51 protein-coding genes, 3 tRNA genes and 1 pseudogene are annotated in these 55893 nt (G+C 49.7%); 26 read left to right on the top strand and 29 right to left on the bottom strand.

Annotation, left to right across the window (positions count from 1 at the left end; genetic code table 11):
• Positions 1–221 precede the first annotated feature (221 nt).
• From R2I50_RS03375 to R2I50_RS03385, 3 genes and pseudogenes are all read right to left on the bottom strand, one after another.
• A complete protein-coding gene (locus R2I50_RS03375; protein ID WP_316607701.1) occupies positions 222–806 on the bottom strand; it encodes a zeta toxin family protein in 585 nt (194 codons plus the stop codon).
• Positions 807–819: 13 nt separating this feature from the next.
• Complete coding sequence (locus R2I50_RS03380) at positions 820–1110, bottom strand: type II toxin-antitoxin system RelB/DinJ family antitoxin (protein ID WP_316607702.1); 291 nt, start codon at positions 1108–1110, stop codon at positions 820–822.
• 147 nt (positions 1111–1257) lie between these two features.
• Positions 1258–1689 (bottom strand): annotated as a pseudogene (locus R2I50_RS03385) (recombinase family protein); the annotation flags it as partial.
• Between the two features lie 182 nt (positions 1690–1871).
• Here R2I50_RS03385 and R2I50_RS03390 point away from each other — a divergent pair.
• Both R2I50_RS03390 and R2I50_RS03395 read left to right on the top strand, forming a co-directional pair.
• Complete coding sequence (locus tag R2I50_RS03390; protein WP_316607703.1) at positions 1872–2363, top strand: hypothetical protein; 492 nt, start codon at positions 1872–1874, stop codon at positions 2361–2363.
• 36 nt (positions 2364–2399) lie between these two features.
• Positions 2400–3656: a hypothetical protein gene (locus R2I50_RS03395; RefSeq protein ID WP_316607704.1), complete on the top strand. Its 1257-nt coding sequence runs from the start codon at positions 2400–2402 to the stop codon at positions 3654–3656.
• A gap of 219 nt (positions 3657–3875) precedes the next feature.
• On the opposite strand, the gene R2I50_RS03400 is transcribed toward R2I50_RS03395, so the two are convergent.
• From R2I50_RS03400 to R2I50_RS03425, 6 genes are all read right to left on the bottom strand, one after another.
• A complete protein-coding gene (locus tag R2I50_RS03400; protein ID WP_316607705.1) occupies positions 3876–4982 on the bottom strand; it encodes a hypothetical protein in 1107 nt (368 codons plus the stop codon).
• Positions 4983–5193: 211 nt separating this feature from the next.
• Positions 5194–5862 (bottom strand): hypothetical protein, encoded by a 669-nt coding sequence (locus R2I50_RS03405; RefSeq protein ID WP_316607706.1) that lies wholly within the window; start codon positions 5860–5862, stop codon positions 5194–5196.
• A gap of 308 nt (positions 5863–6170) precedes the next feature.
• A tRNA-Leu gene (locus R2I50_RS03410) sits at positions 6171–6257 on the bottom strand.
• 77 nt (positions 6258–6334) lie between these two features.
• A tRNA-Glu gene (locus R2I50_RS03415) sits at positions 6335–6409 on the bottom strand.
• 3 nt (positions 6410–6412) lie between these two features.
• Positions 6413–6489: transfer RNA gene (locus R2I50_RS03420), tRNA-Met, on the bottom strand.
• Positions 6490–6594: 105 nt separating this feature from the next.
• Positions 6595–7293 carry a DUF6198 family protein gene (locus R2I50_RS03425; RefSeq protein WP_316607707.1) on the bottom strand — a complete coding sequence of 233 codons (699 nt, stop codon included), beginning with the start codon at positions 7291–7293 and terminating at the stop codon, positions 6595–6597.
• 161 nt (positions 7294–7454) lie between these two features.
• Between R2I50_RS03425 and R2I50_RS03430 the strand changes: the two genes are divergently transcribed.
• Positions 7455–8162: a CpsB/CapC family capsule biosynthesis tyrosine phosphatase gene (locus tag R2I50_RS03430; RefSeq protein WP_316607708.1), complete on the top strand. Its 708-nt coding sequence runs from the start codon at positions 7455–7457 to the stop codon at positions 8160–8162.
• A gap of 222 nt (positions 8163–8384) precedes the next feature.
• Here R2I50_RS03430 and serS read toward each other — a convergent pair whose 3' ends face one another.
• The 12 genes from serS to rpmH all read right to left on the bottom strand — a co-directional run bounded on the left by serS (position 8385) and on the right by rpmH (position 20024).
• Positions 8385–9671 (bottom strand): serine--tRNA ligase, encoded by a 1287-nt coding sequence (serS, locus tag R2I50_RS03435; RefSeq protein WP_316607709.1) that lies wholly within the window; start codon positions 9669–9671, stop codon positions 8385–8387.
• A 35-nt stretch (positions 9672–9706) separates the two neighbouring features.
• On the bottom strand, positions 9707–10609 hold the full coding sequence (locus R2I50_RS03440) for a ParB/RepB/Spo0J family partition protein (protein ID WP_316607710.1): 903 nt from the start codon (positions 10607–10609) through the stop codon (positions 9707–9709).
• Positions 10602–11375 (bottom strand): AAA family ATPase, encoded by a 774-nt coding sequence (locus R2I50_RS03445; RefSeq protein ID WP_316607711.1) that lies wholly within the window; start codon positions 11373–11375, stop codon positions 10602–10604. Before R2I50_RS03445 ends, R2I50_RS03440 begins: the two co-directional genes overlap by 8 nt.
• 331 nt (positions 11376–11706) lie before the next feature.
• Positions 11707–12528 (bottom strand): ParB/RepB/Spo0J family partition protein, encoded by an 822-nt coding sequence (locus R2I50_RS03450; RefSeq protein WP_316607712.1) that lies wholly within the window; start codon positions 12526–12528, stop codon positions 11707–11709.
• 359 nt (positions 12529–12887) lie between these two features.
• Positions 12888–13601 (bottom strand): 16S rRNA (guanine(527)-N(7))-methyltransferase RsmG, encoded by a 714-nt coding sequence (gene rsmG, locus R2I50_RS03455; protein WP_316607713.1) that lies wholly within the window; start codon positions 13599–13601, stop codon positions 12888–12890.
• Complete coding sequence (gene mnmG / locus R2I50_RS03460) at positions 13594–15480, bottom strand: tRNA uridine-5-carboxymethylaminomethyl(34) synthesis enzyme MnmG (protein ID WP_316607714.1); 1887 nt, start codon at positions 15478–15480, stop codon at positions 13594–13596. Before mnmG ends, rsmG begins: the two co-directional genes overlap by 8 nt.
• A gap of 78 nt (positions 15481–15558) precedes the next feature.
• Entirely contained in the window at positions 15559–16953 is a 1395-nt protein-coding gene (mnmE, locus tag R2I50_RS03465; protein WP_316607715.1) for a tRNA uridine-5-carboxymethylaminomethyl(34) synthesis GTPase MnmE, read from the bottom strand.
• 294 nt (positions 16954–17247) lie between these two features.
• Positions 17248–18135 (bottom strand): RNA-binding cell elongation regulator Jag/EloR, encoded by an 888-nt coding sequence (gene jag / locus R2I50_RS03470; RefSeq protein WP_316607716.1) that lies wholly within the window; start codon positions 18133–18135, stop codon positions 17248–17250.
• 23 nt (positions 18136–18158) lie between these two features.
• A complete protein-coding gene (locus R2I50_RS03475) occupies positions 18159–19142 on the bottom strand; it encodes a YidC/Oxa1 family membrane protein insertase (protein ID WP_316607717.1) in 984 nt (327 codons plus the stop codon).
• A 52-nt stretch (positions 19143–19194) separates the two neighbouring features.
• Complete coding sequence (gene yidD / locus R2I50_RS03480) at positions 19195–19422, bottom strand: membrane protein insertion efficiency factor YidD (RefSeq protein WP_316607718.1); 228 nt, start codon at positions 19420–19422, stop codon at positions 19195–19197.
• Positions 19419–19754, bottom strand: a complete 336-nt coding sequence (gene rnpA, locus R2I50_RS03485; RefSeq protein ID WP_316607719.1) for a ribonuclease P protein component — start codon at positions 19752–19754, stop codon at positions 19419–19421. The genes yidD and rnpA overlap by 4 nt, the downstream gene beginning before the upstream one ends.
• A gap of 135 nt (positions 19755–19889) precedes the next feature.
• Positions 19890–20024 carry a 50S ribosomal protein L34 gene (rpmH, locus tag R2I50_RS03490; RefSeq protein ID WP_316607720.1) on the bottom strand — a complete coding sequence of 45 codons (135 nt, stop codon included), beginning with the start codon at positions 20022–20024 and terminating at the stop codon, positions 19890–19892.
• 345 nt (positions 20025–20369) lie between these two features.
• Between rpmH and dnaA the strand changes: the two genes are divergently transcribed.
• From dnaA to R2I50_RS03580, 18 genes are all read left to right on the top strand, one after another.
• Positions 20370–21698 carry a chromosomal replication initiator protein DnaA gene (dnaA, locus tag R2I50_RS03495; protein WP_316607721.1) on the top strand — a complete coding sequence of 443 codons (1329 nt, stop codon included), beginning with the start codon at positions 20370–20372 and terminating at the stop codon, positions 21696–21698.
• A 260-nt stretch (positions 21699–21958) separates the two neighbouring features.
• The gene (gene dnaN, locus R2I50_RS03500; protein ID WP_316607722.1) at positions 21959–23056 is read left to right on the top strand and encodes a DNA polymerase III subunit beta; all 1098 of its coding nucleotides are present in this window, start codon (positions 21959–21961) and stop codon (positions 23054–23056) included.
• A gap of 11 nt (positions 23057–23067) precedes the next feature.
• The gene (locus tag R2I50_RS03505; protein WP_316607745.1) at positions 23068–23280 is read left to right on the top strand and encodes an RNA-binding S4 domain-containing protein; all 213 of its coding nucleotides are present in this window, start codon (positions 23068–23070) and stop codon (positions 23278–23280) included.
• Between the two features lie 21 nt (positions 23281–23301).
• A complete protein-coding gene (gene recF, locus R2I50_RS03510; RefSeq protein WP_316607723.1) occupies positions 23302–24405 on the top strand; it encodes a DNA replication/repair protein RecF in 1104 nt (367 codons plus the stop codon).
• A gap of 54 nt (positions 24406–24459) precedes the next feature.
• Complete coding sequence (remB, locus tag R2I50_RS03515) at positions 24460–24711, top strand: extracellular matrix regulator RemB (protein ID WP_316607724.1); 252 nt, start codon at positions 24460–24462, stop codon at positions 24709–24711.
• A 95-nt stretch (positions 24712–24806) separates the two neighbouring features.
• Complete coding sequence (locus R2I50_RS03520) at positions 24807–25436, top strand: hypothetical protein (RefSeq protein ID WP_316607725.1); 630 nt, start codon at positions 24807–24809, stop codon at positions 25434–25436.
• 1 nt (position 25437) lies between these two features.
• The gene (locus R2I50_RS03525; protein WP_316607726.1) at positions 25438–25758 is read left to right on the top strand and encodes a hypothetical protein; all 321 of its coding nucleotides are present in this window, start codon (positions 25438–25440) and stop codon (positions 25756–25758) included.
• Between the two features lie 169 nt (positions 25759–25927).
• A complete protein-coding gene (gyrB, locus tag R2I50_RS03530; RefSeq protein WP_316607746.1) occupies positions 25928–27862 on the top strand; it encodes a DNA topoisomerase (ATP-hydrolyzing) subunit B in 1935 nt (644 codons plus the stop codon).
• A gap of 159 nt (positions 27863–28021) precedes the next feature.
• Positions 28022–30553, top strand: coding sequence for a DNA gyrase subunit A (gene gyrA / locus R2I50_RS03535; protein WP_399552825.1), 2532 nt, complete (start codon positions 28022–28024; stop codon positions 30551–30553).
• Between the two features lie 184 nt (positions 30554–30737).
• Positions 30738–31466 (top strand): cell division protein ZapA, encoded by a 729-nt coding sequence (zapA, locus tag R2I50_RS03540; protein ID WP_316607727.1) that lies wholly within the window; start codon positions 30738–30740, stop codon positions 31464–31466.
• The gene (locus R2I50_RS03545; RefSeq protein ID WP_316607728.1) at positions 31456–33528 is read left to right on the top strand and encodes a U32 family peptidase; all 2073 of its coding nucleotides are present in this window, start codon (positions 31456–31458) and stop codon (positions 33526–33528) included. Before zapA ends, R2I50_RS03545 begins: the two co-directional genes overlap by 11 nt.
• Before the next feature lie 125 nt (positions 33529–33653).
• On the top strand, positions 33654–34097 hold the full coding sequence (dut, locus tag R2I50_RS03550) for a dUTP diphosphatase (protein WP_201427718.1): 444 nt from the start codon (positions 33654–33656) through the stop codon (positions 34095–34097).
• 114 nt (positions 34098–34211) lie between these two features.
• Positions 34212–35213 (top strand): rod shape-determining protein, encoded by a 1002-nt coding sequence (locus R2I50_RS03555; protein ID WP_201427717.1) that lies wholly within the window; start codon positions 34212–34214, stop codon positions 35211–35213.
• A 96-nt stretch (positions 35214–35309) separates the two neighbouring features.
• Positions 35310–36149, top strand: a complete 840-nt coding sequence (gene mreC / locus R2I50_RS03560; protein WP_316607729.1) for a rod shape-determining protein MreC — start codon at positions 35310–35312, stop codon at positions 36147–36149.
• A gap of 90 nt (positions 36150–36239) precedes the next feature.
• On the top strand, positions 36240–36755 hold the full coding sequence (gene mreD, locus R2I50_RS03565) for a rod shape-determining protein MreD (protein WP_316607730.1): 516 nt from the start codon (positions 36240–36242) through the stop codon (positions 36753–36755).
• 36 nt (positions 36756–36791) lie between these two features.
• The gene (locus R2I50_RS03570; RefSeq protein WP_316607731.1) at positions 36792–38960 is read left to right on the top strand and encodes a penicillin-binding transpeptidase domain-containing protein; all 2169 of its coding nucleotides are present in this window, start codon (positions 36792–36794) and stop codon (positions 38958–38960) included.
• 172 nt (positions 38961–39132) lie between these two features.
• The gene (locus R2I50_RS03575) at positions 39133–39876 is read left to right on the top strand and encodes an AAA family ATPase (protein ID WP_316607732.1); all 744 of its coding nucleotides are present in this window, start codon (positions 39133–39135) and stop codon (positions 39874–39876) included.
• Between the two features lie 57 nt (positions 39877–39933).
• Entirely contained in the window at positions 39934–40329 is a 396-nt protein-coding gene (locus R2I50_RS03580) for a methylglyoxal synthase (RefSeq protein WP_201427712.1), read from the top strand.
• Positions 40330–40414: 85 nt separating this feature from the next.
• Here the strand turns inward: R2I50_RS03580 and R2I50_RS03585 are convergent, their stop codons facing one another.
• The 3 genes from R2I50_RS03585 to R2I50_RS03595 all read right to left on the bottom strand — a co-directional run bounded on the left by R2I50_RS03585 (position 40415) and on the right by R2I50_RS03595 (position 43531).
• On the bottom strand, positions 40415–41929 hold the full coding sequence (locus tag R2I50_RS03585; RefSeq protein ID WP_316607733.1) for a HAMP domain-containing sensor histidine kinase: 1515 nt from the start codon (positions 41927–41929) through the stop codon (positions 40415–40417).
• On the bottom strand, positions 41919–42593 hold the full coding sequence (locus R2I50_RS03590; RefSeq protein ID WP_201427710.1) for a response regulator transcription factor: 675 nt from the start codon (positions 42591–42593) through the stop codon (positions 41919–41921). The genes R2I50_RS03585 and R2I50_RS03590 overlap by 11 nt, the downstream gene beginning before the upstream one ends.
• Positions 42594–42811: 218 nt before the next feature.
• Positions 42812–43531, bottom strand: a complete 720-nt coding sequence (locus tag R2I50_RS03595) for a hypothetical protein (RefSeq protein ID WP_316607735.1) — start codon at positions 43529–43531, stop codon at positions 42812–42814.
• 154 nt (positions 43532–43685) lie between these two features.
• Here R2I50_RS03595 and R2I50_RS03600 point away from each other — a divergent pair, with 154 nt between their 5' ends.
• Positions 43686–44360, top strand: coding sequence for a CpXC domain-containing protein (locus R2I50_RS03600; RefSeq protein WP_201427708.1), 675 nt, complete (start codon positions 43686–43688; stop codon positions 44358–44360).
• Positions 44361–44461: 101 nt separating this feature from the next.
• Here R2I50_RS03600 and R2I50_RS03605 read toward each other — a convergent pair whose 3' ends face one another.
• The 4 genes from R2I50_RS03605 to R2I50_RS03620 are packed head-to-tail and all read right to left on the bottom strand — an operon-like array spanning position 44462 to position 49270.
• Entirely contained in the window at positions 44462–46111 is a 1650-nt protein-coding gene (locus tag R2I50_RS03605; protein ID WP_316607736.1) for a DUF4340 domain-containing protein, read from the bottom strand.
• The gene (locus tag R2I50_RS03610) at positions 46111–47631 is read right to left on the bottom strand and encodes a Gldg family protein (RefSeq protein WP_316607737.1); all 1521 of its coding nucleotides are present in this window, start codon (positions 47629–47631) and stop codon (positions 46111–46113) included. The genes R2I50_RS03605 and R2I50_RS03610 overlap by 1 nt, the downstream gene beginning before the upstream one ends.
• Positions 47632–47642: 11 nt before the next feature.
• Positions 47643–48347, bottom strand: a complete 705-nt coding sequence (locus tag R2I50_RS03615) for an ABC transporter permease (protein WP_316607738.1) — start codon at positions 48345–48347, stop codon at positions 47643–47645.
• On the bottom strand, positions 48347–49270 hold the full coding sequence (locus R2I50_RS03620) for an ATP-binding cassette domain-containing protein (RefSeq protein WP_201427704.1): 924 nt from the start codon (positions 49268–49270) through the stop codon (positions 48347–48349). The genes R2I50_RS03615 and R2I50_RS03620 overlap by 1 nt, the downstream gene beginning before the upstream one ends.
• Before the next feature lie 457 nt (positions 49271–49727).
• On the opposite strand from R2I50_RS03620, the gene rimM reads away from it, so the two are divergent.
• The 4 genes from rimM (at position 49728) to ribF (ending at position 52607) form a co-directional block, all read left to right on the top strand.
• Positions 49728–50240, top strand: coding sequence for a ribosome maturation factor RimM (gene rimM / locus R2I50_RS03625; RefSeq protein ID WP_316607740.1), 513 nt, complete (start codon positions 49728–49730; stop codon positions 50238–50240).
• Entirely contained in the window at positions 50230–50982 is a 753-nt protein-coding gene (gene trmD, locus R2I50_RS03630; protein WP_316607741.1) for a tRNA (guanosine(37)-N1)-methyltransferase TrmD, read from the top strand. Before rimM ends, trmD begins: the two co-directional genes overlap by 11 nt.
• 235 nt (positions 50983–51217) lie before the next feature.
• On the top strand, positions 51218–51481 hold the full coding sequence (locus tag R2I50_RS03635; RefSeq protein WP_316607742.1) for an HPr family phosphocarrier protein: 264 nt from the start codon (positions 51218–51220) through the stop codon (positions 51479–51481).
• Between the two features lie 220 nt (positions 51482–51701).
• Positions 51702–52607, top strand: a complete 906-nt coding sequence (ribF, locus tag R2I50_RS03640) for a riboflavin biosynthesis protein RibF (protein ID WP_316607743.1) — start codon at positions 51702–51704, stop codon at positions 52605–52607.
• A 58-nt stretch (positions 52608–52665) separates the two neighbouring features.
• Here the strand turns inward: ribF and R2I50_RS03645 are convergent, their stop codons facing one another.
• Positions 52666–55659, bottom strand: a complete 2994-nt coding sequence (locus tag R2I50_RS03645) for a YfhO family protein (RefSeq protein WP_316607744.1) — start codon at positions 55657–55659, stop codon at positions 52666–52668.
• Between the last annotated feature and the right edge of the window lie 234 nt (positions 55660–55893).

The raw sequence follows: 55893 nt of genomic DNA on the forward strand, positions 1-55893 counted from the left end.
CCTTGATATCTATCTCGCCTTCGAGGAATTCTTCTCGCAGGAAAAGACAGCGTCCGAACGCTCAGAGTCCGTAGGCCTTACCGACAAAGAACGGATCGAAAACCACGGTTTTGATGTGAAAACCTCCTTCCGAGGAAAACCCGAGCGCAAGTGATAATTACATCAGTAACCATATAACAAGAAAACGACGCAAGGGTATAACCACCTTTGCGTCGCTTGTTTCAATGAATATAATCGTCAGGATAGGTACCGTTAAATAAGCTTTTCAGCATGTTTGTATTCCAAATATCGTTCGGAAAAATCTTTAAGTCTTTATCTTCTTTTCTGAATAACAAACCGGATCTTACGTCAGCCTTATCAGGAGAGTTATCGAATAGAAGGAATTCATCGCACAAGGATATCAATACAGGGATAAGTCTTAACGCTCGCATATATCGCTCCCGTATCTTATCAACCGGAACAGGATGCCCGCCGCCTTCAAACCGAGCCTTGACCCGCGCTATGTTGATATCCGGGTGCGACGTGAGAATGTAGATGCAAGATACATAATAGCCTTCTTGTTTCGCTTTAGCTATCAGTTTGAGGTTTCGGTCAGTCGACATGACGGTTTCGAAAGTGAAATCTTGTTTCTTGCTCAAAAAATACTCTCTGATTTGTTCCGCCTTCAGAGCAGCCTCCATGTCGGTGCAATCCAGCGCTTTTTTGATTTCATCGGCGTTGACGTATTCACCGACTACGCCGAATTTGGAGGTAACGGTGCTTTTTCCGGAGCCGTTGGGACCGGCGAATATCACGAGCCTTGGCATAGTCAGTCACCTCTTACTCCGTGTGCTTTAGATTTCCGCTTTCATCTAAATAAGCAGAGGGCGGTAAGGTCGCGACTGCAGATGAATTCTTGATTGCTTCGGAGAACAACTCATCCATATCAGCCCCTGAAAACAAAGCCTGCTTTTTTGTCGGGGCAGTAACGTCAAAGGGGAACCCTTTCTCTGCAACAAAACGATTTAAGAAAATACTGATCGCGCTGCTTAATGAGATACCGATCGCGCTTGCGATCGCTTCTGCCTGAGCCTTTGAATCATCATTGTATCTGACTGTAATGGTTGCCATAAGAGTAACTCCTTTCAGAATGTGTTTGATGATATTATATGTTATTATCACAAAAAAGTCAACAAATGTAATACAAATATATTAACTTGTATTACAAATGAGAAGAAGTGATGGTTGGTATTTCCTCTATTGAACACGGATTACGGATTACAGATTCAGCTCGGCTGCCAATTCCTTTTTATACTTGTAATATGTGTTTCGGCTCAGTCCGGTGAGCTTCATCACTTCTCCGTCAGTCAACATCCCTCTGAAATCTCGGCTGTGCTTCTCGATCAGCGCCTTTGCGGGCGCTTTCTTTTTTATGTGAAGGGTGGCGCCGCTCTTTTGTCCGATCTGTTTTCCGTTTCTCCTTGCGGTTTCAATGCCTTCCGAGGTTCGCTTGTGGAGATCATCCACTTCCTTCTGAGATTGCTCGAATGCAGGACGGATCTGTTTGGTCGCCGGCTTTTTCAGATAGCTGTTGATGCCCATCAGGATATCGTCGACGTCGTCGCCTGTCATCGAAATCGTATTTGACAATGCGCTCTTGTATGTATCGGTATCAATGTGATGTTCTTTCAGAAATACCAGATTGATCCCTTATATGGTACATTAGCCTATGAAGGGATTGCCGACAACACCGGAACGATCACGAAATCCATTGACCGCATTAATCGTTTGCAGTATAATAATACGTATGACAGTACAGATAGGTTAATGAATTTTATGATTGGACTTATATTAGAAAGGGATATTATTACTAAGGAGATGATTATGCGGGTATGATGAAAAGATTATTATTCTCAATCGTGTTGATAGGCACAATAGTCTGCTTAAGTACAAGCTGTAATAATCAAAAACATATAACTAATTTTGATAAGGTGGAGTCTTTTAAAAAGGATAATGAATGTAGTATTCAAATTATTTGTGATTATTTATTGAAATCCGAATATGATTCAGTATATATAAATGATGCTAATGGACAAATGTATGCGGGATTTGAATATATCGAAATAGAAGACCCAACTGTGAATGATTGCATAAAATCATTATGGAAAGAGAAATGTAAAAATATAAGTCTGATCACAGAGAATAATGCAATTACTTTTCGATTAGGTCAAACGCTAATTGAAGGAATAGAATATGGTTTGGCCTATCCGATAAATGATACTTCTGAAATAAGAGTTCAGTTTCAAACAGAATTAATTCCACTATATAATAGCGAGTATTACTATTATGTTTCGGATTATAATGAATGGAGGATATCTAATTAAACCTGAGATTCACAGACAACGAAGCGCAGTAAATATTTGGATTTAAACTATCCTGTTACACTATTTCTTTCAAGTTGTGCTGCGATTGATCTATCTACTAGAAAAACCGGTGATACAAGTGATTATCGGGATAACAAATTAATTCAGTTTATTATAAATAAAGCCTCGGAATTATTTTGGGGGGTATTATTGGTAAATTTAGGAAAGGATGTGTATGTATTGAAGAGATTAATAATTATCATTAGTTCTGTTGCTCTATTCTTAATTATCTTTTTATGTATTTTATTTGATCCAATGAGATTATTCTTAATGCCAAACAATGAAGAAATTACACTGTTAAGCGCACAAGGAGGGCAAGCAGTAGCGGCTGTATCCGAAATCGGCAATGTTTATATAAAAGGAAGTCTCTCTCAAAGAATTAACTATGGTACAGATCTTGTTCGACAGTTATATAATCTTATTTCTGATTCGTTTGTAAGAATCTACGATAAAAATGATGCCGTTTCAGTTAATCTTTCTAATACCGGAGGCTGTATTGTCACAGAGCAATCTGATGTATATGTGTTTGTTAACGATTCTGTAAAAAACAAGACCCCGACTTATTTGTGTTCCGGTTATATAAAAGCATATCTTGCCGGTGATGACGTTTATTTGCTTCGCTCAGACGGTACATTTGGAGCCGTTAATTTAGAGAACCCCACAGAAATCACTGTGCTCGGTAGGGATGTAGTTGATTTTGATATTGAATATTCGGATTCTGAATCTTTTCCTTATGGAATATGTTTTGCATTAACTAAGGACCATCGTTTATTTGTCATGAAAATAGGAGAAACTCTCGACAGCACCGGAAATTACATTGATGATGTTGTCGAGTTTGATGTTGTTTCTTTTGTTGCACAATGGTGTATGGATGATCATGCAAAGAAGCATGTTGTAATTAGCCTATTAAACAGCAAAGGACAAGCTTTTTGGTATGATGGAGATTTAGATGAAAATTATTCAAAAATTGCAGATATGAAGAATTATGTTTTAGCAGGTAGCAATGTTTCGTGCTTAGTTTCTTATCCGGTTGGCGTTGCAATGTTAAACAACACAGGACAAGTATCTCTATATGGTAATGATTTCGGAAATGAAGATTATATGTCAGGAGATATTCTTTTTGATGATGTTAAAGGATTATTTTCAAGCGGTAGAAATTTGATGATGTTATATCAAAACGGCGAAATTGATTATTTTGGTTTTGATGTCGGTAAAGGATCTACTCGATATATCAAACAACCTTATTGGCACTAATTTTTACGAGATTTATATAAAAAACTTGGTTCACTTGCGTACCTCCCGGAGATATTTTTACAGTTACATTATAACATACTCCTCACGCGATTTCAACACATTAAAGCGCTAAAATCTGAATTGTTGCTATCTTTCTTCAATAGTAACAGCCGCCTGCAAAAGCAAGCGGCTGATCATTTTTATACAATTATGTATTAGACTCTTTGTTATCTCGACGGTCTATCTTTCTCTGATTGGTCCTACATAAACAATTGTATCCTTTGTGATCTCTTTTAATCGTTCTAAATCTCGATACTGGCAGAAAATGTAGTAGCTCTTTTCGTTCCTGTTTGCATTAATGACAAACAGTCTGAGTGTGACCACGTCAATATTCCCCGGACAGATCCACACCGGATTATCTCGATAGAATCCCGTACCGATCAGCAAACGGTAATTACCTTCATCATCCCTGTCTGTGGTTTCTATTTGATTCTGTTCGATCAGTCTCTGCATTAATTCACTATGATCGGCATACAGATCTTCAAATCTACTATGAAAGTTATCTCCGCTATCGAAAACATAAAACTTTTTATAGTTTGCGGTATTGACGCCTTTTTTCTCATCGTTTCCGGTATTGGCGATGATCTGCTTTGTGATATTGATTACCGATCTTTCATCGTTACAGATCAGTATAGCTTCGCTTACTGGAATTGAAAAAAATTGTTGCAAAAAGAAGGGAAGTAACCTCTCTTGTTTAGAAAAGGTTTTCATATTATGATTCGCCCGATAGACAGGAATGATCCTTCCCTTACCCGCAAAAAAGCCCAATACTCTTGAGCCCTTAAATGCGGTCGATCTGATACCCAGCATGCGCTTATACTCCAACGCGGAATAAAAGTATACTTTGTTGCGGTCGAACGCTTCAGAAATATCGGGCTTATTATACGATTCATAGGGGATGTCCATGCGATCAAAGAGAGCGTAAAGATAAGCGAATTGCCTTTTCCTGCTCCTGTGCTTGATATCGTACTGGCGGCTGTCATCCTCGATACAATCACTGTATTTTAAATACTCAAGATAATATGAGGTAATCCTCTTTCCTGAATTTGTCAGGGTATATCCGATAGCGCCGTCTCTGCTGATTCGTTTGATCCATCCCCTCTGTTTCAGGATCGAGATCGCCTTTCTGAAGTTAGCGCTTGACATATTCATATGTTGGTATAGATCGCTTGGTATTTCTTTGGCAAAAAACAGAATATTGAGAATACGATCATATCTGGACTTATATTTATTCTGACTAAGGTCAATGTTAAATTGGGATTGGCTATTCTTAGTATTGTTTTTCATCGTTTCTTCTCTTCCTTTAGCGTTTTGCTTGCTACACGACTTTCGGTACTTTATATTCCTTTACTATAAAAGTTGGAGCGATGAATTCGGTTTTTCTACCGCTGAACCCGCATAAACAGCGGATTATGCTATGAATTACCCCTGTCACGTACGTAAACACGTTTTTTTCCTGTTTGTGACAGGGGTAATTCCGTTTTTTGTGACATATTTTTTACATGTCTTTGATCATTTTCATCACTTCAATATCATGTTCACTGTCTACGAGATAGATTTCCGTACGATATTCTTCTTTGCTATCAACCCTCTTAAAGTAATATATATTGTTACATGAAGCGGGCGAATCATCATCGAGGAAAAACTGAATCATGCCGTTTTGTATCATGGACGCCTCTTTATTGTCGTTGTCAACCATCATGCGGGGATTGCCGCCATAGGTAAGTATTATCATCGTTGCGCATTTAAATGGTTGAACCCTGTGCTCACGGCAGTATCTTTTAACCGCTTCCTTAATAGATACAGTCAACGCGTTATTGAACTCAGCATGCTGGCGCCGTATATTAGGAAGAAGCACAGGAAACGAGATCTTATATACAGGAAAATCAAAAATCTCAAGCCTTTCTACCGAGACATCCAGCATTTCACATTCGCCGTTGTAAACCTTGTTGGAATCAAAGTGTCTCGGAAAAAAAGAACAAAGTGAAAGTAAAATCTGTCTATATGCTAAAAACAAGTCGGAGCTGATACGCGCTCCCCTTTTTCCATCAAGCGCAAGACTTTCAAAATCATATTCTTTATTATGCTTTTTCAGTAACTGAGTTTCTTTGGTAAGCTTCTCAGATGCTTTCTCTATTCTCTCTATATAGTAATTAATTGTATCCATAATAAATCCTCCATAATATAAATAATCGGAAACGATATCAGCATTTTTAGGTTCAAATGTTGATTTTTTTAAAATTGACAGTACTTTATCTTTTGCAATGCCCTATTTGTCCAGGCAGCAAGCGAAAATTGACAGTAAAGTTGACAGTAATTGACAGCAAAATTGACAGCAATTCAACTTACTTTAACTTAATTCAACTTTACTCAACTTGTTTTTTGAATCTCTCATAAACCCACTGTTTAAGCCATTTTAGGGCATTTTAAGAAAATTTGGCAAAACAAAAGAGACAGTTCGAAAACTGTCTCTAATGGTGCCGGTGACCGGACTTGAACCGGTACGGATGTTACTCCGAGGGATTTTAAGTCCCTTGTGTCTGCCTATTCCACCACACCGGCAGACCGTGCCGACGCTGCGTTTCACTTCGCACCATCAGCAAATGGTAAAAGAAAGCCCCTGTCAAGCGACAGGGGTTTGGTGACCCGGACGAGAATCGAACTCGTGTTACCGCCGTGAAAGGGCGGTGTCTTAACCGCTTGACCACCGGGCCGTTTGGTAGCGGAAATAGGACTTGAACCTACGACACTTCGGGTATGAACCGAATGCTCTAGCCAGCTGAGCTATTCCGCCACATATTCTTCAATCAGGCTCCGGTAAACCTGACTTAAAGCAAAATTTATTATATTATAAAAGAATTAATTTGTCAATACTTTTTCGTATTTATCTGCGATTATTTTACTTATCAAAGAAGCGCCTCAGCCTTAAGCCATCCTTAAATTCAAAGAGCCTGTCCTCAGTCCTGCACAGCCACCCGATGATGACGCCGTTGATCAGCGCACAGATAACCGTACCCCAGCCTGTACCGATCAGCTTGCCCCATCCAAAAAACACGAACGACAGTATTACACCCACCAGACAGCTGATAATATCGTAAGTCCACTTCACCTTACCGGTCGGCTTCTTCAGCTTCTTTGATAATTCCGAAACAAACAGCTCATATGCTTCGGGCGGGATATAAGTATGGAACACCATCGACACACCGAGCGTACAAAACATCTCTCCTATTAAGAAAAATACAATACGCAGCACGATTTGATCATCCGCGACCGCAGGCATAAGCCACATGATCAGGTCGAGAATATAACCGTAAACCACCGCCGTTATAAACGAGAACAAGTAAGATACCCGAAACTTGCGCATAATAATCATCAGCGCGATCACCAGCACCAGCTGCAGGCTGTACTCAGCCACACCGAAACTGAACCATCCCATCCCGGGAAGCTGTGAGATATAGCGGTGCAGCACATACGCGGGAGAGACCACCATGCTCAAGCCGAAATCAGCGCGCTCCATAAAGGTCACGCCGAACGCCAGCGAGATGATCCCCACCACATAGGCGATCTCCGTAAAAAATACCGGTTTTTTCTTTTCCATATTATCCTCCGATGAAAGGTACATAAAAAAGCCCCCTGTGTTTGATACAGAAACACAGAAAGCTTAAGGTTATATTATCATAATCGATCGCAAAAATCAAGTTGATTCTTCTCCCCTCTTCTGCTATAATACCATCAGAAGAAAACGGAAGGAGGATCATCATGCTCGATATCCACAGCCACTTTCTGCCGAAAATGGACGACGGCAGCAAATCGACCGAGATGTCGATGGAGATGTTGCGTGAATCCCGCAGACAGGGCGTCACGACGATGGTGTCGACCTCGCATTTCTACGGTGACAGCGAGCCTCCCGAGCGTTTTCTCATGCGTCGTCAGCACGCTTATGAAAAGCTCCTCCCTCTGCTCTCCGATTCCGAGCCCGAGATTCTCTTAGGCGCCGAGGTGTTTTATTATCCCGGTATCTCACACAGCGACAGCGTTCCACAGCTTTCGATACAAGGCACCGATCTGATCTTGATCGAAATGCCTTTTATCCCGTGGTCGGACAGGATATTTGATGAGCTGATCTCCATGCAGTATAACACCGGTCTGCAAATCGTGCTCGCGCATGTGGAACGTTACCAGTCAATACAGAAGAAAGCTGTTTTTGAAAGTCTGTTTGACCAACCGTTTTACTTTCAGTGTAACGCATCTGTTTTCTCTTCTTTTCGTTCAAGACATCTCGCGATGCGCATGATCAAGAACGGTCAACTCCATTTTCTCGGCACCGATTGCCATAACACCGATAAACGATCGCCGGATATGAAGAACGCAAAAGCGATCGTTGAAAAAAAGCTCTCCCCTGCCGCATGGAAGAAGCTTACCCGTGAATTTGAAGAACGCTTTGATCGTCATCGTATTTCATACTAATCCTTGATAAAAAGATTTAATCAGATATTAGTGATATATTTCGGATAGCGCGACGGGAGACGCAGACAGGCTGGCGCCTGTCAAGGAGACGAAATATAGCGCAATAGATGATAAAGGTTTTTATTAAGGATTAGTATAATTACCAAGATAAGCAGCCCGCTGTACCGAGATACAGCGGGCTTTTCCGTGGAAATAATAATCTTTTGTGTGAAAGCGAACTTTTTACTTTGCCTCGATCTTCTCGATACCGCCCATGTAGGGTCTGAGCGCCTCGGGGATGTTTACGCTTCCGTCGGCGTTGAGGTTGTTCTCGAGGAAAGCGATCAGCATACGAGGCGGCGCGACGCAGGTGTTGTTCAGGGTATGAGCGAAATACTTCTTGCCGTCCTTGCCGTTGACGCGGATCTTCAGACGGCGCGCCTGAGCGTCGCTGAGGTTCGAGCAGGACCCGACCTCGAAGTACTTCTTCTGTCTGGGGCTCCACGCCTCGACGTCGATGCTCTTGACCTTCAGATCGGCGAGGTCGCCGGAGCAGCACTCAAGGGTACGCACCGGGATGTCGAGGGTACGGAAGAACTCGACGGTATTCTGCCAGAGCTTGTCGAACCACATCTTGCTGTCCTCGGGCTTACAGACGACGATCATCTCCTGCTTCTCGAACTGATGGATACGGTAGACGCCGCGCTCCTCGATACCGTGGGCGCCCTTCTCCTTACGGAAGCAGGGGCTGTAGGAGGTCAGGGTGTAAGGCAGATCCTCCTCCTGCAGAATGGTGTCGATAAACTTACCGATCATGCTGTGCTCGGAGGTACCGATCAGGAACAGGTCCTCGCCCTCGATCTTGTACATCATCGCGTCCATCTCAGCGAAGGACATAACGCCGGAAACGACGTTTGAACGAATCATATAAGGCGGGATACAGTAGGTAAAGCCCTTGTTGATCATGAAATCGCGGGCATAAGAGATGACCGCAGAGTGCAGGCGGGCAATATCGCCCATGAGGTAATAGAAGCCGTTGCCGGCGACCTTACGCGCCGCGTCAAGGTCGATACCATTGAGCTTTTCCATGATCTCGGTATGATAAGGAACCTCAAAATCCGGAACGACCGGCTCGCCGAAGCGCTCGATCTCAACATTTTCGGAATCATCCTTACCGATCGGTACGCTCGGATCGATGATGTTCGGGATCACCATCATGATTTCGGTGACCTTGGCGTTCAGCTCGTTTTCCTGCTGCTCGAGCTCCTCGAGTCTGGCGCCCTCGGCTGCGAGCTGTGCCTTGAGCTGTTCTGCCTTTTCCTTTTCGCCGCGCTTGTAGCAGCCGCCGATCTCCTTACTGATCTTATTGCGGTTCGCGCGCAGCGCGTCAGCCTCGCCCTTAGCGGCTCTCGCCTGCTTATCAAGCTCGATGACCTCGTCTACCATCGGCAGCTTTTTATCCTGAAACTTGTTCTTGATATTCTGCTTGACGATCTCAGGGTTTTCTCTTAAAAATTTAATATCGATCATGGTTCTTCATCCTTCCAATATAATACAATTATTTATTATGACTCGTTGATATCGTCAAAAAACGTGGTGTCATTCCACAGCTTTTCGATTTTGTTTGCCAGTAAAAACAACTCGGCGGGGGTATTGAAATCCACACTCAACGTGCCGCCGATATCGTCCTTTCTCAGGCTGACCTTGACCTTGGTACCCATGGTCTCGCTCAGTGCCAGCTCCACTTCGGTGAATGTGGGGGGTTTTGAGGGTGAAGATGCGTTCTTCTTCGCCTTCTTCGGCTTACCGAGCTTCCTGGTCAGGTTTTCGGTCTCTCGCACGGATAAACCTTCCTTGACGACCTTCTGCGCAGTCTCTGTCGCGAGCGTTTCATCCTCAATCGAAAGGATCGCGCGGGCGTGACCGGCGCTCAGACTGCCGTTTTCAAGCATCGGCTTAACGTCCTCCGGCAGACTCAGCAGGCGCAGGGTATTCGCTACGGCGGGACGGGATTTACCGACCGTTCGGGCGACCTCCTCCTGTGAAAAGTCATATTCATCCATCAGCGTTTTGTAGCCCTTCGCCTCTTCAAGAGGACTCAGATCGCGACGCTGAAGATTTTCGATCAGCGCGATCTGCATTGTCTCGCTGTCGGACAGCTCGCGCACGATCGCGGGAATCTCAGAGAGTCCCGCCAGACGTGACGCGCGATATCTGCGTTCGCCGGCAACGATCTGATAACCGCCGTATATCTGCGGTCGAACTAAGATCGGCTGGAGTACGCCGTGCTCGCGGATGCTTTCGGCAAGCTCATTCAGCGCCTCTTCATCGAAGCTGCGGCGCGGCTGGCTGCGGTTCGGCTCGATTTGGGAGATTTTGAGAGTTTGTATTTCGTTGTTATCCTCGGTATCGTTCTCGCTGAATATCGCCGAGAGTCCCTTACCGAGGCCGCCTATCTTCTTAGCCATATTTTTTCTCCTTACGGATGATTTCCTGCGCAAGATTTAAATAAGCCTCCGAGCCCTTACAGTGCCTGTCATAATACATGATCGGTTTACCGAAGGACGGCGCTTCACTCAGTCTGACGCCGCGCGGGATCACGGTGCCGAACACCTTCTTCGGGAAGAACTGTTTGACTTCTCCTACGACCTGCTGAGTCAGGTTGAGTCTGCCGTCGTACATGGTTAGCAATACGCCCTCGATCTCGATATGCTCGTTCAGCTTACGCTTGACGTAGCGCACGGAGTTCATCAGCTGTGACAGACCCTCCAGCGCGTAATACTCACACTGGATCGGTACCAATACGCTGTCGCAGGCGGTCAGCGCGTTAGTCGTGATGATACCGAGCGACGGCGGACAGTCGATGATAATGTAGTCATAATTCTGCTTGATCGGCAAAAGCGCTTTCTTCAATCTTTGCAGACGATCCGAAGCCTCCATAATCTCAAACTCAGCGGCGGCAAGATCGATACCTGCGGGCATTAAGTCCAGATTATCGTACTTTGTATGTAAGATAACTTCATCTGCCTTCGCTTCATTAAGCAGAATCTCATAGGTACTCTTCTCGATGGTGCGCTTGTCAAAGCCCACGCCGCTCGTCGCATTACCCTGAGGGTCAATATCGACCAGCAAAGATCGCTTGCCGTAGGTACCCAGCGCTGCGGCTATATTGACAGCTGAGGTGGTCTTTCCCACACCGCCCTTCTGGTTCGCGACAGCAATAATCTTAGCCATAGCTTCACCTTCCTTTACTACAGTCGAATTTACTGCTTTTGTTTTTTCATACGCGTATTATTGTACCACAAATCAGACGGTAATAAAAGCCCTTTCGTAAATTTTTTGTCATTTCATGTTTCACGTGAAACATTTTCTACGGTCGTTGCTCTGTTAATGATTTATACAGAACGCCGACAGCCGCATGCGTAAAACGCACACGGCTGTCGACAAGGGGTTCAGATAAGGAAATGGGTATGAGTGGATAGGTGTGAACCTATCGGGAAAGAAATATATCAAGCTATGTAAGCTTTGATACCATAATGAATAACGGTCAGTCAAAAATGCTTTACTACGAAGCGTTCTTGCTTGCTGACTTCGGGATCTTCACGGTGTATTCGATATAATCGTCGGTCTCGCTGCGGTGAGAGATCGCGTTGATCCCCGAGAGACGCATCGTATCGACCGCTTTGTTGATCGTATTGACGAAGATGCGTACATCCTTGATTGCGATCTTACGCTCCTGCTTCGGGATGGGAGCCGCCTCCGGCTTCTTCATCAGTGCTTCGGTCACGAGCAGTTCCGTCTGACCGACGCTCATATGGTCGCTGATCACGCGGCTGAGTACCTCTCGGCGCAGACTCTCATCTTCGATTCGAAGCATTGCTCTTGCGTGTCGTTCCGAAAGATGCGCGGATAAAATCCACTCCTGTTCTTCAAAGCCGAGTCGCAGCAATCGCAGTTTATTTGCGACGGTGCTTTGTCTTTTTCCGAGCTTTACTGCCGCCTGCTCCTGGGTCAATCCGTACTTACGAATCAACCGGGCAATACCTCTTGCTTCTTCAAACATATTGAGATCGGTTCTCTGGAGATTTTCTATCAGCGCCAGTAACGCGGAATCCTTATCGCCGCATTTATGTACGACGCAGGGGACCTTGCTGAGTCCCGCCATGATCGCGGCTCTCAGCCGCCTTTCTCCCGCAATCAATTCGAACTCTGTTGAATTGATACGGCGCACAACCAAAGGCTGTAATATTCCGTTTTCGACAATCGAGCGTGAAAGGCTCCTGAGCTCTTCTTCGTCAAAATTTCGCCGGGGTTGGGTTCTGTTCGGTCGAATCTGGATGGTAGAGATGTTTAACACTTTGTTTTCTCTGCCAAGCAAACTGTTCACAACCCTCACCTCCGTCAAGCCGAGCAGACCATAAATCGGATTCTTTACGATATTATTATCAATAGAAAGGTTTATATTGATAATAATACTATTTACGTTCTGCCTTACGGCTTGTCCTGACAGGTATTATCATAGCAGATCGGGCGGGGATTATTTGTCGGTTTATGAGCGATTATTATAGAAAGTTTTGCCGTAATAATATGAAAAAACACGGCTCATGTCGAACCTCGCCTTCTTATACTAATCCTTAATAAAAACCTTTATCATCTATTGCGCTATATTCCGTATAGCTTTGTTGGGCTCCTTGACAGGCGCCAGCCTGTCTGCGTCTCATTAAATCTTTTTATCAAGGATTAGTATTACAATGGTTTATTCTTGATCTGCTTACTTTTTCTCGGATACTGTGAAGGGGTTTCTGTGATCTTTTTTATCTCAATAATACTACGTTCACCGGCATCGCCTAATACAAAGTCATGCTTTTGTAAAAGCTCTCCGCCAAGGGTAGTGATCGCGTTTTGAGCCGCCTGTAATTCTTCCTCGGATCCCTTGCCCTTCATTGCAATGAATCTTCCTCCGACCTTCACATACGGCATATCGTATTCACAGAGCGTATTCAATGAAGCGACAGCACGGGAAACAGCGATATCGAAGCGATCGCGCAGCTCAGTACGCGAACCGTCCTCAGCGCGGCTGTGGATGAGCTCAACATCATCAAGACCAAGCGCATCACATACGGCTTCCAAGAAAATCAAACGCTTATTCAGGCTGTCTAATAAAGTAAGCCGTATATCGGGGCGCGCGATCTTCAGCACCATACCGGGAAACCCTGCGCCCGTACCGACGTCGATGACCGAAGCGCCGTTCTCAATATCACAGTACCGAAAAAGCATCAAGCTGTCCGCAAAATGCTTGAGCGCGACGTCATGCGGCTCGGTCAGCGCGGTCAAATTCATCTTTTCATTCCATTCGATCAACTGATCGTGATAAACGCATAGACGGTCAACAGCAGTATTATCTAAAGTAATACTAAACTGTGATAATGTATCGATCAAGATAGTTATGAAATCATTCATTCGTTCTCCCCCTTTGCTTCATCAGATAAATCATCAATACATTGATATCGGCGGGAGATACGCCGCTGATACGGCTCGCCTGACCGATATTCAACGGCTTGATCGCGTTGAGCTTCTCCTGCGCTTCCAGTCGCAGACCCGTAACTGCATGATAATCAATATCATCGGGGAGTAATTTTGTTTCCAACTTACGCATATTTTCTACTGCGGCAAGCTGTTTTTTAATATAACCGTCGTATTTCACCGCGATCTCGACCTGTTCGAAGATCACAAAGGGCAGCTCGGGTCGATTTCTGTCGATAGGAGTCAAAACCTCATAATTCAGCTCGGGACGTTTTAACAGGTCGATCAAACGGATGCCGGTCGTGACATCCGATGTTTCACGTGAAACAAGTATATTGCTGAGTTCATCCGACGGCGCGATCACGGTCATTTTCACGCGCTTTAATTCCTCTTTGATCAATTCCTGTTTATGTAAAAAGCGCTGATACCGTTCCTCACCGATCAAGCCGAGCCGGTAGCCGATGGGAGTCAAGCGTTCGTCGGCATTATCCTGTCGCAGTATCAACCGGTATTCGCTTCGCGAGGTCATCATGCGATAAGGCTCATTCGCGCCTTTCGTAACCAGATCGTCAATCAGCGTACCGATATAGGAGGACGCACGGTCCAGCACCAGCGGCTCTTTCCCCTGCACCATTAACGCGGCGTTGATACCCGCGATCAATCCCTGTGCCGCCGCTTCTTCATATCCGGAGGAGCCGTTGAACTGTCCCGCCCCGTATAATCCGGGAAATTTCTTAAATTCAAGCGTAGCGAGCATATCGGTCGGGTCGATACAATCATACTCGATCGCATAGGCAGGTCTCATGATCAAAGCATGCTCCAAGCCCTTTATCGTATGATAAAAGTCGAGCTGAACCTCCTCGGGGAGAGAGGATGACATACCCTGCAGATACATTTCCTCGGTATCTTCTCCGCAGGGTTCGATGAACAGCTGATGCCGCGACTTGTCCGCAAAGCGGACGATCTTATCCTCCAGACTCGGACAGTAACGCGGTCCGACTCCCTCGATCTTTCCGCCGTAAAGCGGACTGCGGTGGATATTATCAAGGATGATCTTTTTTGTATTCTCATTCGTCCAGCTGACATGACAGACGACCTTGTTCTCAAGCGGAGATAAGGTATCATAAGAGAACGGTACGGTCGGTTCGTCGCCCTCCTGTACCTCAAGCTCCGTAAAATCAATGGAAGAACGTTTCACGCGGGCGGGCGTGCCCGTCTTGAAGCGGCGGGTCTTGACGCCGAGCTTTCTCAGGCTTTCACCCAGAAACGCGGCGGGAAAGATGCCGTCGGGTCCGCTCTCGTAGCTTACCTCGCCGACATAGATACGACCGCCGAGGTAAGTACCCGTTGCGATGATGACCGCTTTCGCACGGAACACACCCAACATGCGGGTGGTGAGCAGCCATGTCCCGTCCTTATCCTGTTCGAAATCGGTGATCTCCGCCTGGCGTAGGTCAAGATAATTCTGCAATTCCAGTGTGTGCTTCATGAGAGAAGAATACTTTCTGCGGTCGATCTGGGCGCGGAGAGAATGGACAGCGGGACCTTTACCGCGATTGAGCATACGGCTCTGGAGGGTACAGGCGTCCGCCGCCTTACCCATCTCGCCGCCCAGCGCGTCGATCTCCCGCACCAAATGACCTTTTGCCGTGCCACCGATAGAAGGGTTGCACGGACAGTTGCCGACCGCGTCCATATTGATCGTAAAGACAGCGGTATGACAGCCGAGCCGCGCAGAGGCAAGTGCCGCCTCGATACCCGCGTGACCGGCGCCGATCACCGCCACATCATATTCACCTGCAAAGTATGTAGACATAATATCACCAATAATAGTATTATAATGTAAGCGGACGTCAATAAGCCGTCCCTTACAATTTTTGTTTCACGTGAAACATTATTTACCGACACAGAAGTTGTGGAACACCCTGTCGACGACTTCGTCAGTCACGTTCTCACCTGTAAGCTCCGCGAGATATCTTATTGCTTCCTCAATCAGTACGGTAACAGCGTCAAGGGTCTCTCCTAAATTCAGAGCCTTAATTGCTTCGTCGACAACCGCTTTCGTTTTTTCTATCAGATTTCGCTGGCGCTCATTGTAGCTTATCACATCGCTCGCATAGCTGAAATCATTCCCGATAAAGTACCTGCCTAAAAGATATTCTATTCTGTCTTTGATCATATTACTTTCATTTTTCAGCGAGGTATATACAGTCGCTATGATATTTTTATCGGGATATTTCTTTTTCAGTTCATCGCAATTATTATTCGCTATACAAATATCTGATTTATTATTGATAAAAAAGATAGGAACATCAGAAGGTATCATCTCATAGATGCGCTCGTCATCCGTCCGGGAAGGTACGGACAAATCCGCAATAAAAATGACAAACTGAGCTGTTTGAAGCTTCTTTTGAGCACGTTCTACGCCGATTTTTTCAACCAAATCATCCGTATCATGTATTCCCGCGGTGTCTATCAGATTCAGTCTGAAATCTCCGAGCTGTATCTGTTCCTCTACCGTATCGCGCGTTGTTCCGGAAACTTCGGTGACGATACTCCTGTCATAACCCGATAAAATATTCATCAAGGTACTTTTCCCGACATTCGGCCGACCGACTATCACGGTATTTATTCCGTTGTAAAACAGCTTTCCCGCATCATATTTTTTAAGGAGCATACTCAGATGATAAGATGCGTTGATTAAGGAGTTTTTTAAATGTTTAGGCTCAATATCGGGAATATCCTCCTCAGGATAATCCGCCCACGCATTAAGGTGAGCCGCTAAATTCAAGAGTCCGGTCTTTATCTCGTTGACCTGTTTTGAAATGTATCCTTCCTTTACAGCAAGCGCTGCCTGAGCCTCGCCGCTGGACTTAGCGGAGATCAGATTCATGACAGATTCAGCTTCGATGAGATCCATTTTTCCGTTGAGAAAAGCTCTCTTAGTGAATTCTCCGGGCTCTGCGGAAACCGCGCCGGAATTAAGAACCGCTCTTAAAATATCGCGGGTAACAGCGATTCCTCCGTGACAGGAAAGCTCAACTACATCCTCGCCGGTATAACTTCTCGGCGCTCTGAAAACAGTTGCGATACACTCGTCGATCTCTTTATTTTGAAACAATACTTTTCCGAGAGCGCAGGTATATCCGTTCATCTCGCTGAGCTTCTTACCGGAAAGTGAGACAAACACCTTTTGAGCTATATCTATTGATTCGGGACCTGAGATGCGAATAACCGATATACCGGCTTCGGTAAGTCCGGTGGAGATTGCGGCTATAGTGGATTTCATTTTTCCTCCTATTGTTTCACGTGAAACATTTTATCATAATAAGAGAGCAAGAAAATGCGCTTTGCACATTTTGCGCAGCCATCTCCCGTTGAAGCACAAAACACTTTAACATTTATTGTGTAATATTCCACTAATAAATTTGTTAATGCTTTTAATTGAACAAACCGGGAGGGTATATCATTTTTTATAGGAAACGAGGAGTTTTCTATAAGGAAAAAACGGGCGGAAATCCGCCCGTTCGTTGTAATAGGTTGAGATTGCCGCGGGCGCAGCCCTCGCAATGACGATTATAATTTATTTATCGATTCTGCCGTACAAACCAACGCCTGCACCCTCATTAAGAGGCTTACGGTCGGGGTTGGGAGCGGATTGCTTCGGCTTACCGCCTCGACGATTATAGCCGCGTCTGCCGCCTCTGCCGCCGCGATTATCACTTCTCTTACCGTCGGGACCGATAACGACATGACGATTCATGTTCTCACCCTCGCTCCAGGAGGTAGCGCCGTTGATTTTCTGAACAGCCGTATGGATGATGCGGCGCTCATAGGGATTCATCGGCTCGAGAGAGCTCTTTCTGCCGGTTTTAGCCGCCTTGATCGCCAGTCTGCGACCGAGTGACTCGAGGGTCTTCTCGCGCTTTTCGCGATAATCGCCGGTATTGATAACGACTCTTCTGTAGGCATTGTCGATGCGGTTAGCCGCCAGACAAGCCAGATACTGCAGGGCGTCAAGCGTTTCGCCGCGTCTGCCTATGATGAAACCGACGTCCTCACCTTCAATATCAATGGTGATAACATTATCCTTTTCGGTAGTGGACACGGTGATGTTATTGAGTTCCATGCAGCTGATAATACTTTTGATATACTTCTCGGCTGCCTGAGCAGCGACGGCAATATTCTCGTCCTTTTTCTCAGAGGGAGCTTCCGCCTTTTGAGCTGCCTGAGGCTTATTCTCAACGACAGCGGTTTTTGCTTCAACAGGAGTCTCAACGACATCCTCTACTTCGTAAAAGACCCTGACCTTTGCCGGACGACCGCCGAACAGACCGAGAACCTTTTTCGCTTGCATTTCAATTATTTCAAACTCAACGCCGTCATCAAGAGAATCAACGCCGAGTTCACGGCAGGCGACGTCCTTCGCTTCTTCAACGGTCGCGCCGATACCGATTGCTTCTTTAATCATAATTACACCTTCTGTAAATGAGCTTATTTGCTCTTCTTTTTCGTATTCATTTCGGTAGAAGTTTTTGATGAGGAAACCGGTTGATAGATATACGGTACCTTTGCTTCCTTCAACTCCATCAGCGCGATATGCTGCGCTTCGGACTGTGCGTTCAACTGCGGCGCAGAGAAGAATTTGTTGATCAATAACGTCTGGATAAAGCCGAAGATGGTGGACCATACCCAATAAAAGCCGACCGCGCCCGGTACGATATAAGAGATGTACACGGTGATCAGCGGGAGGAGGTACATCATGTACTTCATGCAGCCAGTCTGTTGCTGCTGCATCATGTTGCCCTGGATCCTCATGGTGATGATCTGTGAACCTAAAGAAGTCACAAGACAGAGGATCGGAATAAGGATGATCAGAGAAGTAAAGCCCTTTTGCTGAGGGATAGATAGCAGATCAAGTCCCAAGAAATTGAAACCGCCGGCGAGATTGTGGATACTCGTGACCTCTGCCTTGGGTAAACCGCTCTGGATCAGCATATCTACATTACCGGGATGGGTAAAGAGCTTCAGAACATTCATTTCGGAATAAATATTGTTCTGAGTCATATAGACGCCGGGAATCATGTTGATCTGATTGATTGCGTCGGCAGAGAGATGCAGAACGTTACTCAGCGGACGAACGACCGCGTAGTAAATGCCCAGCATGATGAACATCGGAAACAGCGAGGTACCGCAGCCCGACAGGGGAGAAACTCCCTCTCTCTCATAAAGCTTCTGAATCTCTTCATTCTGCTTTGCTTTATTATTCGCGTATTTTTCTCTGATTTCTCGTTGCTTTGCCTGTAAAGAGGCGTTCGCCGCCATACTCTTCTGCTGCTTTACGGATGACGGGAACAGGATTGCCCTGAATATCAGGGTAAAGATAATGATGGCGACACCGAAATTCTGGATGACCCAAAAGATCGCCCACAGGATGTAGCCGAAGATGCTACCGATAAAGTTAAAAACAACAAACATAAGTTAAAGCCTTTCGATTAGCTTTGCATAAGCCTTTTACGATAATGGATAATTATAGCTTATGTCTTTTTTCGGGGACGGGATCATACCCGCCCTTAGACCACGGATTACACCGAAGAATCCTCCACGCTCCCATAAATGTGCCTTTGAACGCTCCGAAGCGCTCAATAGCCTCATAGGTATATTGGGAACAGGTAGGATAATATTTACACTTAGGCGTTGTGTGAGGTGAGATGGCAGTCTGATAAAATCGAATGAGTTTTAAAAAAATCTTCTTCATGACTTAATTATCCCGAGCTGTAAGAGGTGCTCGCGCATAGCGCGCTCTACGTCGTAGCTTTTTACATAAGCGGTACGGGTACGCGCCACGAAGATCAAATCATAAGACGCGGACTGATCCGCTCCTACATGATAGAAAGCCGCTCTGATTAATCGGCGGCTGCGGTTGCGGTTGACTGCCTTACCGACCTTTTTGGAGGTGGTTATTCCTATTCTAAGGTTATTATTTTTTGTTTTGATCGCATAGGTAACGAGTGAGGGGGATACAAACGATTTACCGCGACGGTAAATACGCTGAAAATCCCTGTTACTGGTAATCGTAGTAATCTTCATCTAACCACCGGAATGATAGTAATCGGACTGCATAGACGGATGAAAAACCATCCTTTTGAGCCGAAAACAGGAAAAATAAAAAGTTCCTGTAAATGAAAAGAAAGACCACTGCCGACAGTGGCCTTATCGTTCATCTTAGTATGACAGCTGCTTTCTGCCCTTCGCTCTTCTTCTGGCGAGAACCTTACGGCCGTTCTTGGTAGACATTCTTTTTCTGAAGCCGTGCTCCTTCTTGCGGTGAATCTTCTTAGGCTGATATGTTCTGAGCATGAATAATCCTCCTTTCGGGTACATAACCTTACAAGTTAGCATTATAGCTTAGTTTTTCCTTTTAGTCAATATAATTTTTTCATTCTTTTTAACCTTTTTTTAAGAAAAATTGATTTTATTTTTTCTTACCACTATATATAGTAGTCCCGATTCTATCTGACACAATTCAAAAAATACCGTTTGTAATACTGCACATTTATAATGGTATATAATACTTATATATATGGAAGTTTTTTCAACAACTCTGTTGCTTTTATGTTGATAATTTGATATAATAATATGCGATTATGGAATAGTATCGTCTGTTCCTTTTTGAATGTATGAAAGCATAACAGAGGGGATAATATGGAAAACTTTAAAGAGGGCTGGGATATCATCTGCGACTATCTCCGCCAGGAAAAGAAAATTGTCGAAGTAGCGTATAAAACATGGATATCGAGGATCGAGCCGGTCGGTATCGACTTTGAAAAGGGCGTCATCACCCTGATGGTGCCGAACGAGTTTCACCGTCAAACGTTGATCCGCGGTTATCTGCCTAAATTTGAAGAAGCATACGAAGCGGTTCTGGGAACGAGCTTTGAGACAATCTTTCTCATTCCGGAAGAAAATGAAAAACAAAAGGAAAAATTATTAGGGGATGAAACCTCCGCTGACGCGGGATATGAATTTACCTTTGATACCTTTATCATAGGATCCTCAAATAAATTTGCGCATGCCGCTTCGATGGCTGTCGCTCAGAATCCCGCCTCCGCCTACAATCCGTTATTTTTGTACGGTAATTCCGGATTGGGCAAGACCCATCTGCTGTACGCGATCGGTAACGAGATCCGCAAGACGCATCCCGACTACAAGGTTATTTATATCAAGGGCGAAGATTTTGCAAACGAGATCATTCAGTCCATTATGAATAAAACGACCGCCCAGTTCAGACAGAAATATCGTCAGACGGATGTACTGCTGGTTGACGACGTCCAGTTCATCGGCGGTAAGGAAAGTACGCAGGAAGAGTTCTTCCATACTTTTGACGCGCTGTATGACGCTAAAAAGCAAATCGTGCTGACTTCCGACCGACCTCCGAAGGAGATCAAGGTGCTGACGGACAGGCTCAGAGGTCGTTTTGAGATGGGATTGCTGGCTGATATCCAGGCTCCGGATTTTGAGACCCGCATGGCGATCATCAAACGTAAAGCGGAGATCATCGGACTCGAGCTGAACGACGATTTGTGTGAATATATTGCCAACAAGCTAAAAACCAATATCAGACAGCTGGAAGGCGTCGTTAAAAAACTGATGGCGCGCTATAATCTGACTAAAGAAAAACCGACGCTGTCAATCGTAAATGAATCAATCTCCGATATTCTCAACGACGACGTACCGCCGGAGCTTACGGTAGAGAAAATTGTCGACGAGGTCAGCCGTACCTTCGGCGTGGACAGCGACGACCTAAGATCACAAAAATCCCGCCGTGCAAATATCAATAAGCCGCGACAAATCGCGATCTACATCGTGCGTGAACTAACGACCCTCTCGATGGAGAACATCGGTAAGGAATTCGGCAACCGTCATTACTCGACCATCGTTTACACCGTCCAGCAGGTGGAGAAGGATATCAAAAACGATCCGTCCCTGCGTGAAACGGTCGAAGATATCATTAAAAATATCAGGGAAAGATAAGAAAACTTTTTCCTTGTTTTCCATGAATATTAACATGGATTGTTTCCACATTTTTTACGGACAATTGACGGATAAATGATGACAGGTTCTTTTTCCTTAATGTTTCTCGAGAAGTATGGAAAAGAAATGCAGTTGATAAGCGGTGGTACGGGGTTTTCCTCATTTTAACAGCTCCTACTATTACTACTATTTTATATAATAATCATATCATTACATATCATGTTCGGCGACAAACGAACGCTGAACAGAAAGAGGTACCTATGAAATTCAAATGTATGAGAACCGATCTCTCCTCTGCAGTATCAAACGTCAGCCGCGCCGTATCGGCGAAGGCGACCATTCCTGCGCTGGAGGGTGTGCTGATCAAGGCATACGGCGACAGTCTGGAAATATCCGGCTATGATCTGGAGATCGGTATCGTCACCACGATGGAGGCGAGCATTGCGGAGGAGGGTGAGATCGTCGTATCCGCCCGCCTGTTCAATGATATCATCCGTAAGCTGCCTGAAGAGATCGTTGATATCGAAACAGACGACAGGATGATCACCTATATCCATTCCGGCGCCGCGGATTATCAGATCGTCGGTATCAATTCGACCGAGTATCCCGAGCTGCCGAACGTTGAAGAGATCAGCGCGCTGACGATCAATGCCGAAATCATCAAGAATATGATTCGCCAGACGGTTTTCGCAACCTCCGATAATATGGCGAAGCCGATCTATACCGGTTCTTTGTTTGAAATAAAGGGAGGTATATTCCGTATCGTGGCGGTCGACGGCTTTCGTATGGCGATCCGTCAGGAAAATGTAGACAGCGAAATCGAAGCAAAGTTCGTTGTGCCAGGTAAGACACAGAATGAGATATTAAAGCTGATAACCGATCCGAAGAAGGACGTCGATATCATCGTCGGTCAGCGTCATATCATTTTTAAGGTAGAAAATTACAGTATCGTTTCCCGCTTGTTGGAGGGAAACTTCCTTGATTATAAAATGCCTGCTTCGGCTTCGACCGAGTTCGTTATCAATACCCGCATTCTCGCTTCTTCGGTAGACCGTATGGCGCTGCTTACCAGCGAGAAGATCCAGTCGCCGGTACGCTGCTCGATCTCCGCGGATGAGATCAAGCTCTCTTGCTCAACCGCGGTCGGCAGAGCGAATGATATGATCCCCGCCTCCGTAATCGGCAACGATGTGGAGATCGGCTTCAATAACCGTTATCTGCTTGACGCGCTGAAGAATGCCGAGACCGATGAGGTCAAGATTCTGCTCAACGGCGGCTTGCAGCCGATGATCATCAAGCCCGTCAATGGTGACAGCTTTACATTCTTGGTAGTTCCGATGCGTTTAGCGGCTGAGTAAATATATTTATGATGGAAAAAATAGTAATTAACGAAGAATATATCCGCTTGGATAATCTGATGAAATTTGCCGGTATGTGCGATACCGGCGGCCGCGCAAAATATCTGATACAGAACGGCGAGGTCAAGCTCAACGGTGAAGTATGCACCATGAGAGGTAAGAAGCTGCGCAATAAAGATATCGTAGAATATAACGGTAAAAAGGTAGAAATCATTGCGGATTAATAATTCGGGATTGAGGTTCAATTGAAGGTACGGGAGCTGAGCTTTGAAAATTATCGCAATTTAATAAACGGCACGATCAGCCCCTGTGAAAAGGTCAACGTTATCTACGGTGAGAATGCCAACGGAAAGACAAATCTGCTGGAGGCGATATGGCTGTTTTGCGGCGGCCATTCCTTCCGCGGCTCCAAGGAAGGCGATATGATCCGCTTTGATCAGAGCTTCTTTAAGCTGAATATGCAGTTTTATTCCGGAGAGAGAGAGCAGGACGCGCAGATCGCATTTGATAAAAAGCGCAAGATGATAAAGATCAACGGCGTCGATAAGTCTTCATCTTCCTATCTGACCGAAGTATTCTCGGCGGTGGTATTTTCTCCCGAGCACTTGAATCTGATTAAGAGAGGGCCTAATGTTCGCCGAAAATTTCTTGACGCGGCGATCTGTCAGCATCGTGTAAGGTATGCCTCGATGCTTGCAAAGTATCAGCAGATCATCAATCAGCGTAACGCGCTGTTGAAGGACAGTTACCGTCACCCTGAGCTGAGGGATACGCTGTCGATCTGGGATGATTCGCTGATCGTGGTCGGTTCGCAGATACTCAGGGAAAGACTCGATTATCTGAAAAAAATGAAAAATCCCGCTCAAATCTATCATAAGGGAATATCCTCTGAAAAAGAGGAGTTGGAGATAGATTATATCTCTTCCGCTAAAACGGAGGAGGATGACAGTATCGATCTTATTAGGGAAAAGCTGAAAAAGGAGCTGATTGCGTCCCGTCAGGAGGATTTTAGGACGGGCAACACTTCCGTAGGTCCGCATCGCGACGATCTGGATATCAAGATCAACGGGATATCGGCGAGACGGTTCGGCTCTCAGGGACAGCAGCGATCGGCGATCCTGTCGTTAAAGCTCAGTGAAGCGGAGCTGCTGTATCAGAAAAACGGCGAACGCCCCGTGATCCTACTCGACGACGTACTTTCGGAGCTTGATAATAAACGTCAGGATTTTCTATTGAATAAGGTAGAGGAATATCAGGTTTTTGTTACCTGCTGTGAGGAGAGTAACAAGGAACAGCTGAGAAACGGCAAGATTTTTTATGTAAATAACGGAGAGATAAATACGGCTTGATCGATTGTGACCGGATCGCTCCTATTGATGATCAAGATATAAGGATGTTATAGAATGAAATATCTTCATCTTGGTAAAGATACATCTATAGAAATACAAAATATCGTCGGAATATTCGACCTCGACACCAGCACGGTGAGTAAACATACCAGAGAATTTTTGAGTATATGTGAAAAAGAAAACAGAATCGTCAATGTCAGCTACGAGCTGCCGAAGTCGTATATTCTGTATGATTTCAGCGGCGAATATTCTATCTATCTTTCACCGCTCAATACAGCCACGCTGATAAAGAGAATGTCGGAATAATTAAATCATTTTAAATGTGATCGGAAATACTCTATTAAAAAAATGGCTTTACAATAACTTTTGATTATCGTTAGGTAAAGGAAAGAAGGAATATTATGATTAATTGCAGATGTCCCTATTGCGGCAAGGAAATATCTTACGCAAAAGCGATGACCGTTCGCCGTCAGGGTGAGTATTACTGTAACAAGTGTAAGAAGGAAAGCAACGTACTTATCAAAAAGACGATTTGGATCCTGTTTATTGCGATGTTGGTTCTTGCACTGATCATCATGGGCTTTTATCTGTTGTTGACAAACCGTGAGAATCCTATCTTTATTATACTGGTATTCATTCCGTTCCTGATTTTTTATCTGTTCTCACCGATATTCGTAAGGCTGAGACCAAAAAAGAAGTTTCAGGATTCGCTGTATGATACCGAGATGGTCAATACGCCGATGGCAGATCCCGATCCGACGATGGCTTCTTCCGCTAAGGTAGCGCCCGCGTTCGTGGACGATATCGTGCTCGGAGATGAGGATTATAAACCGGCGATCAATTCGGATATTTTCAACGCGATCAAGGAAGAGAGAAAGATCGTCGAGGACACGGACGGAGGGACAAAGCCCTTTGATCGTAATGAGATCAGCTCCGACAGTAATATCGACAGTACCCGTACGGTAGAGAATTTGAAGAGCTTTTCCGACGGTACTTACGATACTGACTACGACGTAAAGAGATTTAAATAAGATGTTCAGACTACCGATCTGCCCGCACTGCGGGACTGTGTATCATTATAAAGAGGTCAGGAACGCCGTAAAGAAAAAGGAAAATACCTGCTATCACTGTGGAGAAAAGTTTAGAGCAAGGTTATTTCCGGGTATTCTGATCGCGGCTGTGATTCCGATCACACTCAGTATCCTGCTGAATCTCGTGATGCTGAACCGGATGCAGGAGATGCAGCTGCTGCCGCTCTTTGCGGTCACGCTGGCTTTTCTCCTGATTATCTATCTGATCATACCGTTTTTCGTCAGCTTTAAGAAAAACGAAAAAAATGATAATAAAAAATGATGTTGATATTACTGCGTCGTTGCACTCCCCGCAATGACAATTACTATATGGAGGAATTGTTTTGGAGAATAAGAACGAAGAAATCAAAACAGTCGAAGAAGTTGTAGACGAGCTTATGGAGCGTGCCGAAGCACCCATCGATATCGTCGACGTTGTGGATGAAGAAAAAATGACGAAGGTCGAGGGCGAATACGGCGCCGATGAGATCCAGGTTTTGGAGGGTCTCGAGGCGGTTCGTAAACGTCCCGGTATGTACATAGGCTCCACCGGCGAGCGCGGCTTGCATCATCTGGTGTATGAGATCGTCGATAACTCGATCGACGAGGCGCTGGCGGGTTACTGTGATAAGATCGATGTTTCTATCCTGCCCGGTAATATCATTCGCGTCAAGGACGACGGCAGAGGTATTCCGGTAGGTATCAACTCCAAGATGGGGCTGCCCGCGGTGACAGTGGTCTTTACCGTTCTGCATGCCGGCGGTAAGTTCGGCGGCGGCGGATATAAGGTATCCGGCGGTCTGCACGGCGTAGGCGCTTCCGTCGTCAACGCCTTGTCCGAATGGCTCGAGGTGCGCGTCTGCGACGGCAAGGACGTGTATTTTCAGCGTTATGAGCGCGGCAAGATCATGAATGATCTTGAGGTGATCGGTCAGTCCGAGAAGCGCGGTACCGAGGTACGCTTCAAGGCGGATCCCGAAATTTTCAAGGATACCGACGTTTATGATTACGATACGCTTGCGCGCAGACTGCGCGAGCAGGCATTTCTGAACGCGGGCGTCAATATCGAATTAAAGGATGAGCGCGATCCCGAGCATATTAAGGACAAGATCTTTTATTATCAGGGCGGTATCCGCGAGTTCGTCAATTATATCCATAAAAAGAAGGGTTATACCCCGATCCATGACGAGGTCATCTATCTGCGCACGGCAAATCTGGAAAATACCTGCGAGGTAGAGATCGCCATGCAGTATAACGACAGCTATAATTCCGATATCCGGTCCTTTGCCAACAATATCCATACCACCGACGGCGGCACGCACGAAGAGGGCTTCCGCAGGGCGATCCCCCGCGTGATGAACAACTACGCGGCGAAGTTCAACAAGATCAAGGAAAAGGACAAGGATATCAAGCTTGAATTTGAGGATTATAAAGAGGGTCTGACCGCGATCATCTCAGTCAAGATCACCGAGGCGCAGTTCGAGGGTCAGACAAAGGCGAAGCTGGGTAATACCATTGTGCGTTCGATGGTCAGCAAGCTGATCACCGATAAGCTCAGTGAGTTTTTGGAGGAGAATCCCGCTTCCGCCTCCGCTATTCTCGATAAAGCGCTCGCGTCCGCAAAGGCGCGTGAGGCAGCGCGAAAGGCGAGAGAGAGCGTTCGCCGCAAGACGGGTCTGGAGAGTGCTTCTCTGCCCGGTAAGCTCGCCGACTGTCAGAGCAAGGATCGCAGCGAGACTGAGATCTACATCGTAGAGGGTGACTCCGCGGGCGGTTCCGCCAAGCAGGGACGCGACAGAAAGTTCCAGGCGATCCTGCCGCTGTGGGGTAAGATGCTCAACGTTGAGAAGGCAAGACTCGACAAGGTTTACGGTAACGATAAGCTGACGCCGGTCATCACCGCTTTGGGCGCGGGTATCGGCGACGAATTTGATACAGAGAAGCTTCGTTACGATAAAATCATCATCATGGCGGATGCCGACGTCGACGGCTCCCATATCCGTACGCTGCTGCTGACATTCTTCTTCCGTTATATGCGTCCGCTGATCGAGGAGGGGCATGTCTATATCGCTCAGCCGCCGCTGTATCGTATCAGCAAGGGCAAGGATAATCATCGCTACGCTTATACCGATCAGGAACGTGACGAGATTCTCGCTTCGATCGAGGGTAAAACCACGATCCAGCGCTATAAGGGTCTTGGTGAGATGGATCCCGAGCAGCTGTGGGAAACCACGATGAATCCCGAGACCCGCACCATGCTCCGCGTCGAGCTGAACGACGCACAGGAGGCGGACGAGACCTTCTCAATCCTCATGGGCGATCAGGTCGAGCCGAGAAGAGAGTTCATCGAGACAAACGCAAAGTATGTACAGAATCTGGATATCTGATGAATAATAAGAAATTCGGTTGAGAATGCCGCGGGCTGACGCGCGTGTCGAGCCCTCGCAATGACATTATTAGTGATGAGGTGAAACCCTTTGGATAACGAGAATAAGAACATGAATGTTGATAATAATGAGGATTTTGAAGCGGAATACGAAGAGATGATGGAGCATACCCAGTTCAGCTCCGGCAAGATCATCAACGTCGATATCAACCGCGAGATGCGCAAGTCGTTCCTTGATTACTCGATGAGCGTTATCGTTGCGCGTGCGCTGCCCGACGTTCGCGACGGCTTGAAGCCCGTTCATCGCCGCATCCTCTATAATATGTATGAAAACGGTATCACCGCATCCAAGCCGCACCGTAAGTGCGCTTACACCGTCGGTGAAGTGCTCGGTAAATATCATCCCCACGGCGACGCCTCGGTCTATGACGCGATGGTTCGACTGGCACAGGATTTCTCGATGCGCTACATGCTGGTTGACGGTCACGGCAACTTCGGTTCGATCGACGGTGACCCGCCTGCTGCTTATCGTTACACCGAGAGCCGCATGAGTAAGATTTCCGCGGAAATGCTGGCTGATATCGATAAGGATACCGTTGATTTCATGCCGACCTTCGACGATGTGCTCGAGGAGCCGACGGTTCTGCCGTCCCGCTTCCCGAACCTGCTGGTCAACGGCTCCAACGGTATTGCTGTCGGTATGGCGACCAATATCCCGCCGCATAACCTCGGTGAGACCATCGACGCGATGTGCCTCTTGATCGATAATCCCGACGCGGAAGTAGCCGATCTGATGGAGTGCATGCCCGGTCCGGATTTTCCGACCGGCGGTATGATCATGGGTCGCTCCGGCATCCGTGCCGCTTACGCGACCGGCAGAGGTAAGATCGTCGTTCGTGCCAAGACCGAGATCGTCGAGGCAAAGAACGGACGTTTCAAAATTATTGTCACGGAAATCCCTTACGGCGTAAATAAAGCGCGCCTGATCGAAAATATAGCGAACCTCGTCAAGGACAAGCGACTCGAGGGTATCTCAAATATCGAGGATCACTCCGACCGTAACGGTATGCATATCGAGATCGATATCAAGCGAGAGGCTTCTCCGCAGGTCGTGCTGAATCACCTGTTCATGATGACCCAGATGCAGACCACCTTCGGCGCGATCATGCTGAGTATCGTCAACGGCGAGCCGCGCGTACTGACCCTTAAGGAAATGCTGCAGTGCTATATCGAGCACCAGGAGAATGTTATCGAGCGCCGCACCATCTTCGACCTGCGCAAGGCGAAGGAGCGCATGCACATCTTAGAGGGCTTGAAGATCGCGATCGACTTCATCGACGAGGTCATTGCCATCATCCGTAAGAGTAAGGATCAGGCGGCGGCAAAGACTGCGCTGTGCGAGCGCTTCGGACTCGACGACGTGCAGGCTCAGGCAATTGTTTCCATGCGTCTCGGTCAGCTGACTAACATGGAGCAGGCGAAGATTGAGGATGAGATCAAAGGTCTCGCCGCGAAGATCATCGAATATAATGAGATCATTGAAAATGAAAGCAAGCGTCTCGAGATCGTCAAGAATGAGGCGATCGAGATCCGTAATAAATATGCCGACCCCAGAAGAACCGAGATCTGCGCCGTTACCGGCGAGGTGGATATCGAGGATCTGATCCCGCAGGAGGACTGCGTCGTTACGATGACCAAGTTCGGTTACATCAAGCGACTGCCTCACGATACCTACAAGACCCAGAAGCGCGGCGGCAGAGGCGTAGCCGGCATGACCCGCCGTGACGAGGACGTCGCGACGGAGATGTTCCTGTCGAACTCGCACGATTATAACCTGTTCTTCACCAATCTCGGCAGGGTATTCCGCATCAAGTGCTATGAGATCCCCGAGTCGACCCGTCAGAGCAAGGGCGTACATATCGCAAATATTCTGCAGCTCAACGCCGACAAGGATGAGAAGGTCACCTCGATGATCCGCATCCCCGAATTTGACGAGGACAAGTACCTGATCATGGTCACCCGCAAGGGTATCATCAAGCGAATTGCGCTCAATGCCTATAATACCGCGCGTAAGGGCGGCCTGATCGCGCTCGATCTGAACGAGGGCGACGAGCTGGCTTGGGTTCGTATGACAAACGGCAACGATGAAGTGATCATCGCGACTAAGAAGGGCATGGCGATCCGCTTCCGTGAAACCGACGTCCGTCCGATGGGCAGACTCGCCCGCGGCGTCAAGGCGATGAAGCTCAAGGAAGGCGACAGCATTGTAGGCATGAGCATCATCGAGCCCGATAAGCTGATCCTGACCGTATCCGAGACCGGCTACGGACGACTCAGCTCTCCCGACGATTACCGCTTACAAAGCAGAGGCGGTAAGGGTCTGACCAACTACCATGTCGCAAAGTACGGCGATGTGGCGGCGCTGACCGTCGTACCGCTGGATGACGACGTCATCCTGATCTCCGAGAACGGCGTCATCATCCGTATCCTTGCGTCTACCATCCGCGTATGCTCCCGTCCCGCAAAGGGCGTTACCGTTATGAAGATCAAGGGCGACAACAAGGTCGTATCCGTCTCCGGCGCGCCGCATGACGAGGATGAAGCGCAGAGCGCGGAGGATGACGGTAATGCCGAGAATCCCGAGGATATGATCGTCGACGAGGCAGAAGAAACGGAAGTCGGGGAAGAATAAACAGCAGTCTTTTGTAGGGGCTGGATTTATAAAACAGTCATTGCGAGGGGCGCAATGCTAATGTTGAGATTGCCACGTCGGAACGATGTTTCTCCTCGCAATGATAACCTGAAATGTGCCCCGCGGCAATCTCAACCGATGGATCGAATAGATTCGACTCCTACAAGAGGTAGAGGAAAACGATATGGAAAATAATAAAATTCGGGTGAGCGTGTTTGTCGCCGGACAGCGATTCAATATTCTCACCGATAAAAGTGAAAAATATGTACTGGATATCGCGTCAAAGATCGATTCGCGTATCAATTCGCTGGTGCTCTCGAGCGACATGACCCGGGAGCGCGCGGCGGTGTTGACGGCGCTGGATTATGCCGATGATACCGAGCTCGATAAGGAGAACCTCGCGGCGGTAAAGGAACAGATCAAGGATTATGTTCATGAAATCGAGCGCCTGCAGAACAATAACGCGAAGCTTACCGGCGACTATAATCTGCTGAAGGCGGAGTATGAGCGCCTGATCGAGGATCGTAAGTCCGACGAAGACGCACAGAAGGCGCTTGCTGACAGCGCAAAGGAAATCGACGAGCTGAAAAAGCAAATTGATGATCTGAAGGAACAGCTCAGCCGCTCCGAAGAGCGTTTCGAGTCCTTTCGTCAGCAATCGACCGTGAAGGAAGCGCCTGTCGCAGAAGAGATCCCACTTCCCGAGGAGCCTCCCGCAGAGGAGCAAACCATCACCGCCGAGGATGACTTATTCTTCGACGAGGAAGAGGAGCAGATCAAGCCCGAGAAGAAGAAAAAGAACCGCCACGAGCACAGCCATGTCAATCCGTATAAACAGAAGGCGAAGGAACAGGAGCAGAAGGGCTATACCCAGCAGCGCCAGTACTCCTTCTTTGACTTAAATGAAGAATAAGATCGAGATACTCTCTCCGGCGGGCGGCTTCGACAGCGTGATCGCTGCCGTCCACAGCGGCGCCGACGCGGTCTATATCGGGTCAAAGAGCTTTTCCGCCCGTGCGTCGGCACATAATTTCGATGATGACGAGCTGCGCGAGTGCGTACGCTACTGTCATCAGCGCGGGGTAAAGGTGCATCTGGCGCTGAACACCCTGATCTTCGACGATGAGATGCCGCGGGCTTTGAATTTAGTCAAGACTGCCGCAAAAGCGGATATCGACGCGCTGATTATCCAAGACCTGGGTCTGGTATCCCTTATAAAGAATATCGTGCCCGAGCTGCCGCTCCATGCCTCGACCCAGCTCACCGTCCACACGCCCTACGGCGCAAGGGCGCTGTATGAGATGGGCTTCGAGCGGGTGGTCGTATCCCGTGAGTTGAGCTTGGCGGAAATCAAAACGATCCACGAATTCTGTCCCGAGGTGGAGCTGGAGGTATTTGTCCACGGCGCTCTGTGCATGTGTGTCAGCGGTCAATGCTACTTTTCCGCGATGCTCGGCGGGCGTTCCGCAAATCGCGGTATGTGTGCCCAGCCGTGCCGACTGCCGATGCGATTCGGCGACAACGACCATGCGCTGAGCTTAAAGGACAACGGCTCTCTGCATTTTTTAAGAGAATTACAGGAGATGGGAGTCGCCAGCGCCAAGATCGAGGGACGGATGAAGCGCCCCGAGTATGTCGGAGCGGCGACATTAGCGGCGCGAGAAGCGCGCGATCTCGGATTTGTGACCGAGGCGACGGGTGAGAGGCTGCAGGCTGTCTTTTCCCGTACCGGCTTTACCGACGGTTATCTCAGCGGAAATTTAGGCGAGAGCATGTTCGGCTATCGTCAAAAGAGCGATGTCGTTTCCGCCGATTCCAAATTGCTCAAAGAGATCCGAACCTACTACAAAGACGAATACCGGCATATTCCGCTGGATATGAGCTTTTTCGCACATACCGGTGAAAAAATGCGGCTGATCGTTTCTGATGGTGAACATACCGTTTCGGTCGAAAGTGAAAAAACGGTCGAAAAAGCCGTTAACCTGCCGCTGTCCGCTGAACGAGCGGCTCAAAGTCTGTCAAAAACAGGCGGCACGCCGTATCTGATCGATGAGATCAACTGTGATATTTCGTCCGACGCCGCGGTTTCTGCCGCCGCCCTGAACGCCTTGCGGCGTGAAGCGCTGGCACAGCTTGACACGGCGCGCGAAATCTGTCATCATTACATGATAAATGAGATCGACCTTTCCGCTGTTTTAAGCGGCGGAGAGTGTACACATACAAAGAGCTATGCCGTTACGCAAAATCTGAATATCCCCGACAGTATGCGGGAGATGGATATAGTTTTCGTTGACCTGTTCGGCATGTCGGACACGGATAAGCTGAATGAATATACTAAAAAAGGCTTTCAAATCGGCGTGGAGGTACCGCGCGCGACCTTTTCTAATGAAGCGGAGATTTTCGTGCGGCTCAAAGAGCTGAGAGAGAACGGCATCAGCCACCTGATGGCGCATAATATTGCCGCGGTGTATATGGGCATAGAGCTCGGCTTCACCGTTCATGCGGGCTTCGGCATGAATATCGCGAATTCCTACACGCTGAAATGGGCGAAGGATTACGGTATCACTGACGCGATCCTGAGTATCGAACTCGACGAGAAGCGGATCAACGCTTTGTATAAATGTATTCCCGTGGGAATCATCCGTTACGGTTACGTGCCGCTGATGCTGACCCGCAACCATCCCGCCGGTCATAATGACTGCAAAAATGATGAAATTTTGCAAGATCGAAAGGGTGAAAAGTTTATCGTAAGACGGCGTGAAGGGTACAGTGAGATATACAACTGCATACCGCTTTTAATGCCGCAAAAGGATTATATTTTCAACAATAAGGTTTTCTCACTTTTCCTCTTTTCTGTGGAAAACTCTGTGGATAACAAGGAAAAAATCATGCTGAAATTAAGCAAAAACCTGGATTTCGAGCGAAAAACACATGGGTTGTATTTACGTGGTGTTAAAAAATTAACAATCTTTTAAAGAATTATTCTAAGGAAAATTACCTTATTTCTTTACTGAAAATATAAGAAAAATACATCCTTTCTTTCAGAATAAAAACCTTTTACTTTTTGCAATAAATTACAGATTTTTGAAGGATAATATTGATGAGCATATTAAAGATAAAAAAACTGAGAGAAAACGCTGAGATCCCTTTTCGCGCGACTTTGGGAGCGGCGGGAATGGATCTGTACGCTTGTATCCCTGAAAGTGTGACTATTGAGCCGCATGAGATACGCTTGATTCCGACGGGTATTGCGATCGAGCTTGAGAGCGCCGACTACGTCGCTTATATCTTCGCACGGTCGGGACTCGCGATCAAGCACGGTATCGCTCCCGCTAACTGCGTCGGTGTGATCGACTCCGATTATCGCGGAGAGGTATGTGTGGGACTGGTAAATCAAACGGAACAAAGCTTTACAATCGATCCGAATGAACGTATCGCGCAGCTGGTGATCTCGCCGGTCGTACTGCCCGAGATCAAGGTCGTCGATGAACTCAGCGACACCGACAGGGGCTCGGGCGGGTTCGGTTCGACGGGAAAACGATAAATCAGCGTGAATATCCCTTTATATCAAGAAAACAGGGCATAATAACCTGTGAGCTATCTATAATAAAAACGAAACCAAAATGATTTTGCGCCCACGGGCGGAAAGGGGACAGACATGTTTTCAAAGGATATAGGAATTGACTTAGGTACTGCGAATACATTGGTTTACATGAAGGGTAAGGGTATCGTCATGCGTGAACCCTCCGTTGTTGCCGTTGACGTCAAGCGCGATATGGTGCTGGCTGTCGGTCATGAGGCAAAGGAGATGATCGGTAGGACCCCCGGGTCGATCGTCGCGATCCGTCCGCTGAAGGACGGCGTGATCGCCGACTTCGAGATCACAGCGACGATGCTCAAGTACTTTATCCGCAGCGTAGTACGCAGCGGACTGTTCAGCAAGCCGCGCATTATTATCTGCATCCCCTCGGGCGTTACCGAGGTCGAGCGCAACGCGGTAGAGGACGCGGCGCGTCAGGCGGGCGGCAAGTATGTCGAGCTGATCGAGGAGCCTATGGCGGCGGCGATCGGCGCAGGTCTGCCGGTGGACGCTCCGGTCGGCAATATGGTCGTCGATATCGGCGGCGGCACCAGCGAGGTCGGTATCGTATCGCTGGGCGACATCGTTGCGTCGTGCTCCGTGCGCGTCGCGGGCGATAAGTTCGACGAGGCGATCGTCAGCTACATCAAAAAGAAGTATAATCTGCTCATCGGTGAGAGAACCGCCGAGGATATCAAGATCACCATCGGCTCCGCTTATCCTTATGAGGGTGAGGGCGCGATGATGGTCAAGGGACGTAATCTCGTGGACGGTCTGCCGAAGAACATCCGTATTACCGCAGAGGAAGTACGCGAGGCGCTTCGCGATCCGCTGATGACCATTATCGAAGCAATCATGGACACCCTTGAAAAGACTCCCCCTGAGCTCTCCGCCGACATTATCGACAACGGTATCATGCTCACGGGCGGCGGCGCGCTGCTCAGGGGTATGGATAAGCTCGTCGAAGAGGAGACCGGTATGCCGGTCAAGGTCGCCGCGCACCCGCTCGACTGTGTTGTCGACGGTACGGGCATGCGCCTCGATCCAAACTTTGTCGCGACGAAGAGAGCGAAGGAATAATCACACAGGGGACGGCGCCCTCGACGTCCCGTTATCCGGATCAATATTACTGTTATCAGGTCGTCGAGGCGCCGACCCTTACACGTTTTTGATAAGATGAAAGAGTTTTTATCCTCACCTAAAATCAAAATATTCTTATCCGTGCTCCTGGTGCTGATCATGCTGTCGGTCTTCACCCATAATGTGGAGAACAATGTCGTTTCGACGACCTTCAACACCCTGACGTACGGATTGTCAAAGGTCACCGCCGCCGCGTCGCAGGATCAGAGCGAGGAGAAGAGCTACAGCGAGCTGAAATCCGAGAACGAGCTGCTCAACAAGGCAAATCGCGAGCTCAGAGCGCGGCTGATCGATTACTACGACGTCAAGGAAGAGAATACCCGACTCTGGAAGTTCTACGGACTGAAGAAGGAGCACGAGGATTTTTCCCTCATCCCCGCCCGGGCGCTCAGGCGCGACAGCGACGACGAGTTCGGCTCCTTTACGATCGACAAGGGTACCGCTTCGGGTATCAGCGTCGGCAATCCCGTGCTGGGCGAAAACAGCCTGGTCGGCTGGATCTCGGAGGCTGACGCCTATACCGCCAAGGTGGTGACGGTGCTCTCGCCTCAGACCAGCATCGGCGCGATCGATAAGGCGACAGGCGACACAGGCATCATCACCGGCTCCGCAAAATTTGCCGAAAACAACCGCACCACCTTCACCAAGCTCAACTCCGAGCACAAGGTCAAGGAGGGAGATATCATCACCTCCGCGGGTACCGCCGGCATCTATCCCAAGAATATCGTGCTGGGCGAGGTCATTGAGATCGGCTACGATACATACGACACCTCTCACTATGCCGTGATCGAGCCGTATGACAAGATCGACAAGATCGTAGACGTGGCGGTGATCACCTCGTATCAGGGTATGGGCGAGATCCTGAGCAAGGAATAATAACGCGACAATAATTATTCGGTTGAGCTTGCCGCGGTGCAGGGTCATGCCCTGCTCCTCACTATGACAATTATTAAAGGAGAGAGGATTTTGTCGGATCGGGCAAATTCATTTTTCAGATATCTGGCGTATGTGATAGAGATCATCGTCGCGTTCGCGCTTTCCACTACCCCGCACTTGCTGCCGGATATTTTCGGCGCAAAGCCGGTGCTGCCGGTGTGTGTTGCGCTGACCGCGGCGATTTTTGAACGCGAGATACCCGCGATGCTGATCGGCATGACGGCGGGTATCCTCGCCGATATCAGCTACACCAACAGCATAGGATTGTTTACCATCACGCTGATCGTGGTGTGCTTCATCGTGGGGTATGCCGCCAATAACCTGATTATGGCGACCTTTCTGAACTTTCTGCTGTATGCCGCGGTGACGATCGGCGCGCTGTTCATGCTCTACTATCTGGTGCGTTTCATCATCCCCGGGTTGGATGACGGGTGGCTGTACTTTACCCGCCATCTGATCTCGCGCATGGTGCTGACATGGATCTGTACGATCCCGTTTTACTTTCTGAACAAACTGATACAAAAGCGACTGAATCCCGAAGGGTAACATATAATTCAATATTTACGGAGAGGAGGAACGCGCATGAAGCTTTTTCAAAAAAAACCGAATAACAGCGGCTCAGGCTACGATCGGATCGTCAGCGCCAACAGGCGCAGCGGTTTATCGGGAAACAATACCGCGAATGAACAGAAAAAGGATCACTCCGCTCTGCGGATCGTATTTTGTGCGCTGCTCCTGGCGGTGATCTTCCTGTGCTTTGCGGCACGGCTGTTCAACTGGCAGATCATCCACGGCGACGAGTACAAGAAGCTCTCTGCCGCGTCGACCTCTCATACCGTGACCTCCGACGCGACCCGCGGCGAGATCCTTGACGTTAACGGCGTGCCTTTCGCCGTGAACGAGACCGCGTATAATGTCGTTATCAATAAGGTTTACTCATCTGATGAAAGCAAGCTGAACCTGATCATCATTGATCTGTTGAATATCCTCAACGAGTGTGGGGAGAAATATATCGACGAGCTGCCGATCTCTCTTCAGGACGGCGCTTTCGTCTTTGACGAGGGAAGCGACGGCGACGTCGAGTACATCGAGTCGTCTGTGATGCTCAATAAGGAGGGGCTGACCGCGGACGAGATCATACAGGGTCTCGCGGAGCGTTACCATGCCGACAATATCGTCGATCCCTTCACCCGACGCGCGGTGATCTCGATACGTTACAATATGGAGAAGAAGGGCTTCTCCTATGAGCAGGTGTATGTGCTTGCCTCCAACGTTAGCAGCGATACCGTTTCTGTTGTTTCCGAGCGTACCCAGAACGTGCCTGCGGTCGAGATACGCACGGTCAACGAGCGCGTGATCAAGAACGGCACGGTCATCCCGCATATACTCGGCGTGGTCGGTAAGCTCAACGAGGAAGAGTACGAGGAAAACAAAGATAAGGGCTACAGCATCGACGACAGCATCGGCAAGTTCGGAATCGAAGCGGCGCTGGAGGATTATCTCCGAGGCAAGGCGGGAGAAAAGACCGTCGTATCCGACGCGAACGGCAATATCGTCGGCGAGAAGGAATCCGTCGAGGCAAAACCCGGCGACACCGTTTACCTGACGATCGACACGAACGTGCAGGAGGTCGCCGCTTACTCGCTCGGCAAAAATATCCGTCGCGCGCAGGAACTCGGTAAGGCGGAGGTCAAGGCTGCCAAGGCGTCGAACGCCAAGAAACAGAGCAAGATGGGCGAGGACTGCGTCGCGGGAGCGGCGGTACTGCTGGATGTACGCGACAACTCGGTCATCGCCGCTGTATCGTATCCCGACTTCGATATCTCGCGCTACTACGACGCGGATTACAGCTCGTATCTCTTTGAAAACGAGACGACCCCGCTGTTCAACCGTGCCTTCGACGGTGCGTTCGCTCCCGGCTCGACCTTCAAGCCGTGTGTCGCGACGGCGGCGCTGGAGGAGGGCATCATCACGCCCGATACCTCTATCCACTGCTCGGGCGTGTACGATTACTATAAAGATGACGTCGTCCGCTGTCTGGGTATCCACGGCGATATCAAACTCGAGAGCGCGATGGCGCACTCCTGTAACTGTTACTTCGCCGAGGTCGGCAGACGTATCGGCATCACGACGATGTACATGTACGCCGAGAAGCTCGGACTGGGCGCGAAAACCGGCTTAGAGGTCTATGAGGGCACCGGTACGCTGGCGGGCCGCGACTCGACGATGTGGTTCGAGGGCAACACCGTACAGGCGGCGATCGGACAGAGTGATAACGCCTTTACGCCCGTACAGCTCGCGACCTATGTATCGACGATCGCCAATAACGGCGTGCGCTACCGTACCCATCTGGTGCGTAAGATCGTCAACTACGAGCGGGACGAGACCATCCTCTATAACGATCCCGAGAAGCCCGAGATCGTCGCCGAGACCGGCGTATCGGAGCGCAACAATAATCTGGTGCATGAAGCGATGGATCAAGTGCTGAAAACCTATCCCAACACCGAGCGCGCGGGTCGCTACCCGATCGAGATCGCGGCAAAGACCGGTACGGCGGAGAACGCAGGCTCCGACCATAACGTTTTTATCTGTTACGCGCCGTATAAGAAGCCCGAGGTCGCGCTGGCGATCGTCTTTGAGCACGGTGCGCGCAGTTATCTGCCGCAGGAGACGGCGTGCGATATCCTCGACGCCTACTTCTACAAAAAAAACCTCAAGGAAGTCAAGAAAAGCTCGTGGGATTTCAGCTGATACGTATAAAAATTGGTTAAAAGTAGTAAAAGCAATTAATAAAAATAAGATAGACATCATGTTTTTGGTGATTGTGTCTAAATTTCATATTTACAATTCTACAAAAAGAGCAGCTCGTTTGAGTTGCTCTTTTTTTCTTTTTGTGCTACAATACAAATGAGGTATTATCAAAATGAGTGAAGTGATAGTAGTAGCCTCCGGTAAAGGCGGAACAGGCAAAACCACTGTTTGCGCCGGGTTGGCGGCGGCTCTAGCTAAAAACAAAAAAAGAGTATTGATCATAGACTGTGACAGCGGGATGCGCGGCGTCGATATGGTGCTGGGTATCTCCGACAGACTGGTATATGACTTTGCCGACGTTGTCAGCGGCGCATGTGAGGCAAAGGAAGCGCTGTATCAGATCGACGGCGACTTTGAGCTGTACACGATCGCGGCTCCGCTGTATGCTGATGATGAAGTCAGTCCCTCGCTGGTCAAAAACTTCGTCGATAAGGTACGCGATGATTTCGATTATATCCTGATCGACTCACCCGCAGGCACCGGCTCCGGCTTCGTTGCCGCCGCGGCGAGCGCCGACAGAGCGCTTGTGGTCATAAACCCCGAGCCGATCAGTATCCGCGGCTGTAAGAATATCGGTTACCGCTTAGAGGAGCTGGGAATCTCCGACCGCAGGCTGATCATCAACCGCTTCGACCGCGAGCGCTTCTTCAAGATGGGTCTGTACAAAGACCTTGACGAGGTGATCGACGAGGCGGGCGTACGGCTGATCGGCGTCATCCCCGAGGATATCCGCGTGATCGCCCTCGCCCAAAGAGGTGCGCTGACCAACAACTGGTCACAGACGGGGATCATCTTTGAAACCATCGTCAAGCGTCTGGAGGGCGTTGACGTTCCGATTATCATCAAAAATTCGTAGAATTTAGTATAAGCTTACTGTAATAGCCTTTTGCAAAAGATTATTGGAGGTGCGTGTATGAACATAGCGATTATTGCACATGACGAGAAGAAAGAGTTGATGGTACAGTTCTGTATCGCTTACTGCGGCGTATTGAGCAGAAACAAGATGTGTGCGACCGGAACCACCGGCAAGATGGTTGCTGAGGCGACCGGTCTGGAGATCCAGACCTTCCTGGGCGGCTCTCAGGGCGGCGACCAGCAGATCGCCGCGCGTATCGCCTGCAACGAGATCGATATGCTGATCTTCTTCCGCGATCCGCTGACGCCCAAGCCGCATGAGCCGAACGATATGAACCTGCTTCGCCTGTGTGATATGCACAATATCCCTGTCGCTACCAACATCGCCACCGCTGAGGTGCTGATCCACGGTCTGGAGCGCGGCGACCTCGACTGGAGAGATATCGTCAGGTAACCCGAATCATAAAAATCACCCGCAGCGGTTTGTTCCGCTGCGGGTTTTTTGCATATTTATTGTTTTTCAAGATCGCTGTACCGGGTTATTCGTCATCGGTGGGGATGACGGGGAGGATGAAGTAGAAGTCGGAGCCTTCGCCTACCTTGGAGGCGACGCCGAAGTCGGCGTCATGGGCGAGCAGGATATTCTTGACGATACTGAGCCCCAGACCCGTGCCCACCTTGGCGCGGCGGTGCTCCTTGTCGACGCGGTAGTAGCGATCCCAGATATAGTCGAGCTTATCCTTGGGGATGCCCTCGCCGTGATCGATGACGTCGACCCGCACCCTGTCGTCCTTGACGGTCTGGCGCACGATGACGGTCTTGTCGTCGCCGATATAGTTGATGGCGTTGTTGATCAGGTTATAGAGCACCTGCGTCATGCGCAGCTCGTCGCCCATGATGAACACCTCGCCGTCATGCTCGAAGATGATGTTCAGCCCGTCACTCTCGATGAGCTTGGTGTAGCGGGAGAAGATGCTCTTGATGCAGTTGGTGAGGGAGAAGGGCGCCTGCTTGATATCCGCTGTACCGCTTTGCAGACGGGAGATATCGAGCAGGTCGGTCACCAGTGAGTTGAGGCGGTTCGCCTCGTCGATGATGATCTGGATGTTCTCGGGGGTCATCTCGCCGGGTAGATCGCGCATGACCTCACTGTATCCGGTGATCATGGTCAGCGGCGTGCGCAGGTCGTGTGAGATATTGGAGATCAGCTCCTTCTGGAGCGAATCGACCTTTTTGAGTTCCTGTGCGGCATAGCTCAAGGTGGCGTTGAGCTCGGTGATCTCGCGGTAACGTCCGCCCTCGAAGGCGACGTCATAATCCTGATGGGCGAGGGACTTCGCCTTCTCATTGGTGTCGGAGATCGGCTTTGCGATCAGCTTACCGACAAAGATCGCGACGATGATGCTCAGCGCGATGATCACAACGGTCATGATGATCAGCTGATAGCGCAGGGTCTCGACGACGCTGGTGACGGGCGTGATCTCGCTCTCTACGATCACGAGATGCTCGCCGTCCTCACCGGGAACGATCCTCGCATAAGCCAGGGTCTGGACGCTCTCGCGCTCAAGCGCCGGTTCATGCATGATGATATCCATACGCGCCTCGTCGTTGGTCGCGCCGATGAAGCGCTGGGAGTGCATCTCGAAATGCCGCTCCTTACCGACCGCGGTGATCGTAGAATAAGAGCCGTTATTCGCCTTCGCCTGCTTATACAGGTCATATACCGTGTTCATGGAGATATCGGGGCGGAAATCGGGACGGGACTGTGTGGCATAGATGCAGGAGAAGATCGAGTCGGTCGTATCGTACAGTCCGACTGTCATGGCGTTCTGCTCCTCGATGTCGGTGATCAGATCACTGAGGTTTTCAGCGTCGATATGATCGGACAGGGAGTTCGCGCAGGACTTGACCTGAGAGGTCTTGATGGTTTTGTAGAAGGATTCGAGGAAGACCGTCTGGAACACCCACAGTACCGCGAGCAGCAGTACCGAAAAGATCAGGAATCCGATCGCGAGATGAAACCGCAGCGGGTATTTTTTCGTATTATGTTTCAAAACGATAACCAACTCCTCTGAGGGTGACGATCAGCGAGGCGTACTCGCCGAGGCTTTTTCTGAGCAGTTTAATATGGGTATCGAGGGTACGGTCGTCGCCGAAGAAGTCATAGCCCCAGACCTTGGAAATCAGCTGTTCACGGGTGAGGGCGATACCCTTGTTGTTGACCATGTAGAACAGCAGCTCATATTCGCGGGGCGTCAGCTGGACGCGCTCGCCGTCGACCGTAACAACGCGGGCGGCGAAGTCGATGCTCAGTCCCTTGTAGGTAAAGCGGCTCTTGCCGTCGTCCTTCTTATCGGTTCCCGAGCGGCGGAGCACAGCGCCGACGCGCATCATCAGCTCCTTGGGGGAGAACGGCTTGACCACATAATCATCAACGCCGACCTCGAAGCCGGTCAGCCGGTCGTATTCCTCGCCCTTGGCGGAGAGCATGATCACGGGCGTGTTGGTGAAGCGGCGCAGGCGCGATACCGCCTCGAAGCCGTCCATCACGGGCATCATGATGTCCATGATGATCAGGTCGTACTCGTTATTGCGGCATTTCAGCACCGCCTGTTCGCCGTCCTCAGCCTCGTCGACCTCGTGACCCTCGTATATGGCATATTTCTTGATGAGCTCGCGGATGCGGAACTCGTCGTCAACGATCAGCAGTTTACTCATGTTATCCCCTCGCATTATTCATTGTCGTTGTATGGTCTTGTTAAGATTTTTGCAATCTCAATCTGTTTTTCATTATTATCATAACTGCCGAATGTGACGGCTGTATGATAAAATGATTACAGTTCCATTATAAATGAGATTATTTGTTCCTGCAAGTACTTTGATAAAAACAAAGCACCCTTGACGTGTGCCAAAGGTGCCCGGATATTCGCAATAGATCAGAAGCCGATGTCCTCGGGGGATTCTTCATCGGTGTTTTCGGGGATGACCGCTTCCTTGACTTCCCCAACAACGTCTTCCGCTTTCTCGGCGACGGTCTCGGCGGCTTCTTCAACAGCCTCTTCGGCTGCATCCTTTGCCTCGTCAAGCTTTCCCTGCTCGGCGGCGATCAGTTCCTCGACCTCGCCGTTCCTTTCGAGGTTGAAGCGCTCCCTGACGTTGCCGACGGTATCGGCAGCCTTATCCTTGAGATCAGCCGCGGTCGCCTTCGCCTTCTCGGACAGGTCGGCAGCGGTCGCCTTTGCCTTATCAAACGCCTCGGCGCCCTTCTCCTTCGCTGCCTGTGCGGCGACGGAAGCCTTCTCCGCCATCGCCTTAGCAAGCTTCTCGGCGTTCTCGGAGCGGATCTTGGTATCGTTCTGGATGTTGAGCAGCTCGACATACTTGATGGACGCCTTGCTGATGCGATCGGAGGCAGCATCGATCACGGCGCAGATCGCCTCGTTCTCAGCGGTGGTGCCTTCGCGCAGATTATCATAAAAGTAGCGGCCCAGCTCGATATACGCCTGGTCGCGGGTCGCGGAATCGGATTTGATCAGACCTTTGATGTGGTTGAGCTGAACTCTGAGGCGATTCTTCTCCGCAACGGAAGAAGCGATCTCAGAGACCGTATCGCTGACAAACTCCAATCCGCACTTGATGTTGTTTTTAATATCCATAATTTCCTACCTCCGAATCATTATATATCAGTATTATCGCATTATTTAAGCAGAAAATCAATAACAAATTGCAAAAGTATGATAAATAATTTGCATTTCTGATAAAATATGTTATTATTGTAGGAGAAATGATTTCGAAAAGCGAAGTGATTTGATGTCAAACGTGATCTCTAAAGAAGTGACCTGTCCGAGATGTAACCACACCTCGAGCGCTCATTTATTTATCAGCATCAACGCGACCAACGACCCTCAATTCAAGCGTGACCTGCTCTCGGGTCAGCTGCTCAGCTACAAATGCCCCGACTGCGGATATGAGGGCAGGTATATGTATCCCCTGCTGTATAATGATATGAAGCACCGCTTCATGGTATACCTGATCCCGCAGATCGACCGCTTCCAACTGGAGGATCGCGCGCTGGAGGATGACTACCGGAATCTCAAGGGGATCCAGAAGCGCATCACCGCTGACTTCAACTCGATGAAGGAGAAGATCTTCGTCTTTGAATCGGGGCTCGACGATATGGCGGTAGAGCTGACCAAGTACGCCATCAGCGAGATGGTTGCGAAGAAGTATGAGCTCGGAAGAGTGACCGAGGGATACCTGACGATGTATAACCGCGAGGCGAACACCATCGGCTTCACCTTCTTTATCGGCGAGGACAGCGAGCCGTTCGTACAGAGCGCGCGGCTCGAGATCTATCGCAAGAGCATGAAGATCGTCAACGCGATCTGCGGCAACGACAAGAAGCTCAGTGGCTTCATCAAGATCGACCGCGAGTGGGCGGAGAATACGCTCTTCCGCTATAAACGCGTTAAGAGCGGGAGATAAACATAGCATAAAACGACGGACTGACCCGGGAGGGATCAGTCCGTTTTTTGGTTGAGAAAAACGTTTCAAGTTTCAAGCTTTGAACTTTGAGCTAACCCGGATCACAGGCTCTTGATGTCCTCGCCCTTGACCAGGGCGTGGGCGCCTTCGATCAGGCTGTCGATATACGCCTTGCTCGCGGTGCCTGCCGCGGTACCGTTGAGCTCGACCGGATACTGGGCGGAGCCCGCGTCATAGACGACGACGGTATCGGGCTCTCTGCCGGTAGTGTAGCTCAGGGTGAAGCGCATAAGCTCGCTGCCGGAGCCCGCTGACTCGCCCGTGTTACGAATACCGGTAAGATTCTGGTAAAAGACGGAGAAGTTCGCGTCGCTCAGGGCGGTATCACCGACCTTGGCGGTGGTCACGGTGACTTCCTCATCCTCGCCGTCCTCGGTCCGGGAGGTATCGGTCCTCTGGGTGACGTCGATGGTGTAGCTCTGACCACCGGCCGAGAACTCGATGCGGCTCAAAGCGGTCTTCTTCGCGGGGAGAACCGTCTCAGGCATCAGGTCCTCCACGCTTGTGCGTGCCCAGCTGACCGCGGCAAGCTGGATGGAATAAATAATGTTTTTATCGGGATTATAGAGGCTGACCAGCCCGTCGTCTCCGGGAGCGGAAGCATAGAGGGTGATGGTCGCGTCGGAGTAGGTCGCGGTGACCTTGGCATATGGATCGGCGACACCGTAGGAGCTCATCTGACCGCTGCTCGGATTTACGCAGAGCACCTCCTCGGCATACAGACCGCGCACGGCATTGACGACGTCTGCGCTCTCGGTCTCCTTAGCAAACATTCTGCGCGGCGAGGTAACGATGTACTGAGCGTCGATCGCCTCATCGGTGTTGGGAACGATGGTGATATCCTGAGAGTAACGGCTGCCGGAGATGGTCATGCTCTTGAGCGCTAAGGTCTCGGTATCCTCGGCGTTCGCGGTGATCTCGTGATCGATGAGATCGTTGACGCTGTACATCAGCGCGGTGACCTTGTCGTTCGAGATCAGGTAGACCGCGTTGCTGTCGCCGAAGGAGATGTAGGTACCCGCTTCAGCCGCTGCCTGATTACCTACGCGCAAGGTGGCGGTGGTCTTGTCGTGATAGGTGATGTGCGCGGTAGCGCGGGGCTTATCGAGACCGAAGTCGGCGGGCTTGCCGTTCGGGGAAATGATTTCTATGAACTCGACCTCAGCGCAGGCGGTAGCGACTTCGTCGGCGACGCCCTTTTGCAGCGCGACGTTATCAAAGCCTTCGAGGGTGTAAACGGTCGCTTCGCCCTCGGGCGTGTAGGAATTGACGGTGAAGGAGCCCTTGGCGTTTTCGACCTTGATGGACTTGATATCGGCGGGGACGTATTCCAAGAGCTTTCCGGAGCCGTTCTTGACGATCTCGCCCTTTTCGTCGACGTCGACCTCGGCTTCGTGTTCGCCCTTCTCGTTGACTGTAGCGGTGATCTCGGCGGGCGTGGTAAGCGCCTCGTCGGCGGTGGAGCCCTGTACGGTGCGGCTTCGGGTAAAGATCAGGAGAAGGATCAGTCCGACGACAGCAACGGCGGCGATCACGATGATCAGCACGCGCTTGTTGAGCTTGCCGGTCTTGACGGGCTTTGTTTCCTTTTGTTCCCGGTTAAGGAAGCTTTCGAGTGCGTCATCAACGTCGTTTTCGGGCGTGGTGACGGGTTCCTCGGGATTGATGATTTTTTCGTTGTTCTCAGACATCAGCGGAACCTCCTGCGAATCCAGATAACGATACCCGCCAAGAGTACGGCGATCGGGATGATATAGCGAACAAGGATCGAGGGGAAGACGATATCATTCACGGAGGTGAGTCCGAGGGAGTTCGAGGCGGGATTCTTACCCTCAATAACGATACTGACGTTCTCCCGCTCACAGAGCGTGTTGAAGAGATTGACAAAATATGCGGCATTGTTGTAAGCGGGGGAGGAGATATAAGAGGAGGTCATCGCGTCATAGGAGCCGATAACAACTACGGACGAGCTCTTGCCGTCGGTGGTGCCGTCGTTGCGCTTACCGATCGCGACGCCGTTCAGCTTCTCTGCCTTGGGATCGAATTTTTCTGCTTCTTCCTCGGTGAGATCCTTCGGGAAGAAGATCGCTTTATCGGTGGAGGTAAGGAGCGGGGTAGCTACGGTATCGTCGGTGATGTTGACAGGCATTGTCAGGCTCATGACTACGGGGATCTTGGTGCTGCGGAGCTCCTTCTTGAAGGTCTGGTCCTCATCGGCATAGTCCATGATGGAGATATAGTGGTTGTAGCCGGGGATCAGATGATCGTTAGCGTTCTCATAGATATAGCCGTTGCGCAGCTCCATACCATAGTCGGCGATGAGCGCGTTGAGGTTGGGGTAATCACTCAGATCGTGCTGATCGTTCGGGAAGTAGAACAGGTTGTGTCCGTACTGGTCGCCGTTATTCAGCCAATCGGTGAGCTTCTTGTAGGTGTCGCTGTCGATATCGACCTCGGGGTCGTAGATGATGACAAACTCGCTGTCGGCGGAGATCTTACCGTTCAAAAGGCTGACGGTCTCTACTTCGAAGGCGTTGTTTTCGAGCAGCTTGGTGAAGGCGGTCATCTCCTGCTCGCCCTGTCCGCTGAGCAGGGTCACCTTGGTCTTGTTCTCGGCGGTGACGTTCATGATCGCGGTCATGATCGACTGCTCGACGTGCTGGCCGTTGATGACATAGGTGCCGTAGTACTGGTACTGCTGCTCGTCATAGCTGAACATATCGGTCGCGTCGATGGCGCGGTAGTTGTCGCCGCTGACCACCAGCGCGATATGGCTCTCCGTCCAGTTGATGTTCGGATAATCCTTGGTAAAGGTCGGGTTAGAGGTCAAGTCGACGTAATGCAGGTCGATATGATCGGAGCAGTTGACGATAGCATGCACGAGCTTGTTTGCCTGGATAAAGTAGCGGTAGTTGGTGCTGTCGCCGCTCTCGAAGTTTGATTCGGTCTGTAGGATATAAACGGTGACGTCCTTGTTGATCGAGGAGGCGAACTCCTCGGTCTCGGGCTGCAGCTTGAAGGAGCTGTTTTCGGTCACGTCGATATAGAGGGGGTGAGTGTTGGTAACTGCCGCCAGTACGAGGTTCACCAGTACGACGGCGGCGATGACCAGTGCGGTCAGCGCGATCGCCGCGGCGCCGCGGCGGGTGCTGCGTGCTTTGAAAAAGCCCTTGAAGCCCTTTTTCTCGGAGGTTTTCTTCTCGTTATTCATCGTGTACCTCCTTAGCTCCAGCGGCGCTTCTCAAACACTCTCACACACAGGAACAGGAAGATCCCGATCACGGAGAGGAAGAACACGACGCTGGTGATATTGATGATGCCGTTGATGAAGTTGGTGAAATGAGCATCGAATGAAATATTATGTAAAATACCGGTCAGCCACTCAACATTGAGCATGTTGGAAAGAGAGTCGATCATATAGATGAATAAACCGACGCCGATCGAGATTACGACGGCAATGACCTGACTCTCGGTCAGAGCGGAGATAAACAGGTCGATCGCAATCAGCGCGCCGCCCATGAGCAGCATGCCGAGCAGGGTACTGCACAGTACCGCCCAGTCAGGCGTGCCGTAGAACATCAGGATGACCGCATAGATCAGGTAGACCGCGTTGCACAGACAGTAGAGGATAAACGCGCCGAAAAACTTACCCAGCACGATCTCGGTCAGGCTGACCGGAGCAGTCAGGAGCGCCTGATCGGTTTTTTGCTTTTTTTCCTCGCTGAAGCTGCGCATCGTGATGATCGGGATGATCAGCATGACAATCATCAGCATGCTCAAAAAGACGTAGTTCATTGAGGCGGTATTGCTCAAAAGGCAGTACATGTAAAAGAACAGTCCGGAGAAAAAGTAGAATACAGCGAGGACGATATAGCCGATCGCCGAGTTAAAGTAAGAGCTGAGCTCACGTTTGATGATCGCACCCATCAGTCCGCACCTCCTTCGGTCAGTTTGAGGAAGCTCTCCTCCAGGGTCAGGTTGCCCGAGCGCATCATCAGGATGGGGCAGCCTGCCTTGGCGAGGACGTTGAAGATACCGCGGCGTACGTCGACGCCGCTCTCATACTCGACGGTATAGTTGTTACCGGCGGCTTTTGAAACACGCTTGACGCCGTCTACGGTACCGATCGCCTCGCGCACGGTGCTGACAGCGCCCTCGACCTCGAGCGCGAGGATACCCTCGCCGCTGATGCTCTCGCTGAGCTTGTCTGTCGCTGCGTCGGCGACGATCTTTCCGTTGTTAATCATGACAATGCGGTCGCATACGGCGGAAACCTCGCTGAGTACATGGGATGAGAAGATGATGGTGTGTTTTTTGCCGAGCGACTTGATCAGCTTGCGGATGTCGATGATCTGCTTGGGATCGAGACCGACGGTGGGCTCGTCCAGGATCAGTACGGGCGGATTGCCCAGCAGCGCCGCCGCCAGACCTACGCGCTGGCGGTAGCCTTTAGAGAGGTTGCGGATGACGCGGCTCTCGACGTCGCTGATCTTGACGATGGTCATGACCTCGGCGATATGCTCCTTCTTCGGCAGCTTGACCTTTTTGAGGTCAAAGATAAACTCGAGGTAGCGGCGTACCGTCATATCGACGTACAGCGGGGGGATCTCGGGCAGATAGCCGATCTTCGCCTTCGCTTGCTTCGGGTGTTCGAGAATATCCACGCCGTCGATCAGGACGGTTCCCTCACCGGCGCTGAGATAGCCGGTGATGATGTTCATGGTGGTGCTTTTACCGGCGCCGTTGGGACCGAGAAGACCCACGACTTCGCCGCTGTCGGCGGTAAAGCTGATGTCGTCCAGCGCCTTGACCGAGCCGTACCGCTTGGTCACATGTTGTACTTCAATCATGCTGTATCTCCTATCTTTTAAGATTTCAATATAAATCCAATCTACATTATATCACACCATATATCGGGAATCCAGTAAAATAATTGTAAACTAAAAGTGATGGTAATGTGAAAACTAAAAGTAACGGTAATGTGAAAACGCGGCTTGAAAAAACGTTCGGTTTGTAGTAACATGATAAGTAATATATGTATCAGCTTGTAGGGGCGAGCATTGCTCGCCCGCGAATAACGGGCGTTATCCGTATCGAAAACGTCAGATATGGTTCACAGCTCCCTGCGACAGCGGGCGGTCAATGACCGCCCCTACGGCGGAGTGACATCGCAGGGTGGGTGGTACCCCCGTTGGAGGGAATGTCCGAAGGACAAGGGGGAGCTGTCTCAGGCGAGGAATGCTCCTGCAAAGCGTTGGTTTCCAAATGATGTTCCCCTGTGATAATAAAACCAAAAGGAGCGATAGGATGCTCAAGCAGTATTTAGAGGTCGGCAAGATCGTCGGCACACACGGGATCCGCGGAGAGATGCGCGTGGAGTGCTGGGCGAATTCTCCCGAATTTCTCAGAAAATTCAAGAAGCTGTATCTGGACGAGGGGAAAACGGCGCTTTCCGTTTCCTGTCGTCCGCATAAGAATATCGCGCTGATGACCGTGAAGGGCGTCGAGACCATCGAAGCCGCCGACCGGATGCGCGGGAAGGTGTTGTATATCGATCGCAACGATGTAAAGCTCTCTGAGGGCGAGCATTTCGTGCAGGATATCATCGGACTTTCCGTGACCGACGCGGATAACGGAACGGTCTACGGTACAGTCAAGGACGTACTCAAGACCGGCTCCAACGATGTATATGAGATGGCGGACACGTCCGGCAAGCTCTTCTACATCCCCGTCATCCCCGATATCATGGCGGGGTTCGACTTCGACAAGGGCGCGGTGTATATCCATCCCATGAAAGGACTGTTCGACGATGAGGATTGACCTGATCACGCTGTTCCCCGAGATGTGCGAGGCGGTGCTTTCCGAGAGCATCATCGGCAGAGCGCGCCGCTCGGGCGCGATCGAGATCAACTGTCACCAGCTGCGGGATTTTGCGTTCGATAAGCACCGCCGCGTGGATGACTCCACCTACGGCGGCGGGATGGGAATGCTGATGCTTGCGGAGCCGATCGCGCTCTGCTTCGAGCATATCTGTGAAGAAGTCGGTGAGAAGCCGCACTTCATCTACCTGTCGCCCAAGGGCAAGGTGCTGACCCAGCAGAAGCTCAAGGAGCTCTCGGTGCATGAGAATATCTGCCTTTTATGCGGGCATTACGAGGGCGTCGATCAGCGGGTGTTGGATATGTATGTCGATGAGGAGATCTCGATCGGCGACTATGTGCTTACCGGAGGGGAGCTTCCGGCGCTGGTGCTGACAGATTCGCTTGCGCGGCTCCAGCCCGGGGTACTCAGCGACGATGAGTGCTTCGAGATGGAGAGCCATTACGACGGATTGCTCGAATATCCCCAGTACACCAAGCCGAAGGTCTGGCGCGGGGTGGACATCCCCGAGGTGCTGTTCACCGGACATCACGAGAATATCCGTAAATGGCGAAGAGAGCAGAGCGTTATCGTAACCGCCGAAAAGCGTCCTGACATGCTCGATAAAGCGACTCTGACCGATAAGGAACGACAGCTTGCGGAACGGATCATTTCTGACAAAAATCATGCAGAAGAACGCTGAAAACCGCTATTTTACCGCTTGTTCTTGTGAGTAGCACACAAATAGTTATCAACACCTTAGTCAATTTGCACAATAAAAAAGTTTAATGTATTTTGACTGTTATATATCAAAACAAAAATGAATTTCGACCATTGACCAACCGCTTTTTCAAGGATATAATAAGGGAGCGTTAATAAAGAAAGGTGCCGTTTCGACACCTACTTACTGTATTTTGTTGACAAGAGAGGGTATCATTATGTACGTTAAGGAAGTTTTAGTTCAGAACAAAGCCGGCTTACATGCCCGTCCCGCTACTTTCTTCATCCAGAAGGCTAATGAGTACAAGTCTTCCATCTGGGTAGAGAAGGATGAGAGAAAGGTTAATGCAAAATCTCTCCTCGGCGTGCTTTCATTGGGTATCATCGGCGGCACCACCGTTAAGATCTTTGCCGACGGCGCTGACGAGACCGAAGCGGTTGAGGGTCTGGTCGATTTGATCAACACCGGCTTCGCTGAGTAATCTCATCATAACGGAACACAAGGGCGGATGCTGCGGCACCCGCCTTGTTTTTTACTTTATGAGAAACTGCTCGTTTCTCATAAGATAAAAAATATTTGTATGCCCGCTCAGTTTGCCGCGTAGCGGCAACGAGTGATGGCTATGCGAAATGCGCGCAAAACGCGATTTCTTGGCAATTGGTAATCAATGAATGATAATAAACAGATATCCGGAGCGGATTATGACAATTTATGATTCTTTACAAATCTATCGGGCGCATAAGGAAGGTTCAGCGGTAGCGCTGGGCTTCTTTGACGGCGTTCATCTCGGTCATCGCGCAGTGCTCAAGGCATGTGCCGGGAGCGGTCTGCATCGCGTTGTGCTGACCTTTTCTCAACCACCGGCTAAGACGATAGGGCGCGCATGTCCGCCGCTGCTCACCGACAACGCGCGTAAAGCGGCGCTGCTCGGAGAGCTCGGTGCGGAAGATGTTATCTTCGCGGATTTTGCATCACTCAGGGAGCTGAGTCCGGCGGAATTTGTAAGGTCGATCCTATACGAGCGCTTACATGCTAAGCAGGTGTACTGCGGCTTCAACTATCGCTTCGGTAAGGACGGCGACGGCGATACCGCCCTGCTGACGGTGCTCTGTTCGGAATACGGCATCGGCGTCACGGTGATCGAGCCCGTGTATCTCGACGGCGAGGCCGTATCCTCTACACGTATCCGCGCCTGTATCGCGGCGGGAGAGGTCGGTCGGGCTGCCGAGATGCTGGGCGGCTGCTATACGATCGAGGGTGATATCGGCGGCGGCAACCATATCGGTACGACGATGGGCTTCCCGACTGTAAATATCCCGATCGGTGAGGGGCTTTGCGTTCCGCGCTACGGCGTGTATGCCGCGCGTATCACGATCGACGGCAGAACCTTTACCGCCGCGACCAATATCGGCGTTCATCCGACCGTTGAGGTGATCAGCCGTCCGTTGTGTGAGAGCTTTCTGCTCGATTTTGAAGGCGGCGACCTGTACGGCAAGCATGCCGTGTGCGAGCTGCGGCAGTTCATACGCGGCGAGCGGAAATTTGAATCGATCGAGGAGCTACAGACGCAGATCCGGCACGATTGCTCCGTGATCGCGAAGCTGTAAACAGTAACATATATAGTATAAGAGGTCGACTCGCGGGAGCCGACCTCTTTTCTATGTGTTATTCTTTCGTTTTTTCTTGATCTTCGGGCGAACCGATTTCTTCTGCGGGCTTTTTACGGATTTTTGCCATGATCTTTTCGCGGCGGGGAACGAGGATGATCATCGCGATCAGGATCAGGACAGCGAGTACGGTACAGGTCGCGCCGGCGGCGAAGCCCTCCGGCAGATATGTCAGCCTGATATGGTGTGTGCCGGCTTCAAGCTTAAACGCCAGCATCGCCTTGCCGATCGGGGTGATCTCCGTTTCCTTGCCGTCAACATATGCCTTCCAGCCCTTAGCGTAGGAGATGGAGGTGTAGAACACGCCGCTCTGCTGGGCGGTGATATCACCCTCGATCACGGTATCGGTGACCTTGGTCGCCTTCAGCGTGGACTGAGCCAGTTTGTTGTAGCCCTGATTGAAGAGATCCTCGTTGAGCATTGCACAGTGAGCGATAAACGAACCGTGGGAGTGGTCGTTGATCGATACATGCAGGGTGATGATATCACCCTTCTTGACGTCGCCCGCCATCATGATGAACGGACGCTTGGTGTAGTAGCTGTTCTTCTCAACGCCGTTGACGCGCACCGATACGCTGTCGGTGTCGCCGCAGGAGAAATACGCCATCGCCGTACCGTCCTCGGGAGCGGTGTAGTCGACATTATAGGAGGATGCGTTGTTCGCTGAAGAATAGGAGTAGTTGCCGTTGCCGCTGTCGGTGAGGGTATCGTTTGCGTTCTCGCCCTTAGCCGAACCGGGATTGAGCGTGTTGTAGAGGTTGCCTTCCAGACCGGTCGCCATACGGAACATAGTGATCTGATTCATGAAGGGATTGGGATTGGCGCTGTTGACGTCATACGCAAGCAGCTCTTTGTTCACCATAAAGCCCTGCGGCAGATAGTACTTATTTTGCATGAGCTTCGCGTTGCCCGATTCGTAGATCATGTTGTTGTGAACCGTATCGAGGTAAGCGCCGTAGGGAGCGATCAAATACTTGATGTTCAGCATCAGATTGGTAAAGGGCGAGCCCTCCTGATAGGTATAGCGGTTTGACGCGACCCATCCGCAGATACCGAGCTTCTCCATATACGCGGTGATATCCTTGTTCACGAGCGAGTTGAACATGGAGATACCGTCCACGCCGATGAGGGCGTTATCGTTCAGGGTATGGTATTTGTTGACCTCGGTACGCTCAAGGTCAATGTTGTTCTGCTCAAGGGTCTTGACATGGTCAACGCAGGCGAGGGTATCGGTGGTACCCAGCGGGTAGGAGGTCGCGTCGGTCACGCCGACGGTCTTGACGCCCGTAGCGGCGGAGAACATACCCTCAATCAGCGCGAGGATCAGCACGAGCACCGACAGGATGACCTTCGGCATACGGTTATCCCGGTTGAGATCCTTTGTGTATAGCAGCAGTACCGCCGCCGCTGTGAGCAGCAGAATAACGATACCCATGAAGATATAGAAGCCTTTATCGGCGGTCTGTCCGACTGCCGCGTTGACGTATTTGCCGTTGACAAAGACGAGGATCGCCGCGGCGATACCGATGACGCCGGCGCCGATGATCTGCGCGTTGCGCGGGATCGTGTTACGCAGCGTGAACAACAGGACCCATGCCGCGAGGATGATGCCGAAGAAGCCCGAGAGCAGTACGGGATCGGCCTTGCTGCCCTGTTCAAAGATCGGCGACAGCTTGACGGTCTCGCCGTCAAAGTACACGCTCGCAATGCCGAGATATACGGCAAATACCAGGATCGCGCCGATCACGGGAGCGGGCTTGAGCTCGTCGATATGCATAAACACGCGGAACGCCATATAGATCAGCACAAAGCAGTACAGGAACGAGAAACGATGCGGCAGCATGTTCGGGAAGTGGAAGCCGTGCCAGATATAGTCAAGCTGGCGGATGATGAAGCTGAGCATAAAGAACAGCAGCAGTCCGCCGCAGAAGATACGCTCACGCTTCTTGATCTTGGAGCAGAAGAAGAACAGGATGGCGAGGAAGATCACGATCACGCCGCAGTAGACGTTCGGCAGACCTTCCTTTGAGGTTGGCTCGGTGAAGGCGACGGAGTTTGCAATCGTCTTGCCCATTGCCTCCAGCACGCCGCCGAGATCCGCTTTGGAGGCGATATTCACGGCGAACTGGGTGGGGAAGGAGTTATCGGAGGAATGGGTGTAGCCCAGCGCAAAGTACGCGGGCAGGGTGAGGATCGCCGACATCATGATACCCACGATGGAACAGCCGAGCATTTTGAGGAACTGACGGATCAGATCCTTCCAGCCCTTATACTCGACGATGCAGTAGCCTAAGGATACCAAAAAGACAAAGATACACGTGAACAGTCCGATGTAGTAGTTAGCAAGGATCGACAGCGCCAGCGTAATGATATAAAGCTTGAACTTACCGTCGCGCAGCAGGGCGATCGTTCCGGCGATCACCAGCGGTAACAAGGCGATCGTATCCAGCCAGATGATATTCCAGTAGTAGCCCATGATAAACGCGCACAAAGCGTACAGGATACCGAAGGCGGTGATCACGACGTCCTTACGCTTGAAGGTGAGCTTGAGGAACAGCGCGTAGAAGAAGCCGGCGAGTCCGATCTTCACGCAGGTGATGATGTACAGGAACTCCCTGAGCTTATCGGCAGGCACAAGTACCGAGAAGAAGTTCAGGGGACTCGCGAGGTAGTAGGACATCAGCGAGGCGTAGTTGGTACCGCCGCCGCTCTTCCATGTCCAGAGCAGGCTCCCGCCGTGCTGGAGCTTATCCTGAAAGTCTACCATAAAGGGGTAGTACTGGTGCCACAGATCGGTGACCAATATCTGGTTCGTGCCGAAGGGGGACACGCCCGCTACCTTAAAGGCAAAGAACATCAGGATGAAAGGAATGAAAAACGCCAGAAAAAGGTAAAACCATACCCCATACTTCTCAACGAAGGAGGCTTTCACCAGGGTCGGCTGTCCGCTCGGCGGCGCCGTCACGGATCTTTTTTTCGCTTTAGCTGTCATAGTATTCTCCTTTATCAGAATCTTTCGCAATACCGCCCGGTGTTGAACCGCGGCGGAAGAATTGTACATACATATTTAATATACCATTATTTAACACCGAGGTAAACACTAAAATAAGAAATTCTGAAAAAATTTTGTAGGTTTACAATAGAGTCGTTACAGTAGAAGTAAAAAAGAATAGCAAATAGGAAGAACCTGTGTTACAGTTAGTTCGCTTACAACAAAACTCTACAA

The sequence above is a fragment of the uncultured Ruminococcus sp. genome (assembly GCA_902785355.1).
Classification (GTDB): domain Bacteria; phylum Bacillota; class Clostridia; order Oscillospirales; family Acutalibacteraceae; genus Ruminococcoides.

Bases quoted from the DNA above. Each gene is read 5' to 3' on its own strand.
- R2I50_RS03430 (WP_316607708.1), top strand. From the start codon at position 7,455: ATGCTCGATATCCACAGCCACTTTCTGCCGAAAATGGACGACGGCAGC.
- R2I50_RS03555 (WP_201427717.1), top strand. From the start codon at position 34,212: ATGTTTTCAAAGGATATAGGAATTGACTTAGGTACTGCGAATACATTG.
- R2I50_RS03425 (WP_316607707.1), bottom strand. From the start codon at position 7,293: ATGGAAAAGAAAAAACCGGTATTTTTTACGGAGATCGCCTATGTGGTG.
- mnmE (WP_316607715.1), bottom strand. From the start codon at position 16,953: ATGAAATCCACTATAGCCGCAATCTCCACCGGACTTACCGAAGCCGGT.
- R2I50_RS03580 (WP_201427712.1), top strand. From the start codon at position 39,934: ATGAACATAGCGATTATTGCACATGACGAGAAGAAAGAGTTGATGGTA.
- R2I50_RS03645 (WP_316607744.1), bottom strand. From the start codon at position 55,659: ATGACAGCTAAAGCGAAAAAAAGATCCGTGACGGCGCCGCCGAGCGGA.
- gyrB (WP_316607746.1), top strand. From the start codon at position 25,928: ATGACGAAGGTCGAGGGCGAATACGGCGCCGATGAGATCCAGGTTTTG.
- R2I50_RS03620 (WP_201427704.1), bottom strand. From the start codon at position 49,270: ATGATTGAAGTACAACATGTGACCAAGCGGTACGGCTCGGTCAAGGCG.
- R2I50_RS03390 (WP_316607703.1), top strand. From the start codon at position 1,872: ATGATGAAAAGATTATTATTCTCAATCGTGTTGATAGGCACAATAGTC.
- dnaN (WP_316607722.1), top strand. From the start codon at position 21,959: ATGAAATTCAAATGTATGAGAACCGATCTCTCCTCTGCAGTATCAAAC.
- R2I50_RS03525 (WP_316607726.1), top strand. From the start codon at position 25,438: ATGTTCAGACTACCGATCTGCCCGCACTGCGGGACTGTGTATCATTAT.
- yidD (WP_316607718.1), bottom strand. From the start codon at position 19,422: ATGAAGAAGATTTTTTTAAAACTCATTCGATTTTATCAGACTGCCATC.
- R2I50_RS03605 (WP_316607736.1), bottom strand. From the start codon at position 46,111: ATGTCTGAGAACAACGAAAAAATCATCAATCCCGAGGAACCCGTCACC.
- rpmH (WP_316607720.1), bottom strand. From the start codon at position 20,024: ATGCTCAGAACATATCAGCCTAAGAAGATTCACCGCAAGAAGGAGCAC.
- trmD (WP_316607741.1), top strand. From the start codon at position 50,230: ATGAGGATTGACCTGATCACGCTGTTCCCCGAGATGTGCGAGGCGGTG.
- rsmG (WP_316607713.1), bottom strand. From the start codon at position 13,601: ATGAATGATTTCATAACTATCTTGATCGATACATTATCACAGTTTAGT.
- dnaA (WP_316607721.1), top strand. From the start codon at position 20,370: ATGGAAAACTTTAAAGAGGGCTGGGATATCATCTGCGACTATCTCCGC.
- R2I50_RS03575 (WP_316607732.1), top strand. From the start codon at position 39,133: ATGAGTGAAGTGATAGTAGTAGCCTCCGGTAAAGGCGGAACAGGCAAA.
- R2I50_RS03475 (WP_316607717.1), bottom strand. From the start codon at position 19,142: ATGTTTGTTGTTTTTAACTTTATCGGTAGCATCTTCGGCTACATCCTG.
- R2I50_RS03570 (WP_316607731.1), top strand. From the start codon at position 36,792: ATGAAGCTTTTTCAAAAAAAACCGAATAACAGCGGCTCAGGCTACGAT.
- remB (WP_316607724.1), top strand. From the start codon at position 24,460: ATGAAATATCTTCATCTTGGTAAAGATACATCTATAGAAATACAAAAT.
- R2I50_RS03590 (WP_201427710.1), bottom strand. From the start codon at position 42,593: ATGAGTAAACTGCTGATCGTTGACGACGAGTTCCGCATCCGCGAGCTC.
- ribF (WP_316607743.1), top strand. From the start codon at position 51,702: ATGACAATTTATGATTCTTTACAAATCTATCGGGCGCATAAGGAAGGT.
- dut (WP_201427718.1), top strand. From the start codon at position 33,654: ATGAGCATATTAAAGATAAAAAAACTGAGAGAAAACGCTGAGATCCCT.
- mnmG (WP_316607714.1), bottom strand. From the start codon at position 15,480: ATGTCTACATACTTTGCAGGTGAATATGATGTGGCGGTGATCGGCGCC.
- R2I50_RS03595 (WP_316607735.1), bottom strand. From the start codon at position 43,531: ATGGATATTAAAAACAACATCAAGTGCGGATTGGAGTTTGTCAGCGAT.
- R2I50_RS03615 (WP_316607738.1), bottom strand. From the start codon at position 48,347: ATGGGTGCGATCATCAAACGTGAGCTCAGCTCTTACTTTAACTCGGCG.
- R2I50_RS03445 (WP_316607711.1), bottom strand. From the start codon at position 11,375: ATGGCTAAGATTATTGCTGTCGCGAACCAGAAGGGCGGTGTGGGAAAG.
- R2I50_RS03520 (WP_316607725.1), top strand. From the start codon at position 24,807: ATGATTAATTGCAGATGTCCCTATTGCGGCAAGGAAATATCTTACGCA.
- serS (WP_316607709.1), bottom strand. From the start codon at position 9,671: ATGATCGATATTAAATTTTTAAGAGAAAACCCTGAGATCGTCAAGCAG.
- rnpA (WP_316607719.1), bottom strand. From the start codon at position 19,754: ATGAAGATTACTACGATTACCAGTAACAGGGATTTTCAGCGTATTTAC.
- R2I50_RS03610 (WP_316607737.1), bottom strand. From the start codon at position 47,631: ATGAATAACGAGAAGAAAACCTCCGAGAAAAAGGGCTTCAAGGGCTTT.
- R2I50_RS03635 (WP_316607742.1), top strand. From the start codon at position 51,218: ATGTACGTTAAGGAAGTTTTAGTTCAGAACAAAGCCGGCTTACATGCC.
- gyrA (WP_399552825.1), top strand. From the start codon at position 28,022: ATGGAGCATACCCAGTTCAGCTCCGGCAAGATCATCAACGTCGATATC.
- R2I50_RS03440 (WP_316607710.1), bottom strand. From the start codon at position 10,609: ATGGCTAAGAAGATAGGCGGCCTCGGTAAGGGACTCTCGGCGATATTC.
- R2I50_RS03380 (WP_316607702.1), bottom strand. From the start codon at position 1,110: ATGGCAACCATTACAGTCAGATACAATGATGATTCAAAGGCTCAGGCA.
- R2I50_RS03600 (WP_201427708.1), top strand. From the start codon at position 43,686: ATGTCAAACGTGATCTCTAAAGAAGTGACCTGTCCGAGATGTAACCAC.
- R2I50_RS03545 (WP_316607728.1), top strand. From the start codon at position 31,456: ATGAAGAATAAGATCGAGATACTCTCTCCGGCGGGCGGCTTCGACAGC.
- zapA (WP_316607727.1), top strand. From the start codon at position 30,738: ATGGAAAATAATAAAATTCGGGTGAGCGTGTTTGTCGCCGGACAGCGA.
- R2I50_RS03375 (WP_316607701.1), bottom strand. From the start codon at position 806: ATGCCAAGGCTCGTGATATTCGCCGGTCCCAACGGCTCCGGAAAAAGC.
- R2I50_RS03405 (WP_316607706.1), bottom strand. From the start codon at position 5,862: ATGGATACAATTAATTACTATATAGAGAGAATAGAGAAAGCATCTGAG.
- jag (WP_316607716.1), bottom strand. From the start codon at position 18,135: ATGATTAAAGAAGCAATCGGTATCGGCGCGACCGTTGAAGAAGCGAAG.
- R2I50_RS03400 (WP_316607705.1), bottom strand. From the start codon at position 4,982: ATGAAAAACAATACTAAGAATAGCCAATCCCAATTTAACATTGACCTT.
- rimM (WP_316607740.1), top strand. From the start codon at position 49,728: ATGCTCAAGCAGTATTTAGAGGTCGGCAAGATCGTCGGCACACACGGG.
- R2I50_RS03505 (WP_316607745.1), top strand. From the start codon at position 23,068: ATGGAAAAAATAGTAATTAACGAAGAATATATCCGCTTGGATAATCTG.
- mreC (WP_316607729.1), top strand. From the start codon at position 35,310: ATGAAAGAGTTTTTATCCTCACCTAAAATCAAAATATTCTTATCCGTG.